The organism is Cobetia sp. 5-11-6-3 (assembly GCF_013374055.1).
Lineage (GTDB): Bacteria > Pseudomonadota > Gammaproteobacteria > Pseudomonadales > Halomonadaceae > Cobetia > Cobetia marina.
Genome location: NZ_BLWJ01000002.1, coordinates 345,511 through 403,181, shown reverse-complemented (window position 1 = coordinate 403,181; position 57,671 = coordinate 345,511). Strand labels below are relative to the sequence as shown.

The 57,671-nt window shown below is 64.2% G+C and carries 40 protein-coding genes and 2 tRNA genes (2 of these 42 only partly in view); 16 read left to right on the top strand and 26 right to left on the bottom strand.

The window, feature by feature from the left end:
- The 3 genes from HXS66_RS05600 to glpQ form a co-directional block, all read left to right on the top strand.
- Nucleotides 1–420 carry the 3' portion of a DUF2334 domain-containing protein gene (locus tag HXS66_RS05600; protein WP_176503038.1) on the top strand. 396 nt of this gene lie to the left of the window's left edge, so the window shows 420 of its 816 coding nt (coding positions 397–816); its start codon lies off the left edge, out of view; the stop codon is at nt 418–420.
- A gap of 63 nt (nt 421–483) precedes the next feature.
- Nucleotides 484–1,488 (top strand): lysylphosphatidylglycerol synthase transmembrane domain-containing protein, encoded by a 1,005-nt coding sequence (locus HXS66_RS05595; RefSeq protein WP_176503037.1) that lies wholly within the window; start codon nt 484–486, stop codon nt 1,486–1,488.
- A 143-nt stretch (nt 1,489–1,631) separates the two neighbouring features.
- Entirely contained in the window at nt 1,632–2,777 is a 1,146-nt protein-coding gene (gene glpQ, locus HXS66_RS05590; RefSeq protein WP_205632712.1) for a glycerophosphodiester phosphodiesterase, read from the top strand.
- 198 nt (nt 2,778–2,975) lie between these two features.
- Here the strand turns inward: glpQ and HXS66_RS05585 are convergent, their stop codons facing one another.
- From HXS66_RS05585 to sdhC, 10 genes are all read right to left on the bottom strand, one after another.
- A complete protein-coding gene (locus HXS66_RS05585; RefSeq protein ID WP_136939005.1) occupies nt 2,976–3,518 on the bottom strand; it encodes a DUF302 domain-containing protein in 543 nt (180 codons plus the stop codon).
- A gap of 281 nt (nt 3,519–3,799) precedes the next feature.
- Complete coding sequence (sucD, locus tag HXS66_RS05580; RefSeq protein ID WP_065392579.1) at nt 3,800–4,672, bottom strand: succinate--CoA ligase subunit alpha; 873 nt, start codon at nt 4,670–4,672, stop codon at nt 3,800–3,802.
- Nucleotides 4,672–5,838 (bottom strand): ADP-forming succinate--CoA ligase subunit beta, encoded by a 1,167-nt coding sequence (sucC, locus tag HXS66_RS05575; protein WP_077379231.1) that lies wholly within the window; start codon nt 5,836–5,838, stop codon nt 4,672–4,674. The genes sucD and sucC overlap by 1 nt, the downstream gene beginning before the upstream one ends.
- Nucleotides 5,839–5,946: 108 nt before the next feature.
- Nucleotides 5,947–7,386: a dihydrolipoyl dehydrogenase gene (lpdA, locus tag HXS66_RS05570; protein ID WP_077379229.1), complete on the bottom strand. Its 1,440-nt coding sequence runs from the start codon at nt 7,384–7,386 to the stop codon at nt 5,947–5,949.
- A gap of 110 nt (nt 7,387–7,496) precedes the next feature.
- A complete protein-coding gene (gene odhB, locus HXS66_RS05565) occupies nt 7,497–9,047 on the bottom strand; it encodes a 2-oxoglutarate dehydrogenase complex dihydrolipoyllysine-residue succinyltransferase (RefSeq protein ID WP_077379227.1) in 1,551 nt (516 codons plus the stop codon).
- 51 nt (nt 9,048–9,098) lie between these two features.
- Nucleotides 9,099–11,933, bottom strand: coding sequence for a 2-oxoglutarate dehydrogenase E1 component (locus HXS66_RS05560; RefSeq protein ID WP_077379225.1), 2,835 nt, complete (start codon nt 11,931–11,933; stop codon nt 9,099–9,101).
- A gap of 228 nt (nt 11,934–12,161) precedes the next feature.
- On the bottom strand, nt 12,162–12,866 hold the full coding sequence (locus tag HXS66_RS05555) for a succinate dehydrogenase iron-sulfur subunit (RefSeq protein ID WP_077379223.1): 705 nt from the start codon (nt 12,864–12,866) through the stop codon (nt 12,162–12,164).
- Nucleotides 12,867–12,980: 114 nt separating this feature from the next.
- Complete coding sequence (gene sdhA, locus HXS66_RS05550; protein ID WP_077379221.1) at nt 12,981–14,753, bottom strand: succinate dehydrogenase flavoprotein subunit; 1,773 nt, start codon at nt 14,751–14,753, stop codon at nt 12,981–12,983.
- 3 nt (nt 14,754–14,756) lie between these two features.
- Nucleotides 14,757–15,104, bottom strand: a complete 348-nt coding sequence (sdhD, locus tag HXS66_RS05545) for a succinate dehydrogenase, hydrophobic membrane anchor protein (RefSeq protein WP_077379219.1) — start codon at nt 15,102–15,104, stop codon at nt 14,757–14,759.
- The gene (gene sdhC, locus HXS66_RS05540; protein ID WP_043333108.1) at nt 15,098–15,475 is read right to left on the bottom strand and encodes a succinate dehydrogenase, cytochrome b556 subunit; all 378 of its coding nucleotides are present in this window, start codon (nt 15,473–15,475) and stop codon (nt 15,098–15,100) included. The genes sdhD and sdhC overlap by 7 nt, the downstream gene beginning before the upstream one ends.
- Nucleotides 15,476–15,866: 391 nt before the next feature.
- Here sdhC and gltA point away from each other — a divergent pair, with 391 nt between their 5' ends.
- Nucleotides 15,867–17,153, top strand: a complete 1,287-nt coding sequence (gene gltA / locus HXS66_RS05535; protein WP_077379217.1) for a citrate synthase — start codon at nt 15,867–15,869, stop codon at nt 17,151–17,153.
- Between the two features lie 239 nt (nt 17,154–17,392).
- The gene (locus tag HXS66_RS05530; RefSeq protein WP_176503036.1) at nt 17,393–18,280 is read left to right on the top strand and encodes an NAD(P)-dependent oxidoreductase; all 888 of its coding nucleotides are present in this window, start codon (nt 17,393–17,395) and stop codon (nt 18,278–18,280) included.
- Between the two features lie 575 nt (nt 18,281–18,855).
- Here HXS66_RS05530 and HXS66_RS05525 read toward each other — a convergent pair.
- From HXS66_RS05525 to gltX, 3 genes are all read right to left on the bottom strand, one after another.
- Nucleotides 18,856–18,931, bottom strand: a tRNA-Glu gene (locus tag HXS66_RS05525).
- Between the two features lie 18 nt (nt 18,932–18,949).
- Nucleotides 18,950–19,025, bottom strand: a tRNA-Ala gene (locus HXS66_RS05520).
- 196 nt (nt 19,026–19,221) lie between these two features.
- On the bottom strand, nt 19,222–20,697 hold the full coding sequence (gltX, locus tag HXS66_RS05515) for a glutamate--tRNA ligase (RefSeq protein ID WP_077379213.1): 1,476 nt from the start codon (nt 20,695–20,697) through the stop codon (nt 19,222–19,224).
- Nucleotides 20,698–20,998: 301 nt separating this feature from the next.
- Here gltX and cydD point away from each other — a divergent pair, with 301 nt between their 5' ends.
- From cydD to HXS66_RS05500, 3 genes are read left to right on the top strand one after another with little or no spacing between them, the layout of a single operon-like run.
- Nucleotides 20,999–22,810 carry a thiol reductant ABC exporter subunit CydD gene (gene cydD, locus HXS66_RS05510; protein ID WP_176503035.1) on the top strand — a complete coding sequence of 604 codons (1,812 nt, stop codon included), beginning with the start codon at nt 20,999–21,001 and terminating at the stop codon, nt 22,808–22,810.
- The gene (gene cydC, locus HXS66_RS05505; protein ID WP_176503034.1) at nt 22,807–24,630 is read left to right on the top strand and encodes a thiol reductant ABC exporter subunit CydC; all 1,824 of its coding nucleotides are present in this window, start codon (nt 22,807–22,809) and stop codon (nt 24,628–24,630) included. The genes cydD and cydC overlap by 4 nt, the downstream gene beginning before the upstream one ends.
- Nucleotides 24,631–24,655: 25 nt before the next feature.
- Nucleotides 24,656–25,519 (top strand): short-chain dehydrogenase, encoded by an 864-nt coding sequence (locus tag HXS66_RS05500; protein ID WP_176503033.1) that lies wholly within the window; start codon nt 24,656–24,658, stop codon nt 25,517–25,519.
- Between the two features lie 36 nt (nt 25,520–25,555).
- Here HXS66_RS05500 and HXS66_RS05495 read toward each other — a convergent pair whose 3' ends face one another.
- From HXS66_RS05495 to HXS66_RS05485, 3 genes are all read right to left on the bottom strand, one after another.
- On the bottom strand, nt 25,556–26,455 hold the full coding sequence (locus HXS66_RS05495; RefSeq protein ID WP_043333112.1) for a LysR family transcriptional regulator: 900 nt from the start codon (nt 26,453–26,455) through the stop codon (nt 25,556–25,558).
- 435 nt (nt 26,456–26,890) lie between these two features.
- Nucleotides 26,891–27,943 (bottom strand): magnesium/cobalt transporter CorA, encoded by a 1,053-nt coding sequence (gene corA / locus HXS66_RS05490; protein ID WP_084209312.1) that lies wholly within the window; start codon nt 27,941–27,943, stop codon nt 26,891–26,893.
- Between the two features lie 798 nt (nt 27,944–28,741).
- A complete protein-coding gene (locus HXS66_RS05485; RefSeq protein ID WP_077379203.1) occupies nt 28,742–29,296 on the bottom strand; it encodes a carboxymuconolactone decarboxylase family protein in 555 nt (184 codons plus the stop codon).
- 273 nt (nt 29,297–29,569) lie between these two features.
- Here HXS66_RS05485 and HXS66_RS05480 point away from each other — a divergent pair, with 273 nt between their 5' ends.
- The 3 genes from HXS66_RS05480 to HXS66_RS05470 all read left to right on the top strand — a co-directional run bounded on the left by HXS66_RS05480 (nt 29,570) and on the right by HXS66_RS05470 (nt 33,281).
- A complete protein-coding gene (locus HXS66_RS05480) occupies nt 29,570–30,187 on the top strand; it encodes a TetR/AcrR family transcriptional regulator (RefSeq protein ID WP_084209314.1) in 618 nt (205 codons plus the stop codon).
- A 148-nt stretch (nt 30,188–30,335) separates the two neighbouring features.
- Nucleotides 30,336–31,343, top strand: a complete 1,008-nt coding sequence (gene dusA, locus HXS66_RS05475; protein WP_176503032.1) for a tRNA dihydrouridine(20/20a) synthase DusA — start codon at nt 30,336–30,338, stop codon at nt 31,341–31,343.
- A gap of 540 nt (nt 31,344–31,883) precedes the next feature.
- Nucleotides 31,884–33,281 carry a peptide MFS transporter gene (locus HXS66_RS05470; RefSeq protein ID WP_176503031.1) on the top strand — a complete coding sequence of 466 codons (1,398 nt, stop codon included), beginning with the start codon at nt 31,884–31,886 and terminating at the stop codon, nt 33,279–33,281.
- Nucleotides 33,282–33,425: 144 nt separating this feature from the next.
- Here HXS66_RS05470 and HXS66_RS05465 read toward each other — a convergent pair whose 3' ends face one another.
- Entirely contained in the window at nt 33,426–34,451 is a 1,026-nt protein-coding gene (locus tag HXS66_RS05465; RefSeq protein ID WP_077379197.1) for a succinylglutamate desuccinylase/aspartoacylase family protein, read from the bottom strand.
- Between the two features lie 310 nt (nt 34,452–34,761).
- Between HXS66_RS05465 and HXS66_RS05460 the strand changes: the two genes are divergently transcribed.
- The 4 genes from HXS66_RS05460 (at nt 34,762) to HXS66_RS05445 (ending at nt 37,237) form a co-directional block, all read left to right on the top strand.
- Nucleotides 34,762–35,532: a sulfite exporter TauE/SafE family protein gene (locus HXS66_RS05460; RefSeq protein WP_254696411.1), complete on the top strand. Its 771-nt coding sequence runs from the start codon at nt 34,762–34,764 to the stop codon at nt 35,530–35,532.
- Nucleotides 35,533–35,632: 100 nt separating this feature from the next.
- Entirely contained in the window at nt 35,633–35,974 is a 342-nt protein-coding gene (locus HXS66_RS05455; RefSeq protein WP_136939013.1) for a DOPA 4,5-dioxygenase family protein, read from the top strand.
- Between the two features lie 73 nt (nt 35,975–36,047).
- Complete coding sequence (locus tag HXS66_RS05450; RefSeq protein ID WP_077379193.1) at nt 36,048–36,539, top strand: CreA family protein; 492 nt, start codon at nt 36,048–36,050, stop codon at nt 36,537–36,539.
- A gap of 206 nt (nt 36,540–36,745) precedes the next feature.
- A complete protein-coding gene (locus HXS66_RS05445) occupies nt 36,746–37,237 on the top strand; it encodes a pyridoxamine 5'-phosphate oxidase family protein (protein ID WP_084209317.1) in 492 nt (163 codons plus the stop codon).
- 197 nt (nt 37,238–37,434) lie between these two features.
- On the opposite strand, the gene adhP is transcribed toward HXS66_RS05445, so the two are convergent.
- Together adhP and HXS66_RS05435 are read right to left on the bottom strand one after the other, a co-directional pair.
- Nucleotides 37,435–38,463 carry an alcohol dehydrogenase AdhP gene (gene adhP, locus HXS66_RS05440; RefSeq protein ID WP_169477233.1) on the bottom strand — a complete coding sequence of 343 codons (1,029 nt, stop codon included), beginning with the start codon at nt 38,461–38,463 and terminating at the stop codon, nt 37,435–37,437.
- A 270-nt stretch (nt 38,464–38,733) separates the two neighbouring features.
- On the bottom strand, nt 38,734–40,254 hold the full coding sequence (locus HXS66_RS05435; protein ID WP_084209318.1) for an aldehyde dehydrogenase family protein: 1,521 nt from the start codon (nt 40,252–40,254) through the stop codon (nt 38,734–38,736).
- Between the two features lie 439 nt (nt 40,255–40,693).
- Between HXS66_RS05435 and HXS66_RS05430 the strand changes: the two genes are divergently transcribed.
- Nucleotides 40,694–41,494 carry a response regulator transcription factor gene (locus HXS66_RS05430; RefSeq protein ID WP_176503030.1) on the top strand — a complete coding sequence of 267 codons (801 nt, stop codon included), beginning with the start codon at nt 40,694–40,696 and terminating at the stop codon, nt 41,492–41,494.
- A gap of 50 nt (nt 41,495–41,544) precedes the next feature.
- On the opposite strand, the gene HXS66_RS05425 is transcribed toward HXS66_RS05430, so the two are convergent.
- The 7 genes from HXS66_RS05425 to HXS66_RS05395 form a co-directional block, all read right to left on the bottom strand.
- The gene (locus tag HXS66_RS05425; protein ID WP_255303108.1) at nt 41,545–42,861 is read right to left on the bottom strand and encodes an Nramp family divalent metal transporter; all 1,317 of its coding nucleotides are present in this window, start codon (nt 42,859–42,861) and stop codon (nt 41,545–41,547) included.
- A 224-nt stretch (nt 42,862–43,085) separates the two neighbouring features.
- Complete coding sequence (locus HXS66_RS05420) at nt 43,086–44,519, bottom strand: hybrid sensor histidine kinase/response regulator (protein ID WP_176503029.1); 1,434 nt, start codon at nt 44,517–44,519, stop codon at nt 43,086–43,088.
- The gene (gene nosP, locus HXS66_RS05415) at nt 44,509–45,699 is read right to left on the bottom strand and encodes a nitric oxide-sensing protein NosP (RefSeq protein ID WP_176503084.1); all 1,191 of its coding nucleotides are present in this window, start codon (nt 45,697–45,699) and stop codon (nt 44,509–44,511) included. Before nosP ends, HXS66_RS05420 begins: the two co-directional genes overlap by 11 nt.
- A 112-nt stretch (nt 45,700–45,811) precedes the next feature.
- Nucleotides 45,812–47,971 carry an exodeoxyribonuclease V subunit alpha gene (recD, locus tag HXS66_RS05410; protein WP_176503028.1) on the bottom strand — a complete coding sequence of 720 codons (2,160 nt, stop codon included), beginning with the start codon at nt 47,969–47,971 and terminating at the stop codon, nt 45,812–45,814.
- Nucleotides 47,964–52,208, bottom strand: a complete 4,245-nt coding sequence (gene recB, locus HXS66_RS05405) for an exodeoxyribonuclease V subunit beta (RefSeq protein ID WP_176503027.1) — start codon at nt 52,206–52,208, stop codon at nt 47,964–47,966. Before recB ends, recD begins: the two co-directional genes overlap by 8 nt.
- A complete protein-coding gene (recC, locus tag HXS66_RS05400; protein ID WP_176503026.1) occupies nt 52,205–56,272 on the bottom strand; it encodes an exodeoxyribonuclease V subunit gamma in 4,068 nt (1,355 codons plus the stop codon). The genes recB and recC overlap by 4 nt, the downstream gene beginning before the upstream one ends.
- A gap of 210 nt (nt 56,273–56,482) precedes the next feature.
- Nucleotides 56,483–57,671: the 3' portion of an MFS transporter gene (locus tag HXS66_RS05395; protein ID WP_176503025.1), read on the bottom strand. Its footprint extends 152 nt past the window's final position; only the last 1,189 of its 1,341 coding nucleotides appear in the window; its start codon lies beyond the right edge, outside the window — the gene reads right to left on this strand; its stop codon occupies nt 56,483–56,485.

Below are 57,671 nucleotides of genomic sequence, written 5' to 3'. Positions count from 1 at the left end.
AAGCGGCTCGGCTGGCCGCTGTCGGGCTTCGTGGCACCGGCCTGGTTGATGAGTGACGGCACACGGCGCGCCCTGCAGGCATTGGACTTCCAATACACCAGCGACCCTCAGCACCTCTATCGCCTGCCGGACTTCACCCCCATCGATGCTCCGGGACTGGTGTGGAGCGCGCGCTCCGCGCCGCGGCGCGCCATGTCCCGCTGGGTCACGGAACGCAAGATGGCGCGTGAGCGTGACGCCGATGTCCTGCGCCTCGGACTGCATCCGGTCGACATGCGCCACACGGGCTCGCGAGACTACTGGGCACGACTTGTCACACGGTTGCTGGATGATGGCTACCTGCCGATGACCAAGATCGATTGGCTGACACACAAGGGGCTGCTCACCGCCGATCGACGGAATGCCGACAGTGCTGCCTGAGTTCCCGCAGCATGCCCTGGGCACCATGCCCTTCCACCCATCGCCTGAACACGAGAATCCACCATGAATCGCGCCCTGTGGATGCTGGGAGCCGGCCTGGTGCTGGTCATCGCCGTGCCGCTGGTGCTGGGCGGCAGTGGGCTGGGGAGCCAGCTGCGCCAGTTCCCCCTCGAGACCTTCGCGCTGATGCTGGGCATGATCGTGATGTGCTGGAACCTGAATGCTGGACGCCTGCGCCTGCTGCTGGCCGGGCGTGGCGGCCACCTCGGACAGCGGCGTGCACTGGGCATGGTGATGGCCACCGAGTTCGCCATCAGCGCCACGCCGGGTGGCAGTGGCGGCCCGCTCACCCTGATGGGGCTGCTGGCACGTCAGGGGGTACGCCCGGCACACGCCTCGGCGGTGTTTGCCGTCGACCAGATGACCGACATGCTGTTCTTTCTCTCGGCGCTCGTCAGCATCGGGCTCTACGCACTGTCGCATACCATCGATCTACGCCTGGGCTGGATGCTGGCCGTGCCGGCGCTGCTGCTGATCATCGGCTTCGGCCTGCTGGCGGCGCTCGGCAAGCATCATCGACGATTGATCAAGGCCAGTGGCCGCCTGCTGCGCTGGCTCAAGGTACGTCATCGTTCGCGCCTCAGACTGGCGCGTGCCTTGATCCATTTCCGCCATGCACTGATCGAGACGCTCGCCCTGCCTCGCCTGACGTTGAGCCTGATCTTTCTGCTGTGCTGCGCCCATTGGCTCTTGCGCTATTCCATCCTCTATCTGGCCGTCGCGGGACTTGGGCGCGACATCGACTGGAGCTGGACCTTCATCGTGCAGATGCTCTCGCTCGCCGCCGGGCAACTGACGCTGCTGCCCGGTGGTGCAGGCGGTGCCGAACTCTCGTCCACGGCACTGCTGGGGCCTGTCATCGGCGCTTCCACCGCCGCTGCCGCCGTCGTCATCTGGCGCGCCGTCACCTTCTATTTCTACCTGATCGCCGGTGCCCCGGTGTTCTTCGTGATGGCGGGACGCGGCATGCTGGCCCGCCTGCTCAATCGTCGCTCGCCCTCGGCCTGACCCCCCAGCGACCCGCCCCTGCCGGACAGCTCCTGCGCATCATCATTCATTTCCATTGCTCATCGCCATTTGGATAAGTGTTTGTTATGGTAATGATTCGATGTTGAACGTCCATACAATAACCACATCCAAGGTGATCCCACATGTCCGGCTCCCCTCATTTCCTGACTCACCGCTCACTCACGCGTCTTGGCGTGATGGGCGCATTGCTTGTGACCACGGCCTCCACTGCCCTCGCCGATGACGCGACGCTGCGCAGCATCGACCCCGGCCATGGCACCGACAAGGTCGTCGTGGCTCACCGTGGTGCCTCGGGCTACCTGCCCGAGCACACGCTGGCCGCCAAGTCGATGGCCTATGCCCAGGGTGCCGACTTCCTTGAGCAGGACGTGGTGATGAGCAAGGATGATCAGCTGGTGGTGCTGCATGATCGCTTTCTGGATCGCGTGACCAATGTCGCCGATGTCTTCCCGGACCGCGCTCGTGAGGATGGCCGCTACTATGCCATCGACTTCACCCTGGATGAGCTGCGCAAGCTGGCCTTCAGCGAGGGCTTCACCGTCAAGGATGGCGAGCGTGTCACGGATTACCCCGAGCGCTTCCCGCTGGGCAAGTCACACTTCGGTCTGCATACGCTGAGCGAGGAGATCGAGATGATTCAGGGCCTGAATCACTCCACGGGCCGTGATGTCGGCCTGTATGTCGAGATCAAGGCCCCCTGGTTCCATCAGTCCGAGGGCAAGGAAATCTCCAGAGCCGTCCTCGAGACGCTCAAGCAGTACGGCTATGTGGACCATGACGACAATGCCATCGTGCAGGTCTTTGATCCCAATGGACTCGAACGCATCCACGACACGCTGCAGCCCGAGCTGGGCATGGACCTGCGACTGGTGCAGCTGATGGGCGAGACCAGCTGGGACATGACCTTCCAGCCGGGCTCGGATGGCAAGCTCGAGCCCTACAGCTATGACTGGATGTACCAGGATGGGGCCATGCAGCGGATTGCCGGCTATGCCGATGGCATCGGCCCGTGGAAGCCGATGGTGATCGAGGACAGCTCGACCCGGGACGACATCAAGGTCACGCCGCTGGTCAAGGAAGCGCATGCGGCAGGCCTGATCGTGATGCCCTATACCTTCCGGCTTGATGAGGGTCGCATCCCTGACTGGGCCAGCGATTATGATGACATGCTGCGCGTGTTCTTCGTCGACGCCGATGTCGATGGCGTCTTCACGGACTACCCGGACCGCGCGGTACAGTGGCTCAAGCACAACGGCGAAGCCCTGTAGAACTCACGGCAGGACGGCTTGCAGAAAAGCGAGCGGTGACACATGAAAAAGCCGGACTCCTCAGGGAGTCCGGCTTTTTTCGTCCTGCGCAATGTCAGAAACGGATGTCAGTGTCTGATGTCAGTGTCTGATGTCAGTGCTCGTGTCAGTGTCGTCCAGACTGGGAGGATCAGCGCTGAAACATGGCGTCTTCACGTCTCATTGCCCCGCTGCCTCGGCCGCCAGGCCCTTGAGCAGCCCACCGATCTTGTCCAGCGGCAGCTTGCAGTCATCCAGATCATGACGATTGGCCAGATACTGCGGATCATTCCACTCGATCACGCTGCCCCCTTCCACGGCACGGATCAGCATCTTCTGCGGGAGATCCAGCGCAGCCGAACCATTGCACTGCATCAACAGGGTACCGACCTTGGGGTTGCCGAAGATGACGGTATGCGTGGCAGGAAGCTCCATCCCCACCTTCTCGGCACCCGCCTCATGCTCGATGACGCTGAACAGCGTCAGCCCCTTGGCCTCGAGCGCCTTCTCCAGACGCGCCTGGACGGTGGCGACATCCTCACGACTGGTCACGGACTCGATGCCCTTGGCAGGCACCTGCATGCTCGCCGAGGCTTCAGGAGCGGACGCTGCCGCGGCGCCGGAATCTGCACTGGCCATCAGCGGAATGCCGGTAACCAACGGCAGAGACAGCAGCGCCAGCAGGCGGGCGGAACGCGTGACAGCGGGGAAGGTCTTGAGCATGGAACATCCTCATCAGTGAGTCGTGTTTCGCCGTGGGGCATCTGCACGTGTCGCTTGGTCAGGTGCCAATGAACCTCATCAGATTAGCAATTGCTTGATCCAAACGCACCTGCCGTCTGGGGTGGCGAAGGCGATGTGATGCGCATTTGCATGAGCTATCGCTCCCGACAATGACTCCCTCACCGAGTGACAGACATGAAAAAAGGGCAGACCCGGTGGGTCTGCCCTTTCGGTGACATGCAATCAGCGTTGCCGCCGAGCGCTGTCAGGAGATCACAGGCTTACCAGCCAGTGACTTCCTTGATGGCATCGCCGATCTCTGCGAGTGAACGCACAGTCTTGACGCCAGCTTCTTCCAGAGCCGCGAACTTCTCGTCGGCAGTACCCTTGCCGCCGGAGATGATGGCGCCTGCATGGCCCATGCGCTTGCCCGGAGGCGCAGTCACACCAGCGATGTAGGAGACGACCGGCTTGGTGACGTTCGCCTTGATGTAGGCAGCCGCTTCTTCTTCAGCGGAACCGCCGATCTCGCCGATCATGACGATGGCTTCGGTCTTCGGGTCCTTCTCGAACAGCTCGAGGATGTCGATGAAGTTGGAACCCGGGATCGGGTCGCCACCGATACCGACACAGCTGGACTGACCGAAACCGTGGTCAGTGGTCTGCTTGACGGCTTCATAGGTCAGGGTGCCTGAACGAGACACGATACCAACCTTGCCCGGCTGGTGGATGTGACCCGGCATGATGCCGATCTTGCACTCACCCGGAGTGATGACACCCGGGCAGTTCGGACCGATCAGACGCGCGCCCAGCTCGTCGCACTTGACCTTGACTTCCAGCATGTCGAGAGTCGGCACGCCTTCGGTGATGCAGACGATCAGCTTGATGCCTGCATTGGCCGCTTCAAGGATGGAATCCTTGCAGAACGGTGCCGGCACGTAGATGACGGACGCTTCAGCGCCAGTCTCGGCAACAGCTTCCGCGACGGTGTTGAACACCGGCAGGCCCAGGTGAGTCTGACCACCCTTGCCCGGCGTCACGCCACCGACCATCTTGGTGCCGTAGGCGATGGCTTGTTCAGAGTGGAAGGTACCCTGGCCGCCAGTGAAGCCCTGGCAGATCACCTTGGTGTTCTTGTCGATCAAAATGCTCATTACTTGCCCTCCGCAGCTTTGACAACCTGCTGCGCCGCGTCAGTCAGGCTGGTAGCAGCGATGATGTTCAGACCGCTTTCGGCCAGCTTCTTGGCGCCGAGTTCAGCGTTGTTGCCTTCCAGACGCACCACGACCGGCACGTTGACACCGACCTGCTCGACGGCACCGATGATGCCTTCGGCGATCATGTCACAACGCACGATGCCGCCGAAGATGTTCACCAGAACAGCCTTGACGTTGTCGTCGGACAGGATGATCTTGAACGCTTCTGCAACGCGTTCCTTGGTAGCACCGCCACCCACGTCGAGGAAGTTGGCCGGCTTGCCGCCAGACAGGTTGACGATGTCCATGGTGCCCATCGCCAGGCCTGCGCCGTTGACCATGCAGCCGATGTTGCCGTCGAGGGCAACGTAGTTCAGTTCGAACTTGGCAGCATGCGCTTCACGCTCGTCTTCCTGAGACGGATCGTGCATCGCCTGCAGGTCCGGGTGACGGTAGACGGCGTTGGCATCGATGTTGATCTTGCCGTCGAGGCAGTGGAGGTTGCCTTCGTCGGTGATGACCAGCGGGTTGATTTCCAGCAGCGCGAAATCCTTGTCGGCGAACATCTTCGCCAGACCCAGGAAGATCTTGGTGAACTGCTTGATCTGGGTCGGGTTCAGACCCAGCTTGAAGGCCAGTTCACGCGCCTGGTACGGCTGAGCGCCGACCAGCGGATCGATCTCGGCTTTCAGGATCTTTTCCGGTGTCTCTTCGGCAACCTTCTCGATTTCCACGCCGCCTTCGGTGGAAGCCATGAAGACGATGCGACGAGTGGTACGGTCGACGACGGCACCCAGGTACAGTTCTTCGGCGATGTCGGTGCAGTTCTCGACGAGAATCTTGGTGACCGGCTGACCATTCGCGTCAGTCTGGTAGGTCACCAGGTTCTTGCCCAGCCACTGGGAAGCGAAGTCGGAAGCGGCTTGTGCGCTCTCGACCAGCTTGACGCCGCCGGCCTTGCCGCGGCCACCTGCGTGGACCTGTGCCTTGACGACCCACTTGTCGCCGCCAATCTTCTTGCACGCTTCAGCAGCGTCTTCCGGGGTGTCAACGGCGAAGCCCTTGGACACCGGCAGGCCATAGTCGGCAAACAGTTGTTTTGCCTGATACTCGTGAAGGTTCATCGTGTCATGCCATTGGTTGCATTAGACTCGAACGGCAGTCGCGAGATGCGGCTGCCACCGTTCGCCCCGGCCTGGCCGGGGCGACGCGCCTCTTGTTCGGAAGGACGCTTACTTGCGCTTCTTGCGGTTTGCGATGTGAATCGCATGCCCGTCAACGGCCAGCGCGGCTTCGTGTACGGCTTCCGACAGTGTCGGGTGAGCCGTGCAGATCAGCGCGAGGTCTTCGGCGCTGGCGCCGAACTCGAGGGCCGTCACGCCTTGAGCGATCAGCTCACCGGCATGCTGGCCGATGATGTGAACACCCAGGACGCGATCAGTCTCAGCGTCGGCAATGATCTTGGCCAGACCTTCAGTGGCATTGTTGGCCATGGCACGACCGCTTGCCGCGAACGGGAAGCTGCCGGTCTTGACTTCAATGCCTTCGGCCTTGGCCTGCTGCTCGGTCTTGCCGACCCAAGCAACTTCCGGGAAGGTGTAGATGATGCTCGGGATGGCGTCGTAGTTCATCTCGGCCTTGTGGCCGGCGATGATGTCGGCAACCATCACGCCCTCTTCGGAGGCCTTGTGGGCCAGCATCGGGCCACGTACCACGTCACCGATGGCGTAGACACCCGGCACGCTGGTCGCGCACTGGTCATCGACGTGGATGAAGCCGCGCTCGTCCAGATTGATGCCGACATCGCTGTCGAGCAGGCTCTGGGTGTACGGACGACGGCCGACCGCGACGATGACCTTGTCGAAGGTCTGTTCCTGCTCGCCGTTGGCGTCGGTGTACTTGACGACGACTTCGCTGTCCTTGATGTCGGAACCGGTCACACGGGCGCCGAGCTTGATGTCCAGACCCTGCTTCTTGAGCAGCTTCTGGGCTTCCTTGGCGACAGCGGCATCGACCATCGGCAGGAAGCTGTCAACCGCTTCCAGCACGGTGACTTCAGAACCGCAACGGCTCCACACGCTACCCAGCTCGAGACCGATGACACCGGCACCGATGACGCCCAGACGCTTCGGCGTCTCGGTGAATTCGAGCGCGCCGGTGGAATCGACGATCAGACCTTCGGTCAGCGGCGTCGGCGGAATCTCGACCGGCACGGAACCGGACGCGATGACGATGTTCTCGGCGTCGTAGGTCGCCTTCTCGCCGTCGTGACCAGTGACTTCGACCTGCTTGTTGGGCAGCACCTTGCCGGTACCTTCCAGGGCGGTCACGCCATTGGCCTTGAACAGACCGGAAATGCCGCCGGTCAGGTTCTTCACGATCTGCGCCTTGCGCTCGATCATCTTGGCCACGTCGATCTCGACGCCATCGGCCTTGATGCCCAGCTCGGCGAACTCGTCACGTGCCTCGACGAACTTGTGAGAGGTTTCCAGCAGCGCCTTGGACGGGATGCAGCCGACGTTCAGGCAGGTGCCGCCGTGGACGGTCTTGCCTTCCTTGTTGACCCACTTCTCGACGCAGGCAGTCTTCAGACCCAGCTGAGCCGCGCGGATGGCAGCCACATAGCCACCGGGGCCCGCGCCAATGACGATTACATCAAATTTATCGGCCATGTCTCTTCCTGTTGGTGCAGTTCGATTCGGATTGGCATCCCGATGGGCAACCTGTCACCCATCGGGGCCGCACACGCCCGGGGAAGCCCCGGGCGTGAGGCGTTGCAGTCTCAGACGTCGAGCAGGAAACGAGCCGGATCTTCCAGCAGGTCCTTGATGGCGACGAGGAACTGGACTGCATCCTTGCCGTCGATCATGCGGTGGTCGTAGGACAGCGCCAGATACATCATCGGACGGATGACGACCTGACCGTTCACGGCCATCGGGCGCTCCTGGATCTTGTGCATGCCCAGGATGGCGGTCTGCGGCGGATTCAGGATCGGCGTGGACATCAGGGAACCGAAGATGCCGCCGTTGGTGATGGTGAAGGTGCCGCCCTGCATCTCATCGATGCCCAGCTTGCCGGCGCGCGCGCGCTGACCGAAGTCGACGATGGTCTTTTCGACATCGGCAAGCTTCATGCTGTCGGTATCACGCAGGACCGGCACGACCAGACCACGATCGGACGACACGGCAACGCCGATGTCCTGGTAACCGTGGTAGACGATGTCGGTGCCGTCGATGGAGGCATTGACGTCCGGGAAGCGCTTGAGCGCTTCGGTGGCCGCCTTGACGAAGAAGCCCATGAAGCCGAGCTTGGTGTCGTGCACCTTCTGGAAGGTGTCCTTGTACTGCTTGCGCAGCTCCATCACCGCACTCATGTCCACTTCGTTGTACGTGGTGAGCATGGCGGCGGTCTGCTGGGCATTGACCAGGCGCTTGGCGATGGTCTGACGCATGCGGCTCATCGGCACGCGCTTCTCGGGACGCTCGCCCTCGAAGGCCGGAGCGGCCTTCGGTGCAGCGGCCTTCGGTGCGGCAGCAGGCTTGGCAGCGGACTTGGCTGCGGTGCCTTCCTTGACGGCCTTGGCCACGTCTTCCTTCAGCACGCGACCGCCCTTGCCGGTACCGACCAGCTTGCTGACGTCCAGATCGTGCTCGGCAACCATCTTGCGAGCGGCCGGCGCGAGAATCTTGTCACCGACCTTCTCGTCCTGACCTTCGTCGGACTTGCTGTCGCTTTCCTCAGCGGCCGGAGCAGCGGCACCGGAAGCACCAGCGCTGAACAGTGCCAGCACGGCTTCGGTCTCGCAGGTCTCGCCTTCCTGAACCTTGATCTCGCTCAGGGCGCCATCTGCCGGAGCCACGACTTCCAGCACGACCTTGTCAGTCTCGATTTCGACGATCAGCTCATCGCGCTCACAGGCGTCACCGACCTTCTTGTGCCAGGTGGCAACAGTGCCTTCCGCGACGGATTCCGGGAAGCTCGGCGCCTTGACTTCCAGCGTCTCGCCTTCGCCACCGGCGGCCGGCTTGCTCTCGGCCTTGGCGTCGTCCTTGCCTTCAGCGGGCGCCTGCTTCTTCTCGTCGGAAGATGCGGCGTCTGCGTCACCGATGGTACCCAGTACCTGCTCGGACTCGCAGGTCTCGCCTTCCTGGACCTTGATCTCGCCCAGGGTGCCGTTCTGCGGTGCCACCACTTCCAGCACCACCTTGTCAGTCTCGATCTCGACGATCAGCTCGTCGCGCTCGACGCTGTCACCGGGCTGCTTGTGCCAGGTCGCCACTGTGCCTTCGGCGACGGATTCCGGAAAAGACGGCGCTTTGATATCGATAGCCATTGGAGTTCCTTAACTCGATTCTCTCTCGGTGCCCTTGCGGGTCGCGGGCCTTTACTTGTTGAAGGCGTCGTCGACCAGCTGGCGCTGCTGTTCGTTATGAACGGACATGTAGCCCGCGGCAGGCGCCGCAGAGGCCGGGCGTCCGGCGAAGGCCAGGCTCATGCCGAGGCCCTGACGATGCTGATCAGCGACCTGACGCATGTGGTGCTGACTCTGATACCAGGCACCCTGGTTGAGCGGCTCTTCCTGGCACCACATCACCTGCTCGAGATTCTCGTAGTCGGCGATGGCGGCCTGGAGCTCTTCCTTCGGGAAGGGATAGAGCTGCTCGACACGGATGATGGCAACGTCTTCACGGCCCTGCTCGGCGCGATAGCCTGCCAGGTCGTAATAGACCTTGCCGGCACACAGCACGACGCGCTTGACCTTGGAAGCTTCAAGATTGCCCTTGTCGGCCAGCACCATCTCGAAGCGGCCATCGGCCAGCTCGTCGAGGGTGGAAGTCGCTTCCTTGTGACGCAGCAGTGACTTGGGCGACAACACGACCAGCGGCTTGCGCAGCGAGCGGATGACCTGACGACGCAGCAGATGATAGATCTGCGCCGGCGTGGTCGGCATGCACACCTGCATGTTGTGCTCGGCACACAGCTGGAGATAGCGCTCGAGGCGCGCGGAGCTGTGCTCCGGCCCCTGACCTTCGTAACCGTGCGGCAGCAGCATGGTCAGACCGCACAGGCGGCCCCACTTGCTCTCGCCGGAGGAGATGAACTGATCCATCACCACCTGGGCACCGTTGGCGAAGTCACCGAACTGGGCTTCCCACACCACCAATGCCGTCGGCATGGTCGTGGCGTAGCCGTATTCAAAGGCCAGCACCGCTTCCTCGGAGAGGTAGGAGTCATGGATGGTGAAGGTCGCCTGACCATCCTTGATGTGCTGCAGCGGCACGTAGGTATTGCCATCATTCTGGTTGTGCACCACCGCGTGACGGTGGGAGAAGGTGCCACGACCCACGTCCTGGCCAGTGATGCGTACCGGATGGTCGGCATCCACCAGGGTGGCGTAGGCCAGCGTCTCGGCGAAGCCCCAGTTCAGCGGCATGCCGCCGGCGGCCATCTTGCGACGGTCTTCGTAGATCTTGTTGACCTGACGCTGGACCGAGACGCCGTCCGGCACTTCGCACATCTTGTTGGCGAGCGCCTGCAGCTGCTTCATGTCCATCGAGGTATCGGCATCGCCGGTCCACTCGTGGCCCAGGTACGGCGTCCAATCGACGAACAGACCGGTATTCGGCTGCTTCACGAGGGCATTGGCGACGTGATTGCCGGCATCGAGATCCGCGCGGTACTGATCCACCAGCTGCCGGGTCTCTTCCTCGCTGAGCACGCCTTCCTCGACCAGACGCTGCGCATACTTCTCGCGAGCGGTCTTCTGGGACTTGATCTTGGCGTACATCAGCGGCTGGGTGCCGGACGGCTCGTCCGCCTCGTTGTGACCGCGCTTGCGGTAGCACACGAGGTCGATCACCACGTCACGCTTGAACTGCTGGCGATAGTCGATGGCGACCTGGGCGGCGTGCAGCACGGCGTCCGGGTCGTCACCATTGACGTGGATGATCGGCGCCTGAACCATCTTGGCGATGTCGGTGCAGTATTCGGTGGAACGCGCGTCATCGGCACGCGAGGTGGTGAAGCCCACCTGGTTGTTGATGACGACGTGAACGGTACCACCCGTCTTGTAGGCACGGGTCTGCGACATCTGGAAGGTTTCCATCACCACGCCCTGACCGGCGAATGCCGCGTCACCGTGGATGGAAATCGGCAGTACGCTGTCACCCTCGGCGTCTTCACGACGATCCTGACGGGCACGCACCGAGCCCTCGACCACCGGAGAGACGATCTCCAGGTGCGACGGGTTGAACGCCAGTGCCAGGTGGACTTCGCCGCCCGGTGTCATGACATTCGAGCTGAAGCCCTGGTGGTACTTCACGTCACCGGAGCCCTTGGCGATCTGCTTCTTGCCGTCGAATTCCTCGATCAGCTCGGACGGGCTCTTGCCCAGCAGATTGACCAGCAGGTTGAGGCGGCCACGGTGAGCCATGCCGATCACGACTTCCTTGGTACCGTACTTGCCGCTGCGCTGGATCAGCTCATCCATCATCGGAATGAAGGATTCGCCGCCTTCCAGGCCAAAGCGCTTGGTCCCCGGGTACTTGCTGGCGAGGTAGCTCTCGAGACCTTCGGCGGCGGTCAGACGTTCCAGCACGTGATGGCGGACATCGCGTGAGAAGTTCGGCTTGGAACGCACGGACTCGAAACGCTGCTGCAGCCAGCGCTTCTCTTCCGTATTGACGATGTGCATGAACTCGGCGCCGATGCTGCGGCAGTAGGTCTGCTCCAGCGCGGCGTGAATTTCCTTCAGCGGTGCAACGTCCTTGCCGAGGAACAGCGAGCCGGTCTGGAACTCGACGTCCATGTCAGCGGAGGACAGCTGGTGGAAGGAAAGCTCAAGATCAGGAATCGGTGCCGGCTTGCGCAGACCAAGGGGATCGATGTCCGCCTTCTGGTGGCCACGGAAGCGATAGGCGTTGATCAGCTGAAGAACACGAACCTGCTTCTTGTTCTCGCTGCTCTCGCCCGCCGAGACAGCCACCGAGCGGCGACTGTTGCGACCCATCTCGTAGAACTGCTCACGGATCGGGGTCAGCGGAACATCCTGGGAGGGGCTGCCGTCATGACGCGGCAGAGTATCAAAGTAGTTGCGCCACTCGTCGGGAACCTCGTTCGGGTCGACAAGATAACGCTCGTAGAGATCTTCTACGTAGTGGACATTCCCGCCGCTCATATGGGAAGTGCGCCACATCAACTCCATTGTGCCTTCTTGCATCTCTCGGTCACCCTGACTGATGGGGTGGGGTAGGCGCCGGACAAGCGCTGTCGGCGTCACTCGATTATGCCCTGTATGGCGAAACCATGGAGGCCTTCACCATCTGAGTCTTCTTTTATCGTCAAAAGCCGGTGCACAAGGCACCGGCTCCAGCAAGCTGTGCGCTGCGACAAGGTGTGACACCCTGCCGCAGCTGACGTGCAATCATAACAAGCTAGCGCTCGGCTTTTAAGTGGCGTTTGCCAGCAAAAGCTCACGAATCTTGCCGATGGCACGTGTCGGGTTCAGACCTTTCGGGCAAACCGCGACACAATTCATGATTCCGCGACAGCGGAATACGGAGAACGGGTCGTCCAGTTCGCTCAGACGCTCCTTGGTGGCCGTGTCACGCGAGTCGGCCAGGAAGCGATAGGCCTGCAGCAGACCACTCGGACCAACGAACTTGTCCGGGTTCCACCAGAAGGACGGGCAGGCCGTCGAGCAGCAGGCACACAGGATGCATTCATAGAGACCGTCAAGCTTGTCGCGGTCTTCCGGCGACTGCAGACGCTCGATGGCCGGGGCCGGCGTGTCGTTGAGCAGGTACGGCTGGATGCGCTCGTACTGCTTGTAGAACAGGCTCATGTCGACGACCAGGTCACGCACGACCGGCAGGCCCGGCAACGGACGCAGCACCAGCTTGTTGTCCTTGACGACTTCGGACAGCGCGGTGACACAGGTCAGGCCGTTCTTGCCGTTCATGTTCATGCCGTCGGAACCACAGACACCTTCGCGGCAGCTGCGACGATAGGCCAGCGAGCTGTCCTGTTCCTTGAGCATTTCCATCACGTTCAACACCATCAGGTCACGGCCCTGGGTGTCGACCTGAAACTCCTGCATGTACGGCGCAGTATCGGTTTCAGGGTTGTAGCGGTATATGGATACCTGAAGCATGGTTTCCCCTCCGGGCAAACGGGTCAGGTGCGTGCGATGCCCTGCACGCACCTGGATCACGGCGAACTCAAGCGAGCGTGAACTCGAGCGAGTGCGAACTGGTGCTTGTCAGACTCAGTAGGTACGAATCTTCGGCTCGAAACGCTCGACGGTCTTCGGCGCGAAGTTCACGTCACGCTTGCCGACACGCTTCTCGTTCGGGAAGAACAGAGAGTGCTTGAGCCAGTTCTCGTCATCACGATCCGGGAAGTCGTAACGGGAGTGGGCACCACGGCTTTCCTTGCGGGTCAGGGCCGCAATGGCGGTGGCTTCCGCCACTTCCATCAGGTTGTCCAGCTCAAGGGCTTCGATACGCGCGGTATTGAAGACCTGGGACTTGTCAGCCAGACCCGCCTTGGCGATACGCTCACGCAGCTCGGACAGCTGCTTGACGCCTTCTTCCATCTTGTCTTCCTGACGGAAGACGCCGAAGGAGTTCTGCATGATCTGCTGCAGTTCGCGCTTGAGTTCCGGCACGGACTCGCCGCTTTCGGACTCGTTCCAGCGATTCAAACGCACCAGGGCAGAATCGATGTCGCTCTGGGTCGGCTCGAGGTACTCGATGCCTTCGTTGAGCGCGCTCTCGATGTACTTGCCTGCCGCACGGCCGAAGACAACCAGATCCAGCAGCGAGTTGCCGCCCAGACGGTTGGCACCGTGAACGGAGACGCAGGCCACTTCACCCACGGCATAGAGGCCGTTGACGATGCGGTCGGTGCCGTCTTCGTTCTGCGCGATGGCCTGACCGTGCACGTTGGTGGCGATACCGCCCATCATGTAGTGACAGGTCGGCACGACCGGGATCGGCGCGTTGGTCGGATCGACGTGCGCGAAGGTCTTGGACAGCTCGGAGATACCCGGCAGGCGCTTGTTGAGCACTTCCTCACCGAGGTGATCCAGCTTCAGGAAGACGTGATCGCCATTCTCGCCACAACCACGACCTTCGAGGATCTCCATGACCATGGAGCGCGCGACGACGTCACGGCCCGCGAGGTCCTTGGCATTCGGCGCGTAACGCTCCATGAAGCGCTCGCCGTCCTTGTTGACCAGGTAGCCACCTTCACCACGGCAGCCTTCCGTGACCAGCACGCCCGCACCGTGGATACCGGTCGGGTGGAACTGCCACATTTCCATGTCCTGGACCGGCAGGCCGGCACGCAGTGCCATGCCGATACCGTCACCGGTGTTGATCAGGGCATTGGTGGTGGAGGCGTAGATACGGCCCGCACCACCGGTGGCCAGAACGGTGGCCTTGGACTTGACGACGACAGTCTCGCCAGTCTCGATGCACAGGGCAATCACGCCGACGATGTCGCCGTTGGCATTCTTGACCAGATCGATGGCGTACCACTCGTCGAGGAAGACGGTGCCGTTTTTCAGGTTGGCCTGATACAGCGTGTGCAGCAGCGCGTGGCCGGTACGGTCAGCCGCGGCGCACGTACGTGCTGCCTGGCCACCCTTGCCGAAGTCCTTGGACTGGCCACCGAACGGACGCTGATAGATGCGGCCATTGTCGAAGCGAGAGAACGGCAGACCCATGTGCTCCAGCTCGAAGACCGCCTTCGGGCCTTCGGTACACATGTATTCAGCCGCGTCCTGGTCAGCGATGTAATCGCCGCCCTTGACGGTGTCATACATGTGCCAGCGCCAATCGTCGTTCGGATCAGCAGAGGCGATGGCACAGGTGATACCGCCCTGGGCAGAGACAGTGTGCGAGCGGGTCGGGAAGACCTTGGACAGCACGGCAGTCTTCTTGCCGGACTGGGACAGTTCGAGACCGGCACGCAGGCCAGCGCCGCCGCCGCCGATGATGATCGCGTCGAATGTCAGGCTACGCATGGTGGACATGTATCAGGCTCCCCACAGGACTTGAACGCCCCAGACCAAGAAGATGAACAACGCAAGGATGACGAAGACCTGGAAACCGAAGCGCAACGCGGTCGGCTTCATGTAATCGGTCGCCACGGTCCACAGACCGATCCAGGCGTGTGCGGCAATCGCGATGAATGCCATCAGAGAGAAGATGCGCATTGCCGTGTTCTCGAACAGACCACTCCAGGTGGCGTAATCGAGGTTCGGGTGCAGCAGGAGATAGCCGACCATGAACACGGAATAGGCTGCCAGAACCACGGCAGACACACGCTGCAGCACCCAGTCAGACAGACCACTGCGACTGAAATTGGTGATGTTGTTTACCATACCCAGACTCCCGCCAGGACCACGAGAACGGCACTGATCACGACAGTGACCTGCGCCTTGCGATTCGCACTTTCAAGTTCGACACCAATGTCCATGTCCATCAGCAGGTGCTTGATACCTGCCACGAAATGGAAACCGAGGGCAGACAGCAGGCCCCAGGCCACGATCTTGGCAAGGAAATTGGTTGCCAGGGTGTCACGCACTGCCTCGAACCCTTCCGGGGAGGACAGCGAGGCATCGAGTGCCCACAACGCGAACACCAGGCCCACGAACAGAATCACGCCGGTAATACGGTGAGTGATTGAAGTAAGGGCAGGGAGAGGGAATTTGATCGTCGTCAGATCGAGATTTACGGGTCGTTTGCTATTCACGGCTCTTACACACTCTCTTGGCCCAACACGGACGCAAGCCCGCAGGGGCGGTGGTTTGAGGAAGGGTCTCGGGCGCAGGCCATCCACGGTACCGAGCCGAATTTCCCGCCAGTCGCGCGACGGAGGATTATAGGGGTTGGCCATTGGCATGACAAATGACACGACGTCGCATAGCCGCAACCACGAATTGCACAAAATGCGGCGATCAGGACGCAACCTGAAGGGCATGGAACGACAAACGTCGGGAAACTGACGCACAGCGCAGCATCGCACGTCTCTACGCCGAGTGGCGAATTGACAATCTTTGGCGGGCTTCTATAGTGGGCGGGATTGATGCAAGCCCGGCATGGCAAGCAAGTCAAAGAGTTACGCGAATAATGAGGAGGTCGGCATGACTGACAAGAAAGCGACACTGACGGTAGACGGTATCGACAAGACCATCGAATTTCCGGTCTATTCCGGCACGCTCGGCCAGGACGTCATCGATGTCCGCGGCCTGACCGCCGAAGGCATGTTCACCTACGACCCGGGCTTCGTCTCCACCGCCGCCTGCGAATCTTCCATCACCTTCATCGATGGCCAGAAAGGCGTCCTGCTGCATCGCGGCTACCCCATCGACCAGCTGGCCAAGAGCTCCAACTATATAGAGCTGTGCTACCTGCTGCTGTTCGGAGAGCTGCCGAACAAGGAAGAGTACGACAAGTTCGCGCAACTGATCGGCAACCACACCATGGTGCACGAGCAGATCGTCAACTTCTTCAAGGGCTTCCGTCGTGATGCCCACCCGATGGCGATCCTGTGTGGCGTCGTCGGTGGCCTGGCCGCCTTCTACCACGACAATCTGAACATCAACAACGAGAAGGAACGCTACGTCAGTGCGGTGCGCCTGATCGCCAAGATGCCGACCCTTGCGGCCATGTGCCACAAGTACAACATCGGCCAGCCGTTCATGTACCCGCGCAATGACCTCTCCTACGGCGAGAATTTCCTGTACATGATGTTCGGCAATCCGTGTGAGGAGTACAAGATCAACCCGGTGTTCGCCAAGGCGATGGACACCATCTTCATGCTCCACGCCGACCACGAGCAGAATGCCTCGACCTCCACCGTGCGCCTGGCAGGCTCCACCGGCGCCAATCCGTTCGCCTGCATCAGCGCCGGCATCGCGGCACTCTGGGGCCCGGCACACGGCGGCGCCAACGAGGCCGTGCTCAACATGCTCGATGAGATCGGTGAGGATTCCGAGGAGAACATCCAGCGCTTCATCGACAAGGCCAAGGACAAGGATGACCCGTTCAAGCTGATGGGTTTCGGACACCGCGTCTATCGCAACTTCGATCCGCGCGCCAAGGTCATGAAGGAGACCTGTGACGAGGTGCTGGAGCAGCTGGGCATGGCCGACGATCCGCAGCTCAAGATCGCCAAGCGTCTGGAGCAGATCGCACTGGAAGACGAGTACTTCATCGAGCGCAAGCTGTACCCGAATGTCGACTTCTACTCCGGCATCATCCTCAAGGCGATCGGCATCCCGACCAACATGTTCACGGTCATCTTCGCCATGTCACGCACCATCGGCTGGATCTCCCACTGGAACGAGATGATCGCCGGTGGCCATCGTATCGGCCGCCCGCGCCAGCTCTACACCGGCCACCCGCAGCGCGACTACCCGGCCAAGTAAGCCACGTCGCACCCCGGCAGCCGACCGAAACCGCCTCTCAGGAGGCGGTTTTTTCGTTTCTGACGCCCCTGCCCTGCTCGCCTGCCTCACGCCCCTGTCACCCCTCCTGCACAAGCCATCAGTCATATACAGTCCCTCGCCCCACGCCAGACGTGCTAGCGTAATGTCACGCGGTACCGACACCGCCGTCATGCCCAGCAAGTCCGCCTTTCGCTGATAGATGGCCAGGAGCCCTTCGCATGTCAGAGACACACGCAACGCCACGCATTGCCGCCTTCATCGGACTCGGCGTCATGGGTCACCCCATGGCCGGCCACCTGACACGCGCAGGATGGGAAGTGCGCGTCTACAACCGGACCCGCTCGCGCGCCGAACAGTGGTGCGAGGAGTACGGCGGCACCCATCACGCCACGCCGCGAGAAGCCGCGGAAGGCGCCGAGATCGTGCTGATGTGCGTCGGCAATGATGATGACGTGCGCAGCGTCACCTACGGCGCCGATGGCGTACTGGCCGGACTGTCGGAGGGAGGGCTGCTGGTGGATCACACCACGGCCAGCGCTGATCTGGCGCGAGAGCTGTCCTTGGCGGCGCGCGAGCATTCGGTCGGCTTCGTGGACGCCCCCGTGTCTGGCGGCCAGCAGGGGGCCATCAATGGCGCGCTGACCATCATGTGCGGTGGTGACCCGCAAGATTACGATCGCGCAGCACCGGTACTGGCGCATTACGGGCGCATGGTGAAGCGTATCGGGGAGACCGGCGCCGGCCAGACCACCAAGATGGTCAACCAGATCTGCATTGCCGGACTGGTTCAGGCGCTCTCCGAGGGACTGCACTTCGCCGAGCAGGCGGGACTGGATCGCGAGGCGGTGATCGAGGTGATCTCCAAGGGCGCAGCGGGCTCGTGGCAGATGGAGAACCGACACGCCACCATGATCCGCGATGAGTACGAGCACGGCTTCGCCGTCGACTGGATGCGCAAGGACCTCGACATCTGTCTGGCGGAGGCACGCCGCATCGAGGCAAGCCTGCCGGTGACGGCGCTGGTCGATCAGTTCTATGCCGACGTCCAGAGCATGGGGGGCGGCCGCTGGGACACCTCCTCGCTGCTCAAGCGCCTGGCCAGATGAGGCGAGCCCTCCCCTCTCGAAGCGGCCTCGCCCGCGTCATCGCGCAGCGAATCAGGCACTGATCGAATGACGTCCTGCTAGCCGTGCAAGCCGCCCGATGAAAAGCGCCGATTCCAGCGTCAGCGAGACGTTGGAATCGGCGCTTTCTTGATGCCGCATTGCAACAACCCTGCCACCGTCACGCTGCGCTGCCTTTTTCCACACTATCTGTGGATAACCTCGTTGATAACCCTTAGACAAGCGCTTCCAACCTGCATGACAGCGGGCTTACCAACAGATTGCACAATTTTTAACCAGCTTATAAGCCATTGATATAAAAGAAAATTTTGGCATGCAGGAGCAAGCGCAGACCGGATGGCCGCACTTCGAGGGGGAGTATGAGGAAAGTTCACGTCCTGGCCGCGCAGTGGACAACACAACAGCGATGTCAAGGGCGACTTGGGGATAACATGCGTTTCGGGCGACACACCGGCTGTGCATAAGCCGAAATCAGAGACAAAAAAAACACACCCCGCAAGGTGTGCTTTTTGTTGACTTCCCGAGGCCATCACAGGCGACTCGAGATGTCAGAAGAGTGGCGTCCCATAGGGGGTTCGAACCCCTGTTACCGCCGTGAAAGGGCGGTGTCCTGGACCACTAGACGAATGGGACGCAGTCGCTTGAGAAACTTGGTGGAGCCTAGCGGGATCGAACCGCTGACCTCAACACTGCCAGTGTTGCGCTCTCCCAGCTGAGCTAAGGCCCCGTCTCTCAAGAACGAGGCGTATATTACTGACCCGCCTCGTAGTCGTCAACTTCTTTTTCACACAATTTCGTCGCGCGCCTCATCAGGGCCACCAGGGCAGTCCGACAGCGCCTTGAGAAGGCTCAGCGCCCTGCTGCAGCGCATGCCCCCATGACACACGTTCGCCATGGGGGCCCTTCAGGCATCACTGACACCCTTACAGCTCGCGATATTCCTTCTCGAAGCGCTTGGCAGCCTTCTTGGAGACGCCGCCCAGCACTGCCACGGCATGACGCAGACGTGCACGGGTCATGTCGGAACCGAGAATGACCATCGCATCCATCACCGAGGTGGAGGTCGCCGAGCCAGTCACCGCCACGAACACCGGCGCCAGGAAGTCCTTCATCTTGAGTTCGAAGTGCTCGGACAGCAGCTTCACTTCCGCCAGCAGGTGCTCCTTGTCCCAGGTGCTCACGGCCTCGAGCTTCCAGGTCAGGAACTGCATCTGACGCACCAGGTCTTCGCCCTGAAGCTTGGCCTTGGCGAAGTCGTCCGGCGTGATGGCCGGCAGTCCGGAGAAGAAGTGCCCCGCCAGCGGAATCGCCTCGGACAGCGTCTCGATGCGCGGCTTCACTTCCGGCAGGATCTGCTTGACGTAGGACTCGTTGAAGGCCCATTGACGCAGCTCGCTCAGCAGCTCGTCCTCGGACAGGTCACGGATGTAGAGACCGTTCAGCCAGCTGAGCTTCTCGACATCAAACACCGGGCCGCCAAGGGAGACGCGCTGGATGTCGAAGTGCTCCTGCATCTCGCTCAACGTGAACTTCTCGCGCTCGTCCGGCATGGACCAGCCGAGACGCCCGAGATAGTTGATCACGGCCGCCGGCAGATAGCCCATGCGGCGGTAATACAGGATGGACGTCGGGTTCTTGCGCTTGGACAGCTTGGTCTTGTCCGGATTGCGCAGCAGCGGCATGTGGCAAAGCTCCGGCATCTGCCAGCCGAAGTACTCATACAGCAGCTGATGCTTGGGCGCCGAGTTGATCCACTCCTCACCGCGCATCACGTGGGTGATCTCCATCAGGTGATCATCCACCACGTTGGCCAGATGGTAGGTCGGCATGCCATCGGACTTGAGCAGGATCTGCGCATCGACCTGGGCCCAGTCGACCTCGATCTCGCCGCGCAGCATGTCCTTGACCACACAGGTACCGCTTTCCGGTACGTTCATGCGGATGACGAAGGGCGCACCCGCCGCTTCACGACGTGCCACTTCCTCGGCCGGCAGGGCGAGATCGGACGGCTTGAGCGCCATGTGAAGACCTTCGGCCTTGCGGGAGTCGCGCAGCTCATCCAGCTCCTCGCTGGTGCGGAAGCACTTGAAGGCGTGGCCGGCATCGATCAGTTGCTGGCAATGCGCGGCATAGATGTCGCCACGCTCGCTCTGGCGATACGGACCATGGGGGCCGCCGACATCCGGACCTTCCGACCATTCGATGCCCAGCCAGCGCAGCGAGTCGAGAATCATCTGCTCGGACTCACCGGTGGAGCGGGTCTGATCGGTATCCTCGATACGCAGAATGAACTCGCCACCGTGCTGACGAGCGAAGCACTGGTTGAACAGGGCGATATAGGCAGTGCCGACGTGGGGATCACCAGTCGGCGACGGTGCGATACGCGTACGAACGGTCATGTGGAGTCCAGTATTTCAGGGGGAGTGTCAAGAAGGGTGTCGAAAAGCGTCTCGAGATGACGGCCGGGCGCGAGGCGCGACAAGAGCTCGAACCAGCCTGGCAAGTGGTGCCCGGCCAACACGCTTCAATTCGGCAGCCTGTACTGGGGGCATATTATACGCAAGGTGAAGATGTGCGACAGTGCGTCACCGTGTGCCAACGCCTCCACGGCGGTAAGCTGACGCCCGATGATCGTCCGCCGTGACGCCTGGCGCCCGCGCCTTCTCACCACCCCCTCTGCCACCACCGGCAGGAGCCAGCATGTCCCGAACCACCGCCTCGTCTGATGTTGCCTCCCCCCTTGACGCTGACGCCTCGTCGCCTGAGTTCGTGCCACGCCGCTGGCTGGAGACCCTGGCCCGAGCTGGCGGCCACTGGCCGAACATCGCCATCGGCTGCGCCCTGCTCTCGACCCTGGTGCTGCTGGCACAGGCGTGGAGCATCGCGCGCCTCGCCCAGGGCGTGGCGATCGAGCGCGAGTCGCTCATGACACTGTGGCCGGCCATCGCGGTACTCGCCGCCAGCCTCTCGCTGCGAGGCGCGCTTGGCGGGCTGCGCAGCTACGCTGGCACCCGTGCCAGTCAGCAGATCCGTCGCCGCCTGCGAGAGCGTCTATTGCAGCGCTTCGCCGAACTCGGCCCACTGTGGGTGCATCGCCAGCACCGCGCCAGCCTCGCCAACCGTGTCTGGGACCAGGTCGAGTCGCTGCATGGCTATTACGCCGATTTTCGCCCCCAGACTCGCCTGGCCGGGCTCATCCCGTTGCTGCTGCTGGCAGTCGTCTTTCCGCTCAACTGGGCGGCGGGCCTGATTCTGGCGATCACCGCCCCGCTGGTACCCATCTTCATGATTCTGGTCGGGATCGCGGCGCGCAAGCGCTCCCGCGAGCAATTCCAGGAGATGGACCGCATGGGGCGCCACTTCATGGACCTGCTCACCGGCCTGAAGACGCTCAAGCTGTTCGGCAGCGCCAGACGCGGCGCCCAGGTCGAGGCCGTCAGTCACGCCTTTCGCAAGCGCACCATGCGCGTGCTGCGCCTCGCCTTCCTGTCCTCCACGGTGCTGGAATTCTTTACCGCCGTGTCCATCGCGCTGCTGGCGGTCTATCTCGGCTTTCACTTCCTCGGTCATCTGCAGTTCGGCACCTGGGACGAGGCACCGCTGACGCTGCAGACCGCCCTGTTCATTCTGGTGCTGGCGCCCGAGTTCTATCAGCCGCTGCGCGAGCTGGGCGTGCATTATCACGCCAAGGCCGAGGCCGAAGCGGCCGCGCTCGACCTGGCGCCGATCGTCGGTGCCACCCCCTTCTCCCGTCAGCAGACGCCTGACGACGTGAACACCACGCCGCCTCGCAGCGCGACCCGCCCCATCACCTTCAGCGCCCTGAGATTGCAGGACGTGAGCGTGCGCCATGCCGGCCAGCTCCCGGACACGCCCCCCGCGCTGGGCCCGCTGTCACTGCAGATCTCCGCCGGTGAACGAATCGCCATCACCGGCTCTTCGGGGGCAGGCAAGTCGACACTGCTCAACCTGCTGCTGGGCTTCGTCGAAGTCGCCGACGGCATGCTGTCTCTGAATGGACATCCCTTGACCCAGGGCCTCCTGGCCGGCACGGCCACCTGGGTGGGCCAGGAAACGGTGGTCCTGTCCGGCACGCTGGCCGACAACCTGCGACTGGCAAAGCCTCAGGCCAGCGACGACGAACTCGAGGCCGCGCTGGCCAAGGCCGACCTGTCCACATGGCACGCCAGCCTGCCCCACGGACTCGCGACACCGCTTGGCGAGGGCGGTCAGCCACTGTCCGGTGGGCAGGCACGCCGCCTGTCGCTGGCGCGCGCCTTCCTGCATGATGCGCCGCTGGTGCTGCTGGACGAACCCACCGCCAGTCTGGATGCCGAGAGCGAGGCACGTGTGATCCGGGCACTGCAACGCCTCGGCGAAGGCCGCACCCTGCTGCTGCTCACACATCGTCCCGAACTGCTGCCACTCTGCCAGCGCCTGATCCGTCTCGAAGGCGGCCGCCTGGTGGAAGATCGGCACCTGCAGGCCACCAGCCCGCGAGGTGATGCATGACACCCCCTGACGTCCCCCCGACCGCCCGGCCACCATCGCTTGGCGAACTGAGTCCCTACCTGGCGTTGATGCGCGAGCACCGGGGCTGGCTGGGTGTCGGCGCCCTGCTGGCGCTGATCACCCTGCTGGCAGCCACCGGGCTGCTGGCGCTGTCGGGATGGTTCCTCTCCGCCACCGCCGTGGCCGGCGTGAGCGTCGCGGCCACCCAGGCCTTCAACTTCTTCACTCCCGCGGCTGGCGTGCGCGGACTGGCACTGGCGCGCACCGCCGGACGCTATGGCGAGCGCGTCACCACCCACGAAGGCACGCTGCGCCTGCTGGCCAGCCTGCGTCGTCGTCTGTTCGACGCCATCGAACCCCTCTCCCCCGCCGCTCTGCAGCGTGCCGGGCAGGGCGAGCTGATGACGCGTCTGGGCGCGGATGTCGATGCTCTCGACAGCCTCTATGTGCGCGTGCTGATTCCGTCACTGGTGGCGGTGTGTGCCATCCTCGCAGCCGGTACGCTGATCGGCGTCTTCGCGCCGACATTGGCGCTGATCACCGTGCTGGGGCTGGCGCTGACCGGGGGGCTGGTGCCGTGGCTGGCATGGCATCTTGGCAGCCGCGATGCCATGCGCCATCAGGCCTCCGCCAGTCACCTGCGTGCCCGTCTGCTGGAGCGACTGCAGGGCCTGGGCGAGCTGGTCATCTACGGACGCTGGCAGGCAGAACTTGCCAGCCTGGCGGAGCAACAGGCCGAGCGTGATCGCATCGAGCGCTCCCAGGCGCGTCGTCAGGCGCTGGCCACCTGGCTGAGCCATACGCTGCTGGGGCTGACGCTGGCAGGGGTCGCCCTGCTCGGCGTCATGCAGATGGCGCCTCAGACGCAGACGGCTGTCGGTGACGTGACCGCCCATGCCGGCGAGCTGCTCGACGGCCGCCTGCTGGCGCTGTTTCTGCTGGCGATCCTCGGTGCCTTCGAAGCCCTCGCCCCCCTGCCGCTGGCCTGGCAGGGGCTGGGCCGCTGCCTGTCGGCGGCCGCGCGCCTCAACCAGGTACAGGCCGATACCCCGGCGCCACAGTTTCCGGAGGACTCCGCCGCCGCCACGCCTGTCGGGCATGAACTGGTGATCCATGACCTGAATGTCGCGCATGGCGACACTCAGGTGCTCGAGCAGCTGTCGCTGAGCCTGGCAGCGGGCGAGCATCTGGCCTTGCTTGGCCCCTCCGGCAGCGGCAAGAGCACCCTGCTGGAAGTGCTCAGCCGCTTCCATGCCCCGAATTCCGGCAGCATTCATCTGGGCGGTGTGGCGCTTGAGTCGCTCGACGAGGCCACACTGCGCGCAAGCTTCGCCGTCTGTCCGCAGGACACGCATCTGTTCTGCGCAAGCTACGCTGACAATCTGCGCCTGGCCGCGCCTGAGGCCAGTGATGAGACACTCATCCACATGCTGGAAAGCCTGGGGCTTGGCGAGTGGCTGGCCCGACAGCCGCAGGGGTTGGCTGGCTTCCCGGATGAGGGGGGCCGTTCGCTGTCCGGAGGCCAGCTGCGTCGCTTCGGTGTGGCACGGGCGCTGCTCTCGCCCGCCCCGATCGTGCTGCTCGACGAGCCCTGTGAAGGCCTGGATCGCGAGAGTGCCGAGCGGGTGATCAGCGCGATTCTCACGGCCTGCCGGGGACGCAGCCTGATCATGATCACCCATCAGCCGCTGGGGCTTGAGCGCTTTGCGCGTCTGGCACTGCTGGAAGAAGGGAGACTCAAGGAAGATGCCACGCCGACCACACTGCAGGCCGACTCGCGGCTGGCACGCCTGATGGCGCGCACCACGAATCAGGCCTGACATGAACGCTTTCGCGGGAGGGACGATGACGGAATCCACACTCAAGGATCAACCACTGGCCGCTGACACCTTTGCACGCCTCCCACAGGGCTTCACCGCTCTGGTGACGGGTGCCGGGGGCGGTATCGGACGCGCGATGCTCGAAGAGCTGCTCGCCCACGAACGCTGCGGCCGGGTGCTGGCGGTCAGCCGTGACGTCTCGCGTCTGCCGGCACATCCCGCACTTGCCTCACTGCAGGCTGACCTGACCACCGACGAGGGCATGGCGCGGCTGGCAGACTGGCTCCGCGAGCAACTGGATGACACGGGGCAGGAAGAGAACAAGGAGAAGCACGAGGAGAACGAGCCCAGGCCAGGCCAGCCACCGGCACTGATCCTCAACACCATGGGGCTGCTGCATGAGGAAGCCTTTGAGCAGCACGCGGCACTGTGGCCCGAGAAACGTCTCGAGGATCTCGACATGGCCGCGCTGACGCGCCTGCATCAGGTCAATGCCTTCGTCCCGGCCCTGTTGCTGGGGATGCTCGCGCCACGCCTACGCCGGCGCACGCCGCTGATCTTCGCCTCGCTCTCGGCGCGGGTCGGCTCGATCAGCGACAACCGCAGTGGCGGCTGGTATGCCTACCGTGCCAGCAAGGCCAGTCACAACATGCTGCTGAAGACCGCCGCCATCGAGATCGCGCGCCGCAATCCCGAGGCTGTGTTGGTCGCGCTGCATCCGGGCACCACCGATACCGGGCTTTCGGCCCCCTTTCAGGCGCGGGTCCCCGAGCACAAGCTGTTCACGCCAGGCTACGTGGCGCGTCGCCTGCTGCGGGTGGCGGGTGAGCTGTCGCCAGAGGACAGCGGCGGCTTCCGTGACTGGGCCGGCGAGCCGATCGACTGGTGACGGAAGCTGCGGGGGCGAGAGAGGCTGCGGGGGCGATCAGAGCTGCAGATGCTCCTGAAACCATTCGGTGATGAAGTCCAGATAGGCACGCGTCTTGTCGGGCAGGTACTTGCGCGAGCGGAACAGCACCACCATCGAGCCGTGCTCATTCCAGTAGGGCTGCAGCAACGGCACCAGCTCACCGCTTTCCACTGCTGCACGCGCAGAAAAGGTCGGCAGATAGGCGAGACCGAAACCGGCCTTGGCCGCCTCCACCACGCCGAGCAGATTGTTGATCACCAGCCGCGACTCCGGCTCCACATCGAAGGGCTGCCCGTTGAGCGTGAAGCGCCAGTGGGCACCCAGATCGTAATTGCCGTAGAAGATGGTATCGAAGGCGCGGATGTCCTGCGGCTGCACCGGCGGGGCATTGACGCGCGCCAGATAATCCGGTGCCGCATACAGGCCATAGACCACCTTGCACAGTGGCCGCGAGACCATCGAGGAATCCGGCAACGGCCCCATGCGAATCGCCAGATCCACCGACTCATCGATGGGCTCGAAGCGCTGATCCTCCAGCAGGATCTCGACGCTGACATCCGGATAACGGCGCATGAAGGCGGTGGTCGGGGCGGCCAGATACATGAAGCCGAACGACACCTGCGCCGAGACCTTGAGCTGGCCCATCGGCTGGGAGGTGACGGACTGTACCCGCGCCTCGGCGGATTCCAGCTCCTCGCGGATGCGCAGCCCGTGCTCGTAATAGATGCGCCCCGCCTCGGTGAGGTGCAGCTTGCGGGTCGAGCGATTGATCAGACTCACCCCCAGCTGCTCCTCCAGTGCCGCCACGCGCTTGGACGCCAGCGACTTGGAAATTCCCAGGCGTCTCGCGGCGGCCGTGAAGCTCGCCGCTCGTACCACCTCGACGAAGACCCGCAGGGCATCAAGCGTCGCCATCCCATACTCCAGAGTTGATTCAGCTCCAGACGCCCATTGACGAGCGTCCTGCGTGACCACGCGAACATGTTTCCATATTGGAAACCCTAGTTTTCGATTGTACGCGCTTATTCTCCAAAGCGCGTCGCCCTATACTGGGCACCTCGAACATGCGGGAGCAGACGCGTCGCGGCATCGACCGTCTGCTCCCGGACTAGACCGTGAAGCGTCTGGCCTGCGTGGCGCAGTCAGGCGATTCAGGTTCGCGCTCAGGTAGTTGCACTGCTCATCCCACCGGGTCCCGGTGACTGGTCTGCATGGCGACACCCGCACGCGCGGTTTCGCCGTCGGCCCATCCCGGGCCTCGGTGGCGATCTTCAGTGTAGTAATGCAAGCTATTTGCGCGCCTGGCCGTCTCACGACGCCAGGCGCTTTTTTTTGCCTTTGATCAGCGACTTACAACCATTTCTTCCACTTGAAGAACAAGTAGGTCGAGAGAGCCGATGCCCCCATCAGGCACAGCGCGAAGGGATAGCCCCAGTCCTTGTCCAGCTCCGGCATCCAGTGGAAGTTCATGCCGTAGATGCTGGCGATCAGGGTCGGCGGCATGAACACCACTGCCGCGACCGAGAAGATCTTGATGATGCGGCTCTGGTCGAGGTTGGTGAAACCGATCGAGGCATCCAGCAGGAAGTTGACCTTCTCGAAGATGAAGGTGGTGTGCGGATTGAGCGAATCCACATCGCGCAGCATGTCGCGAATTTCCTGACGCCGAGCCTTGTGATGCGGCTCGGCGGGCAGATGGCGCGTCAGCTGACGCAACAGCCGCTGACTGTCCAGCAGGGCCTGGCGCACCTTGTCGTTGTAGCGCTCCTGCAGCAGGATGCCATGCAGGGTGTCCTCCAGCGATTCAGGATGCACCGCCTGCTTGCCCAGTACCTCCAGCGCGCGATAGATGTCCTCGATCTCATCCGCCAGGTAATCGACCTTCATCGCCAGCAATGCCAGCAGCACGTCCCAGCCATCCTGGGGACTAAGGCGCTGGCGACGCAGATGATTGCGGAACAGCCGCAACAGCCCGATCTCCTCGTGACGCATGCTGATCAGCTGCCGCCCGTGCAGATGGAAGGCGACGTTGGCGGTCTGCGGTTCGCGCCCCCTGCGATGGGGAAACAGCGAGACGACATGGATGCCATCGCCGGCCAGATAGAATCGCGAGGACGACTCGATCTCCTCGAGCTCCTCGATCTTCGGCAGCTCCACGCTGAACTGCTCGCTCACCCAGCGCTGCTCGGCCTCATCGGGCTGGCAGAGGTCGATCCACAGCACATCGCCACGCACCAGTACCGGAGGTGCCAGCTCATCACTGGCCAGCCGCTCGGCATGCAGGGCGCTGGCCTGCTCATGGCTGTCGGCGAGCTGCGGCGCCTCGCCGTCGGACATGTCGGGCAGCACGATCTGCTCGCCACGCAGGCGCCCGTCTTCATGAAGGCGATAGAGGGTAATCATGCACGGTCCCGTGTGAATGACCTGAAGGAAGGGCCATTCTAGACGAGATACCGAGAGTGCGGGGCCTGACAGAGGCAGGAGAAAGGCGCGACAGACGCTGACAGCCGTGACACCGCCAAGAAAAAGGGCGACTCGAAGAGTCGCCCGAAGACCGTGACTAGCTTGATGAGGAGAAACCTGAACAGGGGCCTGACTCCGCTGTTCTGGCCATCGCGTTCCATGGCGGGAAGCGATGACCCAAGATTATGCCCTGACGGATCGCCCGTCAATACCAATGAGAATTATTTTCATTAACCATTGAGACAGCGTTTATCTCACCATCACGGCTGGCCTCCATCGATGAGCTGACGTATCATGCCGCCAGAATATCAAGGTCGTGACTGGCCTGATGAGACGCCCGCCTCGGACCTGACATCCACACTCTGGCGGGCACGAAGCACCGCTCGACTCGCAAGCCTTCCTCCCTGTCATTGGCAGAGGGAAAGCGAATGACTCGAGAAGCGCTTCCGGACGCCTCCCTCGTGCAAGCGAAGGAGGCGTCTTTTTTTGCGCATGAAAAAAGCGGCTCACCCGTGAGGGGAGCCGCTGGCAAGGACCGTAAAACGTCTGATGAGAAGCCTCCCGGAAAGGGGCCTGACTCCACTGACCGGGGCACCGCTGCCCATGGCGGGGAAGCGATGGCCCCAGATTAGGTCGCGAGCACGCGTCCGTCAACACTAATGAGAAATATTTTCATTAAGATTGAGTGACGGCGCGCTTCACCCCTCTCGCAGGTCATGCATCATCCGTTCTGCGGCTTCATCCTTGCTTGTGCCATTCAAACTTCTTGAACGGCTCGTCGATCGGCGTCTCGGCCAAGTGATTGGTGTAGTTGCTCATCACCTTCTGGGACAGGCCAAGAACCACTTCCAGCACGTTGCGCTTGGTGTAGCCGGCATCGAGGAAGGTCTGCACGGTGGCGTCATCGACGAAACCACGCTCACGCACCACGGCCAGCGTGAAGGTGCGCAGGGCTTCCAGGCGCTCGGTCGGCAGCGGCGTCTCGTTGCGCAGCGCCTCGGTGATGGCGTCATCCACCTTCATCGCCTTGGCGATACCGGTGTGTGCCGGCACGCAATAGTGACAGTTGTGCTCGACATTGATGGTCTGCCACACCACGGTGGTCTCTTCATCATTGAAGCTGCTGTCGAGGAACAGCTGGTGCAGTACCTGATAGCCTTCCAGCAGGCCCGGCGCCTCTGCCATCACGGCGTGCAGACCCGGCACCATGCCGAAGGCCTTGACGGACTTGTCGAGCAGCGGCTTGCTGTCCTGCGGGGCGGTATCGGCAGTGTGCAGCGTGAAATCGGTCATGATGACTCCTTCAATATGATGGACGAGATGAGCGCAATGGCAGGGCTGGGGAGGCGTCGTGAACGTCGTCGCTACCCACGATGATGAGCAATTGCTCAAAAAAAGACCTGCTCATGCGCTTCACTACGTTGTCGTGGGACACACTAGCTGGATTTGAGCGGTCATTCAAGTTAAAATTGAGTACTCACTCAATATATTGCTCCTCGGGATCAGCCTCCCCTCCACACTGTGTGGAGTCAGGCGACACTCGCGAGCCCCATCGTCAGGACAGCCATGCCACGCGCGACCTTGCACAACCGCCAGGACTCCCTCGACCGGGCGCTGAATCTCTTCTGGCAGAAGGGCTTTCATGCCACTTCGCTGAAGGACATCGAGCGCGCGCTCGACATGCGTCCCGGCAGCATCTACGCCACCTTCGGCAGCAAGGATGGCCTCTTCCAGGAAGCGCTGGAGTGCTACTCCGCGCGCAGCCTGCGCGAGATGGAAAGTCTGATGGCCAGCCACGACTCGCCCTTGACCGCCCTCGCCGCCTACATTCGCAAGCTCGGCGGACTACGTGACAGCGAAGTCCCGTCACGCGCCTGCATGCTGGCCAAGAGCCTGCTGGAACTCGGTGAGCGCGAACAGGCCGCCCGCGACAAGGTCGAGACACTGCTCGCCGGCATGGAAGCCCGCTTCCGCCAGGCCTTCGCGGACGCCCGCGACGCCGGTGAACTCGTCGACCCCGAGCGCCCCGCTCACCAGCCGGAACGCCTCGGTCGCCGCCTCCAGGCAGAAGTCATGGGCCTGCGCGCCTACGCCCAGCGTGAAGGCGAAAGCGACGCGGTCCGCCAGCTCGCCGAAGACATCGCCCAGGATATCGAGGCGCTGAAGGTCAACAACACGCATTGAGCCATGAGCGGAGCAATGGCTCGCGGCTCCCTCTGACTCGGCGCTTCGCCTCACATGCTGCTAGAATCACCGCCCGCTTGTCTCGACAGCGCCAGCACCTGATGCTCCGATCCCTGCTCCCACACCAGCCGATATGACTGCCATGCCAATGACACCGATTGACCGCACCTTCTCCGTCGCGCCGATGATGGAATGGACGACCCGTGACTACCGCGCCTTCGCGCGCGTGTTGAGCCGTCGTACGCTGCTGTACACGGAGATGGTGACCACCGGGGCATTGCTGTTCAATCCGGACCGCGAGCGCTTCCTCGGTCACGACGAGACGGAGCACCCGCTGGCGTTGCAGCTGGGCGGCAGCGACCCGCAGGCGCTGGCCGAGTGTGCGGCGATCGCCGAGAGCTGGGGCTATGACGAGGTGAACCTGAATGTCGGCTGCCCGAGCGATCGCGTGCAGAACAACATGATCGGTGCCTGTCTGATGGGCCATCCGGAGCTGGTGGCCAAATGCGTGGCGGCGATGCAGGCGCAGGTGAAGATTCCGGTGACGGTGAAGTGCCGCATCGGGATCGATGATCAGGATGAGGACGCCGATCTCGAGCGCTTCATCACCACCGTGGCCGATGCCGGCTGCGAGACCTTCAGCGTGCATGCGCGCAAGGCGTGGCTGCAGGGCCTGTCGCCGAAGGAGAACCGCGATGTGCCGCCGCTGAACTACGGCCGCGTGCACCGTCTCAAGCAGGCGCACCCGTCCTTGCATATCGGCATCAACGGCGGCCTCAAGCAGATGGATGAGCTGCACGCGCAGCTGGAGCATGTCGACAGCGTGATGGTCGGCCGTGAGGCGTACCACAACCCCTGGTTGCTGGCGACGGTGGACAGCGAGCTGTACGGCGAGGCCGAGAACCCGCACACCAGCCGCCACGATGCGCTGCGTGCCTTCCGCCCCTACATCGAGAAGCGTCTCGCCGAGGGCGTGCGCCTCAATCACATCAGCCGCCATCTGCTGGGGCTGTTCCAGGGACAGCCGGGCGGCCGCCAGTTCCGCCGCCATGTCTCCGAGAACGCCCACAAGCCGGGTGCGGGCATCGAGGTGATCGATGACGCCATGGCCCGCGTGCCGGAGCACAGGCCCGAGACACAGGTCGAACAGGCCTGATCCGGCAGCCTCTGCCCCTTTCCTCAGGAACGCAGCATTTCCAGAAGACCGTCCACTGACACCCGGCCCATGTGCCGGGTGTCGTCGTTCTGGCGTTCTCATGTTCTCAACATCCCCAACGATCCGTCGATCCGTCGATCCGTCGATCCGTCGATCCGTCGATCCGTCGATCCGTCGATCCGTCGATCCGTCGATCCGTCGATCCGTCGATCCAGCGACCGGCAGCCCCTATCGGGAAAGGCGCGATGACAGAACATTCACGGATGCCGAAACACGCAACCCTGCGTCGCTGTATAAGCTGATAACTCCTTTAATACCAATGACATGCATGACTTTCGTTTGATTGTCTGACAAGGGCGTCTCGCGCAGAATGACTGACCATGCGGACAACAACAGGTCACGTCATCGTCACGTCGTGCTGACGTGTTGACGGCCATACAACGGCTCCGTCACCGGCTTCCCCCACAGACCTGTGGACCGGTCCATGCAGTCCCCCATCACGGACTGCGCTGCTCATGCTGACACATCCTTCGAGGTTCCATGTCCACATCCTCCCCCTCCGGAGCCAACAGCCGTGAGCTGTTCGGGCACCCGGCCGGACTCTATCTGCTGTTCTCCACGGAACTGTGGGAACGCTTCTCCTACTACGCCATGCGCGCCCTGCTGGTGCTCTATCTCACCGATGCCGTCACCAGCGGCGGGCTGGGCTGGAATCAGGGCGATGCCCTGAAGCTGTATGGCATCTTCACGGGGCTGGTATACATCACGCCGATGTTCGGCGGCGCACTGGCGGACAACTGGCTGGGCGCACGCCGCGCGATTCTGATCGGGGGTCTGATCATGGCGGCCGGCCAGTTCGTGCTGGCCGTGCCACCGGACATGAGTGGTCTGGATGCCGAGATGCTGCTGTACGTCGGTCTCGGCCTGCTGATCGTCGGCAACGGCCTGTTCAAGCCCAACATCTCGACGATGGTCGGCGATCTCTATCCACAGGGCGATCACCGTCGTGATGGCGCCTTCACCATCTTCTACATGGGCATCAACCTCGGTGCGCTGCTGTCAGGTATCGTCGCGGGCTCCATGGCCGAAGGCTATGGCTGGAACGCCGGCTTCCTGGTGGCGGGTATCGGCATGCTGCTGGCGGTCGCCATCCAGCTGATCTTCGCGCCTCGCCATCTGGGCGAGCTCGGCGTGGAGCCCAGCGCCAGACGCGAGGCTCGCCTGAGCAAGAGGAGCACCAACAGGACACCGCTGAGCCGCGAGGAGCGCGATCGCATCAAGGTCATCCTGGTGCTGGGCCTGTTCACCATCCTGTTCTGGGCCGGTTTCGAGCAGGGCGGCGGCCTGATGGCACTGTACGCGCAGGACTACACCGACCGCATGCTGATGGGCTTTGAAGTCCCGGCGGCCTGGTTCCAGTCGCTCAACCCGCTGTTCATCATCCTGCTCTCGCCACTGCTGGCGGGACTGTGGACACGCATGAATGACCGCGAGCCCAGCTCACCGGTCAAGTTCGCCTTCGGCCTGATCGCCCTCGGCATCGGCTTCGTGTGCATGATCGGCGCGGTGCTGGAGCAGAAAGCCGCGGGCAGCGCCTCGATGATGTGGCTGGTCGGTGCCTTCTTCTTCCACACCCTGGGCGAGCTGTGCCTGTCGCCGGTGGGCCTGTCGATGGTCACCAAGCTGTCGCCGGTTCGCATGGGCGCGCTGATGATGGGCGCCTGGTTCGCCTTCGTGGCACTGGCCAACTACCTGGCCGGGATGATCGGCTCGCTGGTCGGCGAAGCCGGCGCCATGAGCGTGTTCGGTGGCATCGCCATCACGGGCGTGCTCGGCGGCCTGCTGTTGCTGGTGTTCGCCGGCAAGCTGGTCGACTGGATGCACGGCGCGGAAGCGCGTCATGACGGCCCGCTCGAGAGCCAGACCAGCCACGGCTGATCTCGCAGTCGTCGTCATCTTCACTGCCGACGACGACACGACAGGCTGCTGCAACAACGCAAACGCCCCGCTCATTGAGCGGGGCGTTTGCGTTGTCACTGCCAGCAACAGGGCCATAAAGTGGCCTGAAGTGAAACAAACCGCCTAGATGGAGTCCGGCACGAACAGCTGCTGGAAGTTGTCGACGGCGCTCTCGGCATCGTCGATCGCATGGAAGCGCGCCACGTGATAGAGCGCCTCGCCCTCGTTGGCCAGCGGCAGATTGGCCATGCCGATGATGATGCCATCCGCGGGCGACAGCACCTCGCTTTCGCTGTTGCCGAAGGGGTCGGCGACGATGCCCAGCACCTGATGCTTCTCGACGCGGTCTCCCAGGCCCACGCGGCTCTGGACGATGCCATCGATGGAGGCGCGCGCCCAGCTGGAGCCGTTGGACATCTCCACCGCGCGGGAGCTGGGCTTGCGGTCGCGGTCCTTGGCCAGCATGCCGATGGAGCGCATCACGCGCTTCACGCCGCTGACCCCCGGACGAATCGCCCACTCATCGAAGCGCAGCGCCTCGCCGGCCTCATAGGTGATGACCGGCACGCCACGGCCACTGGCATAGGCGCGCAGGCTGCCTTCACGCAGCTCGGCGTTCAGCAGTACCGGTGCACCGAAGGCATCCGCCATCTGGCGCGTGGCGTCGCTGCCGCTCATGGTGGCGCGAATCTGCGGCAGGTTGGTGCGGTGGATCGCGCCGGTGTGCAGGTCGATGATGTGGGTGGCCTGATCGGCAATCTGCTCACGGAACAGCGCCGCCACCCGCGAGCCCAGCGAACCGCTCTCGCTGCCCGGGAAGCAGCGGTTGAGGTCACGGCGATCCGGCAGGTAGCGCGTGTGCTGCACGAAGCCGAAGACGTTGACGATGGGCACCGCGATCAAGGTGCCGCGCAGCCGCGCGAGGCTGGAACTCTTGAGCAGGCGACGCACGATCTCGACACCGTTGATCTCGTCGCCATGGATGGCACCACACACCAGCAGCACCGGGCCGGGCTGACGGCCATGCACCACCTCGACGGGGATATGCAACGGCGCGTGGGTGTAGAGCTTGGCGACAGGCACATCGACCTGGGCCCGCGTTCCCGGCGCGATGCGGGTACCGCTGATTTCAAATGGAGCGCGTGACATCGCCACCTCAGAGATTGTTCGACCAACGAGCGACAGGCGTCGTGACAGCTCCTGCCAGATCAGGCTGCTCGCCCAGTGTCTCGAAAGAAAACACTGTGCGACATGCGCCTTTTAGCGCATTGGTGCGTCAAGGGAAAGACTTCATTGCAGCGTGTCGGGATGAAGACCGGACAGAATTGTTCAACAATGGCATGACGCCGACGGCGTGACGACACCTGACCACGACATGGCGAGCACGATATGACGGGAGCGACATGGCGAGAATGACACGCCCCGGCCTCGTCCTGACTGCCACTGACAAGAGCTGCCCGTGACCGATCTTCTCGACTCTCTGCTGACCCTGCCCGATTACTCCGCCCTGGCCTGGAGCGTGATCGTCTTCTCGACCTACCTGACCGGCATCTCCAAGGGCGGCTTCGCCGGCGGGTTCGGCTCGCTTTCCGTGCCGCTGATGGCGCTCGCCATCGGTCCGCTGGAAGCGGCTGGCATCCTGCTGCCGCTGTTGATCGTGATGGACTTTCTCAGCGCTCGCGCCTGGTGGGGCAAGCAGCTGTGGTCGGAGGTGCGCATCATCCTGCCCAGCGCCGCCATCGGCATCGCGGTGGGCGTGGTGCTGTTCGATGAGCTGAACGAGAACATGATTCGTGGCTTGCTGGGCGTCATCTCGCTGCTGTTCGCCGCCTACATGCTGTTCAAGCCCACCGCGAGGAATCCGCTGCCGCGCTGGCTGGCCATTCCTGCCGGTGCCACGGCCGGCTTCACCAGTTTCTTCGCCCACGCCGGCGCCCCGCCCTACAACCTGTACATGATTCCGCGTCAGCATCCCAAGGAGACCTTCATCGCCACCACGGTGATCATCTTCGCAGGCATGAATCTGATGAAGCTGGGCCCCTACGTGGCGCTGGGCGAGGTCAACCTCACCAGTCTGTCCACCTCGCTGCTGCTGGTGCCGGTGGCCTGGGCAGGTGTCAGGAGCGGCCTGTGGCTGCAATCCCGCGTCAACGAGAGGCTGTTCTTCCGCCTGATCATCCTCGCGATGGCACTGGTCGGCGTACAGCTGATCTACAAGGCCTGGGGCTGATGTCCGCGCGCCATCACGCCTGGCGACCTCTGCCGCCAGCCAGCATGACCTTCTGGGCCACGCTTTCAGACAGACATTCGAGAATGATCGGGGCAACGCCATGACACCGCAGATCCACTACTACCACGCACATCTCTACTACACCGATGAGCAGAGTCTGGCCGCCGCTCGCGAGCTGGCGGCCCAGGCCGAGCAGCACTTTCCCCTGCGCGTCGGTCGCTTCCATGAGCAGCCGGTAGGCCCGCACCCGCTGTGGAGCTGTCAGCTGTCCTTCGCTCCCGAAGACTTCGGGCGCATCATCCCGTGGCTGGCGCTCAATCGCGGCACGCTGGACATCTTCGTGCATGCCGGCACCGGTGATGATCTCTTCGATCACACCCAGGGCGTGATGTGGCTGGGCAGCTCCCACCCGCTGAATCTGCACGTCTTCGGCGATGAGTGAGGCTCGGACGTCGCCCGACACGCTATCATCGCCTTGCCGCCTTCGCCTTACCCACTGACTCAAGGATGACCCCATGACTCGACTGCGCCGCCTATCCCCTCGTGCCGCCCTGCTGGGCGTGATCGCCTCTGGCCTGCTGCTGGCCGGCTGTGACGACAATGAGGTCGGGGATGTCTCGCTGGGCCTGTTCACCACCAAGGACATCAAGATCGAGAGCCTGATCGACCCCAAGGTGCCGGGCGTGACCTGTCACCTGAGCAACATCGAGGCGAATCTCGATTTCTCCGATCCCTCCGACATGAGCATCGCCTGCCGCCAAACCGGCCCGATCACCCCGGCGATGCTCGCCGACATCGACACCTCCAAGAGTGGCGAGGAGGTCTATCGCAAGTCCAAGAGCGTGCTGCTCAAGAGCCTCAAGATCCGGCGCATTCTGGACCGTGACTCCCAGAGCCTGCTCTACATCGCCTACAGCACCAAGGAAACCAGCGGCAGCTTCAAGCATGCGCTGAGCAGCGTGCCGCTATGGGGCAGCGAGGCCTGGCAGGCTCCCGCGGCGCAGTGAGTCGACTCGGCACCTGAATCAAGCCCTGACTCATCAAGCCCTGACTCATCAAGCCCTGACTCATCAAGCGCTGATTCATCAAGTGCTGACTCATAAAGCGAAAGCTTCACCATCATCCCTTGAAGTTGTGGGGTGTCGCTCCAAGGTCTTGATCAACGGCTAGCCAGTCGGATTTTCATTCGCATGAGGCAAAGGAGTGACACACGATGTCGAGCCCGGAGCACAAGCAGAAGATCTGGAAGCTGATCAAGGATGTGAAGGTCGGCATGTTGGTGACGCAGGGTGACGGCATGCCACATGCCCGCCCGATGCATCTGGTACAGGATGACTACGACGGCACCCTGTGGTTCTTCACGCGAGCCAGTGCCGAGAAGGTGTTTGAAGCAAAGAAGGACAGCGAGGTCTGCCTGAGCTTTTCCGATCAGGATGATGGCGTCTATGTGTCGCTGAGCGGTCATGCCAATCTGCACCGCGATCAGGGCCTGATCGACAAGTTCTGGAATCCGTTCGTGGCCGCCTGGTTCCCGGAAGGCAAGGATGACCCCGATGTCACTCTGCTAGAGGTCAAGGTGCAATCCGGTGAGCACTGGAAGGCCAAGGAGAGCAAGGCGTATCAACTCTATGAGATTGCGCGCGCCAACCTCGACAAGGACCACACCCCGGACATGGGCGAGAACGAGAAATTCGGCACGGTATGAGCAGAAGCCCGAGCTCGTCATGGAGAGCTCGTTGAAGTGCCCGCGTGAGAGTTGACGCACACGGCCATGCCAGACACGACAACGCCAGCCCAAGGGCTGGCGTTGTCGTGTCTGGTCTCCTGCCGCCTGCCGAATCCTGCCGAATCCTGCAGACCTGTCGTCGGTGGAGAGAGTTCAAGTTCAGGACAGCGAACGCCTCAAGACTTCATGTCGAGCACGATGCGCCCCTCGATTTTGCCGTCGATCATGCGCCCGAAGATGTCATTGATATCCTCGAGCCTGCCGGTCTGCACGGTGGCCGCGACCTTGCCTTCCGCGGCGAAGTCCAGCGCCTCCTGCAGGTCCTGACGCGTGCCGACGATGGAGCCACGCACCGTGATGCCGTTGAGCACCGTGGAGAAGATCGGCAGCGGGAAGTCACCCGGCGGCAGGCCGTTGAGCACCAGGGTACCGCCACGGCGCAGCATGTTCTGGGCCTGATCGAAGGCCTTGGGCGATACCGCCGTCACCAGTGCGCCGTGCGCGCCGCCGATCTCGCGCTTGATGACGGCTGCCGGATCTTCCTTCATGGCATTCACGGTCACGGTGGCCCCCAGACGGCGGGCCAGATCCAGCTTGGCATCATCGACATCCACCGCCGCCACGTTCAGGCCCATGGCGCGGGCGTACTGCACCGCCATGTGACCCAACCCGCCGATCCCCGAGATCACCACCCACTGACCGGGGCGAGTGTCGGTCATCTTGAGCCCCTTGTAGACCGTGACCCCGGCGCACAGCACCGGCGCGATCTCCACGAAGCCCACGCTGTCCGGCAGACGCCCCACGTAGCCGGCATCCGCCAGCGTGTACTGGGCAAAGCCGCCATTCACCGAATAGCCGGTGTTCTGCTGGCTCTCGCACAGCGTCTCCCAACCGCCTAGGCAGTGCTCGCAATGGCCACAGGCCGAGTAGAGCCAGGGCACCCCGACCCGGTCGCCTTCCTTGACGTGGGTCACACCCTCGCCCACCGCCGCGATGGTGCCGACGCCCTCATGGCCGGGAATGAACGGCGGGTTGGGCTTCACCGGCCAGTCGCCATGCGCGGCGTGCAGGTCGGTGTGACAGACCCCGGAGGCGGCGACCTCGACCAGAATCTCGCCACGCCCCGGTCGCGGTACCGCGACTTCCTCGATCACCAGCGGTGCACCGAATTCACGTACCACGGCGGCTTTCATGCTGTTATCCATGATGGACTCCTCATTCATTGTCGAAAGACGAACCTTGGAAAGGCGAGCCAGAGATCAGGCGGAGAGTGCGATCCCGTCCGGTCGTGAGCGAGGGCCAGTGTTCGCGCACGCCCCGGACCTGCCTCTTCATTGAAACCAGACGCGGTGCTCCCTGCCCTGCGCCAGATCAAGCAAGTCGGATCTGGCGCGGGCATCGAGAGGAATTCCTCGAGGAGGCATCGCGGGAGGTGGATTCAGCGCCACTAGCCTCGGTGGCGCTGACGGTCAGGCCTAGAAGAAGCCGAGTGGATTGATGTCGTAGCTGACCAGCAGGTTCTTGGTCTGCTGGTAGTGTTCCAGTGCCATCTTGTGGGTCTCGCGACCGACACCGGATTTCTTGTAGCCACCGAAGGCGGCATGGGCGGGATACTGGTGGTAGCAGTTGGTCCACACGCGACCGGCCTGGATACCGCGCCCCATGCGGAAGGCGACATTCATGTCGCGACTCCAGACACCGGCGCCGAGACCGAATTCGGTGTCATTGGCGATGGCCAGCGCCTCTGCCTCGTCACGGAAGGTGGTGACGGCGACCACCGGCCCGAAGATCTCCTCCTGGAAGACACGCATCGCGTTGTGGCCCTTCAGCAGGGTCGGCTGGATGTAATAGCCGTTGGCCAGCTCGTTCTCCAGCTGCTCGCTGCTGCCGCCGGTGAGCACCTCGGCCCCCTCCTCACGGGCGATATCCATGTAGGACATGATCTTGTCGAACTGCTCGCGGGAGGCCTGGGCGCCGACCTGCACGTCGGTATCCAGCGGATTGCCGCGCTTGATGGTCTTCACGCGCTCCATCACCCGGGCCATGAAGTCGTCGTAGATGCTTTCCTGGATCAGAGCGCGTGACGGGCAGGTGCACACCTCGCCCTGATTGAAGAACGCCAGCACCAGCCCTTCGGCAGCCTTGTCGATGAACTCGGGCTCGGCATTCATGATGTCGGCGAAGTAGATGTTGGGGGACTTGCCGCCCAGCTCCACCGTGGAGGGAATGATGGTCTCCGCGGCGCACTTGAGGATGTGCGAGCCCACGGGGGTGGAACCGGTGAAGGCGATCTTGGCGATGCGCTTGCTGGTCGCCAGCGCCTGTCCCGCCTCGGCGCCGTAGCCGTTGACGATGTTGAGCACCCCTGCCGGCAGCAGGTCATTGATCAGTTCCGCCAGCACCAGGATCGAGGCCGGGGTCTGCTCCGCCGGCTTGAGCACCACGCAGTTGCCGGCCGCCAGCGCCGGGCCCAGCTTCCAGGCCGCCATCAGGATCGGGAAGTTCCACGGGATGATCTGCCCCACCACCCCCAGCGGCTCGTGGAAGTGATAGGAGACGGTATTGGCATCGATGTCCGCCGCGGTGCCCTCCTGGGAGCGCAGGCAACCGGCGAAGTAGCGGAAGTGATCCGCCGCCAGCGGGATATCGGCGTTCAGCGTCTCGCGCACCGCCTTGCCGTTGTCCCAGGTCTCGGCGACCGCCAGCATCTCGAGATTCTGCTCGATGCGATCCGCGATCCTGAGCAGGATGTTGGAGCGCTCCTGCACCGAGGTCTTGCCCCAGGCGGGGGCTGCCTTGTGGGCGGCGTCCAGCGCGAGATCGATATCTTCCGCACTCGATCGCGGGATACGGCAGAACACCTCGCCCGTCACCGGGCTGACATTGTCGAAATATTCCCCCTTCACCGGCTCGACGAAACGCCCGCCGATGTAATTGCCGTAGGTGTCCTTGAACGTGACCAGCGCGTCGGCGCTGCCCGGGGAGGCGTAGATCATGGCGAACTCCTGTGGGTCGGATTCACGAGTGGCGCTCGTGATCGACGACCTGTTGTTGTAAGTCACGTGGACAGGAGATGGCGCTCCTGTCCCTCGCCTGACCGTCAATGACTGCATCAATGACTGCATCAAGAACTGCTTGATCAGGCGACCCTCACAGTCTTGTTCACTTGTGGCATTCGCGACATGCGCCCATGGGCGGAAACCGTCTCATCCCTTGGGAGGAGAAAAGGGAGAGACCCGGCAGGCAAGAAAGATGGGACAGGAAGACAGAGGAAGAAAGGAAAGGCAGGCCATACCGCGAAGGCCGCAAGGCACGACACCACGCCATGACGTTATGCTCAGGGTAGCTATTGTCAGCAAGGTCATGATCAGGAAAGCCATGGCCTGGAACGTCATGACCAGAACATCGCCCGCCAACGACCGGCCAGGAGCCTTCATGTACCGTCTGCTGATCGCGGATGACCATCCGCTGTTCCGTGATGCCATCAGTCGTACCCTGAATCTGGCCGTCGCTGACGGCTCTACGCCAGAATACGAGCTGCTGCAGGCCGCCAGTCTCGAGGAAGCGCTCAGCGTGATCGCTCATCATGCTGACAGCCTCGACCTGCTGCTGCTGGATCTCGACCTGCCCGACAGCCACGGCCTGGAAGGCCTGGCGCGCCTGCGCGAGGAGGCAGACTGGCTGCCGGTGGCGATTCTCTCCGCCCACGAGGCGCGCGAGACGGTACTCGAGGCATTGGCGCTCGGTGCGGTGGGGTATCTGTCCAAGTCGAGTTCGGCGCAGACCCTGCGCGATGCCCTCGCACGCATGCTGGCCGGGGAGGTCTACGTGCCTGCCCAGTTGATGCGCGCTGCGCCGCGTCCAGCGCCGCTCTCAGCATCATCTGCATCATCGGCACCAGCATCATCGGTACCAGTGCCACCGCCAGCGCCCCAACTGGCGCCGAGCCTCAGCGATGCTGAATTCGCGCGGCGCTGGCAGACCCTCACCACCAAGCAGCGCGGCGTGCTGGAGCGCATGGTGCTGGGCGAGTCCAACAAGATGATCGCCTGGCAGCTGGGCGTGGCGGAGACCACCATCAAGTCGCATGTCTCCGCCATCCTGCACAAGCTGGGGGTCGCCAGCCGGGTGCAGGCGATCCTGCTGGCCAGCCACGCCCTGCCTGCCGTGTCAGGCCCGAGTGAGACCTCTGCCGCCCCACGACGCGAAACGCCCCGGTCCAACGCTCACGAATGAGGCGCGAACCGGGGCGTTGCCCATCAGGTGTCGGGACAGAGTGACTCGCCCTACATCAGCTCCCCGACCAGCACATAGCCATTGAGCAGGATGATGACCGCTGCCACCAGCATGCCGATGGCCGTCACCCAGTGACGATTGACCAGGTCCCCCATCAGGCGGCGATTGGCGGTGAACATCAGCAGCGGCACCAGCGCGAAGGGAATCCCGAAGCTGAGTACCACCTGGCTTGCGACCAGCACCTGCTGCTCCGGCAGCCCCATCAGGATGATGGCGATGGCCGGTGCCATGGTGATCACGCGGCGCAGCCACAGCGGAATGCGGAAGTTGACGAAGCCCTGCATCACCACCTGCCCGGACAGGGTGCCGACGATGGACGAGGACAGCCCCGCCAGCAGCAGCGTGAAGCCGAAGATCAGGCTCGCGGCATTCTGGCCCATCAGCGGCGACAGCAGCTTGTAGCTCTCGGTGATGGAAGCCACGCCGGTCTCACCATTGCCATGGAAGACCTTGGCGGCCAGCACCAGCATCGCCATGTTGATCAGCCCCGCCAGCGCCATGCCAATGATCACATCGAGACGGTAGTAACCCATCACGCGACGACGCTGACCGCTGTCACGCACCCGGATGCGGTTCTGGGACAGCGCGGAATGCAGGTAGATGACATGCGGCATCACGGTGGCACCCAGGATACCCGCCGCCAGGAAGATGGCATGGCTATCCGGGAAACCTGGTGTCAGCAGGCCGTAGATGATCGGCTCCACCGGCGGACGACTGAGGATGATCTCGAGCAGGAAGCCCGCCGACACCGCCAGAATCATCGCCCCGATGATCATCTCCATCATGCGGAAGCCGTAGCGCTGCATCACCAGCACCGCGTAGGTGATGGCACCGGTCAACAGCGCCCCTTCCAGCATGCTGAGCCCGAACAGCAGATTGAAGGCCAGCGCCGCGCCGAGAAACTCGGCCAGATCGGTGGCGATGGCCACGATCTCCGCCTGCACCCAGAAGGCCCAGACCACCGGACGCGGGAAGCGCTCACGGATGACTTCCGCCAGATTCTTGCCGGTGGCCAGCCCCAGCCGGGCGGACAGGGTCTGGATCAACATCGCCATCAGGTTGGCCCACAGCACCACCCACAGCAGGGTATAGCCATAGCGGGAGCCGGCCTCGATGTTGGTCGCGAAGTTGCCGGGGTCGATGTAGGCGACGGCGGCGATCATCGCCGGGCCGAGAAACGGCAGCGCGCGACGCAGGCGTCCCGCAAGGGACAGAGGGGATGCGGTGCGCACACCGCCGGCAGCAGAGGCTTCACCTTCACTGCCCAGCGACATGCTGGCGGCATGACGTACGGATTTATCGGACATGATATTCAGCATGGGGGGGAAACCTGCCAGATCAATGGCCCGCGAACAGAGAAAGGGTGTGCGGGATGTCATGACACGAGGATACATGCTAAATACGATCAATTCTCATTAAAATTTACCGCGATGCCTGATAGCCTCCTTCAATTCTGCACATTGCCCCAACGCCCCGATTCCCTTGTTTCCGAATGCCGAGAGCTCAGCAAAGAAAGCTCAGCGACAGGAACTCAGCGATGGTTGACCAACAGCTGGCGCAGGCGCAGCGGCTTGACCGGCTTGAGCAGGAACCCGAAGCCGAGCGCGCGTGCCCTGGCCTTCAGCGGCGCCGAGTGGTCCGCGCTGATCACCACCACTGGCAAGTCTGGCCAACGCTTGCGCAGCCGTTGTGCCTGCGCCAGACCATCGGGCTGCCCGTCACCCAGCTGATGATCAACGATCAACACCTCCGGCGGCGCGGCCAGCGCCTGCCGCAACAGCACCTCGGCGGTATCGGCGCAGTGGACACTCGCGCCCCAGCCCTCGAGCAATGACTGCATGCCGGCACACACCTCCCGATCATCCTCGATCACCCAGATAACGGTATCGAGCAGCGGCTGCGCGAGCGGTAACGCGCAAGGCTGACCGGGAGAAGGCGCGTCAGCCGACGGGCCCATCACATTGGCAGGCTGTCGAATCGGCACGCGCACCGCGAAGGCGGCACCGCGCCCCGAGGTGCTGGCCAACGACAGGGGGTGCTCCAGCAGGCCGGTGATGCGCTTGACGATCGCCAGCCCCAGCCCCAGGCCACGCTGCTCGTTGTCCTGGCGCGGCGCCAGGCGCCGGAATTCCTGGAAGACCACCTCGCGCTGATGCTCGGCGATGCCGGGGCCGTTGTCGGCCACCGTGATCTCCAGCCAGTCACCACGCCGGCGACACCCCAGCAGCACGCGTCCGCGCGTCGAGCCATCCGGGACATGGCGCAGCGCATTGCTCAGGAAATTGCGTATCACGCGCGCCAGTAGCTGCAGATCTGACTCGACGCTCAGGTGGCTGGCCACGTAGTGCAGCTCCAGCCCACGGGCAGCGCCCAGTTGACGATATTCCTCGGCGAGCACATCCAGCAGCTCACGCACCGGGAAGGTGGCGACATCGGCCGTCAGCACGCCGGCATCCAGCCGCGAGATGTCCACCAGCGTGCCCAGCAGGCTCTCGACATCGGCCAGCGAGCGCCCCAGCCGCGCCACCAGCTCGCCCGGCGAAGCGTCGCGCGGCGTGGGGTCATCAAGTGCCAGCCTCGCCAGCTGCTCTTCCAGAGCGCTTGCGAACAATCGGGCGGCATTCAGGGGTTGCAGCAGATCATGGCTGATGGCGGCGAGAAAGCGGGTCTTGGAGTGATTGGCCGCCTCGGCGGCGGCCTTGGCGGCGGTCAGGCGTCGATTGAGTGCCCCCAGTTCATCGAGGGTGCGGTGCAGGGCGTCGGTACGCTCGCGCACCTGATCCGCCAGCAGGACGGCGTGCTCGAAGGCGGCGTAGGGCGCGCTCGGTGAAGGGCTGCTGGATTCGACCCGTTCGATCAGGGCGGCGTTGATCTTCTCCAGCTGGCGATTGCGCGCCTTGAGGGCGGCGAGTTCAGCGCTCAGGCCGTCCTTTCGGGAATCTGTCAGCGGCGTATCAGGCGCCATCCTGCCCTCCCGTACCATCGGCCGTGAGACGGCGCTGGCCGATCACCACGCCGGTGAAGGTCTGGTTGATGTGCATGCCGTGATGCTGCTCACCGTAGGTATTGAAGCCGATCACCCGGTGATGCCTGAGCAGACGCGAGGCCTCTGCCTCCAGCCCCAGCGCCTCGATCTCCATGCGCCGCAGGAAGCAGTCACAGCCGATGGTCAGCGCGGGCGGCCCCAGGCGCGCCTCCACCTCGGCCAGCCGCTGCTCGAGCTGCGCGAGAATCGGCGTGGCCTGCATGGCGGTGAGCACGATGCCGGTCTCCACCGCGCAGTAGAAGCTCAGGCTGGCATCGGCATTCACGCGCTGGATGGAGCGCACGTAATGCGCCTCACCGATGCGCACCGCCAGCGGGCAGCGCGCGAAGACCGCCTCCTCCAGCGCCTCGGGCGCGACACCGGCCAGCCGCGCATACTCCTCGGCGGCGGGCTCGGCATTCAGCTCCAGCACGCGGCGTGAATCGCGGTCCACCGCCGTCACCACCAGCTTGTCGGCCAGCGGCGTAAGATGGTGAGTGCTGATGACCTCGAACGGCAGCCGCGTATTGATCACTACCACGACCGCCGCCTGATCATGGAAGACCCCGTCGGCGTAGACATAGGTATGCGCCAACCGGTTGTCGTCCCCGGCGGAGCCACCGAAGGCGGGAATGCTGCCCAGCGCCGCATCCAGCGTCGCCAGTACCTGCTCCTCACTGCTCGAGAGGCCATCGAGCAGCGTCAGCGCGAAGCTGTTGCCCATCACCGGCGCCACGGCCTGCTCGCGACAGCGCGCCAGCAGCTCATCACTCAGCGCCTGGGCACGCGGAAGGTCGAAACCGCTCAGATCATCGATCAACACCTGCGCCAGCGCGAAGTCGCTGCGCGCCAGGCCGATGGCGGTGATGGAGCCGCGCGCATAGCCCTCGGGCGTGATCTCGCCGGCGGTGGTGCAGCCACTCACCGCTACCTCACCGAAGGCATCGGCCAGCGCCTGACCCAGTGCCGGGAGGGGGTAATCTGCCGAGCAGAAGAACAGCACCCCGCCGAGCCGCTGGCGGCCACCGAGCGAGTCATCAAGCTTTCGGGCCAGCTCGGCCACCGCCGCCTGCGGGTCCTTGAGGTGACTGGCCGCTGTGGCCAGCGGTACGGCAATCATCTCGCTCTGTGGCTGCGGCCTTCCCTTCACGCGACTGCTGACATCCGTCATGTCCCCTCCTCCTGTCGAGCGCAGCGGGGCCAGACCTGACGATCATCCATCGGCGTCCGGTCTAGAGCACCAGCCCGCTGGCTCTCACCACGCGTCGTTCAATGGCGCCTTCCAGCGTCTCGCGGCGGGTGCCCGCCAGCGTGACCCGCGACTTGGCCCGCGTGATGCCGGTGTAGACCAGCTCGCGAGTCAGAATCGGATTGGCACCCTCAGGCAACACGAATACCACATGGCGGAACTCGGAACCCTGCGACTTGTGGACCGTCATCGCGAAGACCGTCTCCACCGCCTCGAGGCGTGACGGCAATACCGCGCGCACGCCACGGTGGAAACGCTGGATCTCGGTGTCCTGCCCATCACGCTCGGCGTCTGACGACACCTCCTCCTCGACCGGGAAGAACACACGCAGGCGTCCCCCGGCGGCGGGGTCCGACAGGGTGATGCCGACATCGCCGTTGTAGAGCCCCAGCGCGCGATCATTGCGCGTCACCATCACCGGACGCCCGGCGTACCAGCCGCGTTCCTCGGCGATCAGCCCACGGCGCATCAGCACCCGCGCCACACGCTGGTTGAGGCCATCGACCCCATAGGGGCCACGGCGCAGCGCGCACAGCAGCTGAAACTCGAGCAGCAGATCGATCACCTCTCGTGCCGGGCGCCGCTCACGCACGGCCTCCAGCGCCGGGCGATAGCCATTGACCACCAGCGTCTCCAGATCGCGGTCCTCCGGGCCGCTGAGCTTCAGCCAGGCGATATCGCTGTAGCCTGTCTTCCAGGCGTCGCGCAGCGCCTGGCGGTCTCCGGCATTGCAGGCACGCGCCAGGGCACCGATACCGCTGTCGGCGGAGAAGCGGTAGCTCTTCTGCAGCACCACCACGTGATCGGCGAGTCGGCCGCGGTCTGCCGTGTCCTGCGTCTCCGAGACATCCGGCGTGGCGATGGCCTCATCCAGCGTTTCACCGGTCAGGCGGGCGAGGTCTGCACACACTGCCGGTGAGTAACGCGGCGGCAGCGCATGCTCGCAGAGATCGCCCAGCACGGCGCCGGCTTCCACCGAGGCCAGCTGGTCCTTGTCGCCGAGCAGAATCAGGCGGGCGTGGGCGGGCAGCGCGCCGAGCAGCGCCGCCATCAGGTCGAGATCGACCATCGAGGCTTCATCCACCACCAGCAGGTCCAGCGCCAGCGGATTGCCGGCGTGATGGCGGAAGTGGCGGGAATCCGGACGCGCACCCAGCAGGCGGTGCACGGTGCTTGCCTCACGCGGGATGGCGGCGCGCACCGCGTCTGGCACCTCGAGCTTCGCCACCGCGCCGCGGATCGACTCCGACAGCCGCGCCGCCGCCTTGCCGGTCGGGGCGACCAGTCGGATATCCAGCGCCCGCCGTTCATGCGGATGGCCTGTCTCATCGCTCCCGACACTGCCTACCACACCGCTCTCCACCTCCACACCGCCAGCTCCACCAGAGAGCGCCTGCGCCTGCAACAGTGCCAACAGGCGCGTGACGGTGGTGGTCTTGCCGGTACCGGGGCCGCCGGAAATCACCGTCAGGCGCTGACGCAGCGCCAGGGCACAAGCCAGCTTCTGCCAGTCCGGCGCGCCGTGCGGGTCCGGCTGATTGCTGGTGAACAGCTCACGCAGACGCTCGCCCAGCGCATCGCTGACCCGCGTCTCGCCCTCCTCGCTCGGCCCCATCCGCGCACGCAGCCCCGCCGCGACTTCACGCTCGGCCTGCCAGTAACGCCGCAGATAGAGGCGCTCGCCCACCAGCACCAGCGGGCGCAGCGGCAGATGACCCGCCGGGGAGTCGGCCTGCGCCAGCACGCTGACCAGCCGCGATTCCGCCAGCTGCTCGGCCCAGCGGCCGGCATCGAGATCCGCCAGGAAGGCTTCCGGCAGGGCCACGCTGACCTCGGCAAGATGCGCCTCGGACTGCTCCAGCGGTGGCAGCGACAGGGTCGCGCGTGGCTCGGCCAGCGCTCGCGACAGCGACAGGCACACATGCCCGCGCCCCAGCTGGTGGCTGGCAAGCGCAGCCGCCAGCAGCACGCTGGCCGGGGCCTCCGGTACATGACGCGCCATGAAGCGCACCAGATGGGCATCGACTCGCCTGAGCCAGCCCAGCTCCACCCACAGGCCGAGCGTGGCGAGCAGGGTCTCGGCAGTCGGGGCGTCAGGGGCAGCGCTGTGCTGCTGCGTTTCCAAAGGCGTGGCGTCAGACATCGAAGGCCCCCTGCTGGCCGCTTTGCGTGAGTGGCGTGGTGTCGGTGGTGTGAAGGAGCAGGCTATCCAATGCGGAACTGTCACCGCCCAGCCAGAGATCCAGCGCCTCGATCAGCGCCTGTGATGGCCGGCGCTGGAACACGCCGGGCGTCGCCACGCCGGGCGTCGCTGTCTCTTCAAGGGGCCTACCGGGCGTCGCCGTGGCTTCATCCACCGCAAGCGCGGGTGAATCACCGCCGGCATCCAGGCCGCGCAGGAAGACATACAGCACGCCACCCATGCAGCGTTCGTAATCGTAGTCCTCGCCGAGGCGCGCCTTGAGCAGACGATGCAGCGCGAGGGTGTAGAGCACGTACTGCAGGTCGTAGCGGTGCTCGACCATCGCGCGGGCCAGCGACTCACCGAGGTAGTCCTCGGGGCGCTCGCCCAGATAGTTGGACTTCCAGTCCAACACGTACCAGCGGCCGCCGGACTGGAAGGTCAGATCGATGAAGCCCTTGAGCATGCCGTGCATGCGGCGTGGCGCGAGCCTGGGCCGCGAGCGCGGCAACGGCTCCAGCGCGGTGACCACGGCGTCCAGCGGCAGACTGCGCGCGTGCACGGCCGGCAGCCAGAATTCCAGCTCCGGCTGCCAGGCCTCGAGTCGGTTGAGCAGGATCGGCTCGCCCTCGAAGCCCTGCAGCGGGCGGGTCAGTGCCTGCTCCAGCCAGTCGGTGAGACGTGGCTGCCAGCTGGCATCGAAGCCACCGAAATGCAGCCGCGAGCCCACCAGCCGCTCAAGCTCGCCGCGATAGTCATCCGCACCGAGGCGATCGAGATCCACCGCCTCCAGCAGCCCGTGCAAGAAGGTCCCCGGGCGCGGTCCGCGCGGGAAGTCATGCAGATGGATCTCGCCCACCGTCATCGGCAGGCCGCCAGCCAGCAGCGGGCCGGACTGGCCTGCCACCTCGCGGTCCGGGCGCGTCAGGCCCTGCTCGCCTTCTTCCAGCGCGATCTCGGTGGCGCCTTCCGGCACGCGATCATCCTCGGCATCGCCGGTGTCTTCCAGCGCCGCCGTCACCTGACGGGCATCCGTGAGCAAGGCGGTGTAGGAGGCGATCCACCAGTCATCCTCGATGCCGCCGGCGAAGTGACGCGCGCCATGGAAGTGCTGATCGCGCTCCGCCGGTGGCTGATAGTCATGACCGGGCAACTCCGGCAGACCGGACACGCGAGCGAGTCCGGCAGACTGCTGTTCACACCAGCGGCACAAGGCAGCCTCGATGGCGCTGGCCTCGATCTCCTCGTTGTCACTCATGCCGAGCAGATAACCGATGGCGGTGACGGGCAGGCTGAGCTGCTTGCTGAAGCCGCCCTTGCCGATGGGCGCCAGTCCCAGCCAGCAGGCGAACTTGGGACGCGTCAGCGCCACGTAGAGCAGGCGCACGTCTTCCATCAGCCGTGCATGATCGGCCGCCGCGATGGCCTCCTTGGAGGGCTTCTTGACCAGGATGCTGTCATCCAGCGCCATGTCCGACTCTGCCGCCGCAGGCAAATCGGTCTTTGCACCGGCTACCTGCTGTGCATCGGCCTCTGCCTGCTCTTCAGCCAGCCAGCGCTGCTTGAGGGTCAGCAGGCCGAAATTCCTGTCCGGCTCGGCGGCGCGGAAGCTGGCCATGAACGGCAGCAGCACGATGGGATACTCAAGCCCCTTGGACTTGTGGATGGTGACGACCCGCACCAGCCCCTCATCACTTTCCAGTCGCTGACTGAGGCTGTCGCTGTCCAGCGCTTCATGGCCGGATTCCAGTGCCTGATGCCACCAGCGCAGCAGCGCCTGTTCGCCATCGAGCCGCTGGGCGGCATTCTGGGCCAGCTCCCCCAGGTGCAGCACGTCGGTCAGGGCACGCTCACCCCCGGCGCGGGCCGCCAGCCGCTCACCGACCCGGAAGTCACGCATCACGCCGCGCAGCATCGGCAGCACGCCGCGCCGCTGCCAGTCACGGTGATAGCCATCGAAGCGCTCGACCTCACGCTCCCAGGCCAGCTCATCCACGCCGAGACGCTCGACCAGCGAGAGGTCATCCGCCAGCAGGCGTGTCGCCAGCGCGGCGCGCAGACGACGGTCATCCCGCGGATGGGCGACAGCCTCGAACAGCTGCAGCAGCTCGAAGGCCTCCGGCGTGTCGAACACTGAGCTCTTCTCGCTCAGATAGACGCTGCGGATACCGCCTTCGGCAAGCGCCCCACGCACCGCTGCGGCCTCGCGCCCGTTACGTACCAGCACCGCGATATCGCTGGCGGCCACGCCACGCGGCGGCGCATCTCCCGCGTCCATGAACACCAGCCCCGGCTCGCCCGCCGCCAGGCGTTGTTGGCCCTCGAGCAGTGTCTGGATCTGGGTGCGGCAGGCGCGACTCATGTCGCGGCGATGCGCATCGGCGCTCAGGCGCTCACCGTTGGCCCACCACAGATTCAGTGCACAGGCGGCCTCTTCGCGGCCATCCGGATGCCGCAGCACCAGCCGGGTGCGCGTGCCCTGGGCCTCGACTGGCTGGAAGGGAATGTCCTCACTGCCGAAGGGCGCAGGATGCTGGGCGAACAGCGCATTCACCGCCGCCACCATCGCGGCGCTGGAGCGGAAGTTGCGCGGCAGGGTGAAGCGCGAGGGGGTGACCTGGCGCGCCGCCAGATAGGTGTCGATATCGGCGCCGCGGAAGGCGTAGATGGCCTGCTTGGGGTCACCGATCATCAACAGCGTGCTGGGAGCCTCGTCAGCCTCGTCGCTGTCAGTAGCGTCAACGTGCTGCTCATCGAGCGAGCCATCGCCCGCCGTCTGTGGATAGATGCGCCGGAAGATGCGGTACTGGACCGGGTCGGTATCCTGGAATTCATCGATCATCGCCACCGGCAGTTCCTGACGGATCTGCCGCGCCAGACGCTGGCTGGCCTCGCCATTGAGCGAAGGGTCCAGCGCGTGGTCGAGATCATTGAGCAGGTCCGAGAATTCCCAGAGTCCCAGACGGCGCTTCTCGCAGATCAGGGCGCGGGCGACACTGTCACGCGCGTGCACGGCGACCTGATCCAGCAGCACGGCGTCCGGGGCGGGCACCTCGGCCAGCAGGTCCAGCGCCGCGAAGAAGGGATGGCGCGGCGTCTGGCAGTTCTTCTTGGTGCCCTTCTCGAGCTTGGCCTGACTCAGCCAGCAAAGCTTCTTGCTGTCGAGCATGTCGGCGGCGAAGTCGTGCTCGCCGCTGGCCAGCCAGGCGGCCGTCGCCGCCAGGCGAGGCTCCAGCTCGGCCTCCTTGTAGCTGTTGCCGTTGAGCGCCTTGCTGGCGAAGGCCTCGCCCATCACGTCGCGGATGGCCGGCTCATCGAAGCTTTCCTCGACGGCGCGCCGCGCGGCCTGTTGTTGCTGACGCCACTGCTCGGCATTGCCGAGCAGCTCGCTCAGGTCTTGCGGGGCCTCAAGACATTCACCGTCGCGATACAGCGGGCGTGGCGTGCCGTCACGCAACAGGCCGCGCAGTTCCTCTCCCAGTGCTTCCGGGCCGGCCCAGCGCCCACGGATCAAGGCCTGCCACTCGCGAGCCAACGGGTAGAACTCGCAGCGCCAGTAATCCTCGACGCAACGTGTCAGCAGCGACTGACCATCCTGCAGCAACTCGGCGCCGAAGCGTCCGCCGGCATCGAAGGCATGCCGACTGAGCATGCGCTGACAGAAGCCGTGGATGGTGAAGATGGCGGCGTCATCCATCAGGCGCGCGGCCTGATCGAGGCGCCGCGCCGCCGCGGCCTTGAGGCGCGATGCGTCCTCGGCAGGTGAGGATGTCAGCAGCGGCGCGAGCAATTCAGCCAGCACCGGATCAGGACTGGCACGCCCCAGCAGCGCCTCACGCGCCTGCTTGAGGCGCGCGCGAATGCGGTCACGCAGCTCTGCGGTGGCGGCTTCGGTGAAGGTCACCACCAGAATCTCCGGCGGCGTCAGCGGACGCGGATAGCTCACGCTGGCCGCCTGCCCGGGCAAGGGGCCGAGCACCAGCCGCACGTAGAGCGCGGCGAGGGTGAAGGTCTTGCCGGTGCCGGCACTCGCCTCGATCAGATGCTGACCGAGCAGGGGCAGCGTCGGAATATCGAGGGCTTGGCCCTGCTGGCTCGGATCCATCTCGTCACTCATTGCCGCTTCCTTGTCCTGAGCGATGCCACTCCTCACGCCACTCTCCACACCGCTCATTCCTTCCACTCTGGTATCGCTCATGACTGCCCCTTCCCGGTGGAGAGCTCCACCGCGCGCTCGCCGAGAATGCCCTGACGCACGCCGATCATGCTCTCGATCAACGGCTGATAGAGCTGCACGCTGTTGAGCACGCCGCCCGCACGGGCGAAGGCATCGAACTCCGGCCACAGCTCGCCCAGCGCGCCTTCCTGTCGCCTGAGTGCCTGGGGGCCCTTGAAGATGTCTTCCGTGAAGCGGGTTTCCATGGCGCGCGACAGGCTGTCGGCAAGCCAGGGCTTGTGGATGGCGGCCAGCGCCGTCTCAAGCGTTGGCGTGCCGTCAGCGGCCTGCGCCTTGAGTGCGCCGAACAAGGCACTGCGATCCTCCTCGCCCACTACCTCCCAGAGGGTGGTCGCCAGTTCCAGCGCGGCGGCCAGCGGCGCCTGCCAGCCCTGGGCATACGCCTTGACGAGATGGCGCAGCGCGGCTTCGGCCTGCTCGATACGCAGCGCGGGGAACAGCAGCCAGCGGTCCTCGAACACCGCCAGCCACTGATAGCCTTCACGGCGCGTGCCCTGATCACCCGCCACCTCCCCGAGGCTGGGGCGCGCGTTGGCCATCAGCCAGTCGAGATAGCCGGCCAGCAGACGATGCGGCTTGCCGAGCTTCTTGTAGCGGCCCTCCTTGCCGGGCTTGAGGGTGCCGAAGTGGGTCGCCTCCAACGTGGCCAGCAGGCGGCTCTCGCCCTCGGCGTCATCGCGCAGTTGCCGACGGCTGATCAGACGCGTGGTGAGCGTCACCCGCAAGGGCCTGCCGTCCTCATCCTGCATGATCAGCGGTACCTCGAGGGTGCGCGGCGGCAGCGAGGTGGCATCGCTGAGCTGATCACGCCAGCTGGCCAGCTGCTGATCGAGACGCTTGAGGCGCGGTTCGATCAAGGCATCGGCAAAGCCCAGCGCCGGCAGGCGCCCGGCCCGGCGCAGACGTTCGGCGGCCAGCGGCAAGGATTGTCCGGTGAGCGCGGCGTCCAGCAGCTCGCGGGTCAGGGTGAAGTTCTCCAGCCCGTCGGGGGCGAAGGGTTCGTTGTCCTCATCCGGCACCTCGGCATCGCGGAAGCGCACGCCGACGCGGTCCAGCCCCAGCTGCCAGGGACGACGCAGGAAGCGCGCCAGCGAGTCCGCGCCGAGACGCAGATGGGACTCCGGCGCCTGCTCCACCAGCTGCTTCAAGGCGGCCGCCCCCGCCGCGCTTGCCTGACTGGCTTCGCGTTGATTCGCCGGGGAGGCCTCTGAGGTTGGAGCCTGACCCGCCGCGCGATACAGGCTCGACCAGCTGGCGTCATAGCTGAACAGATCGCCAGCCGTCGCCTGGGAGGCATGGAAGTAGCGCCGAGAGAAGGGCTGCAATGGATGCTCGGTGATCAGACGCTCGCGCAGGGCAGCTTCGCGAGAGACACCCGGTGCCTCGGCATGCGTCTCGGGGGTCCAGCCCAGCTCGATGTAATCAAGCAGTTCCCCGACCAGTACCGAGGGCGGCCGTTCGCCGTTGTCGCGTTGGTCACGCCCGACCCACGAGATCGACAGGCGATCCCGCGCCGCCAGCAGCGCCTCCAGGAACAGGTAGCGATCATCGTCACGCCGTGAGCGGTCTCCCGGTTGAGGGCGGCTGGCCATCAGATCGAAATCTTGCGGCATGCGCACCCGCGGGTAGTCACCATCGTTCATGCCCAGCAGGTGCACTTCGCGGAAGGGAATCGCACGCATCGGCATCAGGGTGGCGAAGTTGACCCGACCGGCAAGGAAGCGCTGGGCGAGACCGCCGCTGTCAAGCTCGCCACGCAGCGCCTCGCGCACCACCTTGAGCGACAGACAGCCATCGAAACCGGCCTGCTGCCAGCCCTTGTCGAGGCGGGAAAGCGCCGCCTGCAGACGCGCCAGAATGTCGAATTCCTCGGCACTGTCCGGGCTGAGGCTCTCCTCCCACAATCGCTGCAGCGTAGTCGCCCAGTCCGCTGGCGTACGCGAGGTGTCCAGCCAGCGGCGCCAGCGATCCAGGCTCTCGATCAGCTCGCCGACCTTGCCTGCCAGTTCGGCCTCGAGACCGGCCACTTCATCGAAGGGCACCACGCCATCGAAGCTCAGGCCGTTCATGTCGACAAGGCCATCCATCAGGCCGTCCATCAGGTCGGCGCTCTGCTCACCTTGTACTGGGGAGCCGGCCGCCGGACCGCCGGCCGCCGGGGCGCCGGCCGCCGGGGAGCCGGTAGCGTAGCCCAGCAGCATGCGCTCGAGGCCGAAGCGCCAGCTGTTCTCGTCGAGGGGCATGAAACCAAGTTGCTCACGGTGCTCACCGGAGAGTCCCCAGCGCACGCCGCTGTCGGCCAGCCAGCGCCGCAGGCGCTCAAGTTCGCCCTCCTCGATGGCGAAGCGACGCCGGAAGGCGGCGACATCCAGTGCATCCAGCACCTCGCTGACGCCGAGGCGGCGCTCCGGCAGCTCCAGCAGCATCAAGACCAGTCCGAGCAGCGGATTGGCCTGACTGGCCACCCGGTCGGCGATGGTGAAGGGAATATGACGCGGATTGCCCGGCGGCAGCTGACCGAACACCGCCTCGATATAGGGGGCATATCGGTCGATGTCCGGCACCATCACCAGGATGTCGCGCGGCCGCAGCGGTTCGCCCTCCCCCTGCCGGGCCGCCTCGTGGGCACGTTCGAAGGCCGCCAGCAGGCGGTCATGCAGAATCTCGACTTCGCGCAGCGCCGAGTGGGCGCTGACCAGACTGATGGAATCATCTTGCGCCTCCAGCCTGCGAGGACTTCCCTCGGCCAGGGCGCGCTCGCCGGGATGCACCAGCTCGAGAATCTCATCCTGGATCTGATGCAGCAGCGGTGCCTGCTCGGGCGGCGTATCCTCGCTGATGCGCGGCACGAAGACGTCCAGTTCGAGATCGAAACCGCTGTCGCGCCCGGACAGCGCGCTCTCGAATTCATACAGATTGACGATGAAGTCACGCCCCTGGGCACCCAGCCCGGCCAGCAACGGATTGGCCTTGAGGTGCAGCTCCTCCTCCGCCAGCCCGGTCAGCGCCGGTGCCTCGGGGTGACGGGCACGCTGTCGCGCGACGCGCTCGCTGTCCATGCGCAGGCTGTCGGCTCTCATACTGCGCCGCACGGCTTCGCGGTCGGAGACGATATCGCCCCAGTAATGACGGCAGGGATTGGTGATCATCAGGTAGATGTCCATCACCCCGGACAGCGCATGCAGCGCATCCAGCGTCTGCCCCGGCAGTGCCGAGATGCCGAACACGAACAGGCGTGGCGGCAACGGGTGGCGGCGTGATGAGGGCAGTGATTCCAGCGCGCGCGCGGCCGCGACGAAGCGACCATGCAGAGCGGCACGGTGATGTTGCCGGCTGCTGGGCGGCGCATCCGCCAGTACCGCACGCCACAGGGCCGGCTGCCATTTCTGGCTGGCGGGCAGGTTGTCCGGCAGCAGATTGGCGGGCAGCTCGCCTGCGGCCTGCTGACGCGCGAAGGCATCGCGGAAGTTGTCATCCTCCAGCCCGCTCTCCCAGCTGCGCACCCACTCGGGACGGTAGTTGAGGTACTGGTCGAAGAGATCCGCCAGCTGGCAGGCCAGCTGCCACTGCTGACGCTCTGCCTCCGGCCCCTCGGGCAGTGCAGGCAGGGCACCCTCATCGACTGCCTCGATCAGCTGGCCACGCTCATCGCGACACAGGTAATCCCTGAGCGGCGCATAGCATTCCGCCTGGGATTCATCGGCCAGCAGGCCCGGCAAAAGGCGCAGCAGACGCCAGGCAAGCGGGCCCTTGTCGAAGGGTGACAGCTCCGGAATCTCGTCGCCCAGCACGCCACCCAGGACCCCGCGATAGGCACGCCACACGAAGCTTGAGGGCAGTGGAAAATCGACCGAGGCAGCGATGCCATCGGCCTCGGCCAATGACAACCTCAGCCACTGGGCCATGCCGTTGGACTGGACGAGAAAGGTTTCCGGCACCAGCGGAGGCTGGGGAGCGGCCTTGATCACCTTGAGCGCCAGATCGCGCAGATCCTCGAGGTGATTGGCGTGAAGAACGGTAAACATGCGGGCATCCTGCTGGCAAAGCCCCCGAGCCCTCATGGCCGAGGCGAGACGAGTCGAGAGCGAGGCGTGACGAGTGCCTCCATCCTAGCGTCGCCTCGGCGCTGGCCCAAACGAAAACGCGCACCACCCCGGAGGGTGATGCGCGTTTTCAGACAGATGAATGCCTGACTGGTCGGGAACAGGCGCCCTGGCGCCGAGTCAGTGCTCTGCTCAGCGCGTGATTTCCATCAGCTCGCGGCCGCGCGGACTGAGCGCCAGCCACAGACCCAGCACCACGCCCATCAGCGACAGCGCCGCCACGTACCAGGTGGGCGACAGCGGCGAGACGGTCATCATCAGCGAGACCAGAATCGGCGTGAAGCCACCGAAGATGGCATAGGCGACATTGTAAGAGAACGACAGCCCGGTGAAGCGTACTGCCGGCGGGAAGCCGCGGATCGCGATGCTCGGCACCGCGCCGACGATGCCGACGCTGAAGCCGGTCAGGCAGTAGAGCGGCACCAGCAGGCTGGGGTCCGAGTGCATGGTGGCCAGGAAGACCCAGTAGGTGATGCCCAGCAGAGCGCTCCACAGCACCAGGGTCACCCCGGCACCGATGCGATCGACCATGTAACCGGACACGATGCAGCCGATGCACACCGCCACGATCGCCAGACTGTTGGCGGAGAAGGCGGCGGCACGAGTCAGCCCCTCGAGCTCCGCGATCAGGCTCGGTGTCATCAGGATCACCACCACGATGGCGGCGGTCAGCACCCAGGTGACGGCCATCGCCACGGCAATCGCCGGACGCTGTTCACGCAGGATCATCTTCAAGGGCAGCTCGGCGGCCAGCGCCTTCTTCTGCTGCATCTCGGCGAAGACCGGGGTCTCGTGCAACCAGCGACGCAGGTAGACCGAGAACAGCCCGAACACGCCACCGATGATGAACGGAATCCGCCAGGCGAAATCACTCACCTCTTGCGGGGTATAGACACTGTTGATGGCACTGGCCATCAGCGAGCCGAGCAGGATGCCGCCCACCAGCCCCATCGACAGGGTGCCGCAGGCCAGACCATTGTGACGCGGTGCGACGTGTTCGCTGACGAACACCCAGGCCCCCGGCACCTCACCGCCGACTGCCGCACCCTGGAAGATGCGCAGGATGATCAGCAGCAGCGGCGCCCACATGCCGATGACGGCATAGGTCGGCAGCATGCCCATCAGCAGAGTCGGCAGCGACATCATGAAGATGGACAGCGTGAACATCTTCTTGCGACCCAGCGTATCGCCGAAGTGGGCCATGATGATGCCGCCCAGCGGGCGCGCCAGATAACCGGCGGCGAAGATACCGAAGGTCTGCACCTGACGTAGCCATTCGGGAATGTCGGGCGGGAAGAACAGCTGACCGACGACGGTGGCG

Excerpts from the sequence above, each read along its gene's own strand:
- HXS66_RS05500 (WP_176503033.1), top strand. The coding sequence starts at position 24,656 with ATGACGGAATCCACACTCAAGGATCAACCACTGGCCGCTGACACCTTT.
- HXS66_RS05420 (WP_176503029.1), bottom strand. The coding sequence starts at position 44,519 with ATGGCGCCTGATACGCCGCTGACAGATTCCCGAAAGGACGGCCTGAGC.
- HXS66_RS05495 (WP_043333112.1), bottom strand. The coding sequence starts at position 26,455 with ATGGCGACGCTTGATGCCCTGCGGGTCTTCGTCGAGGTGGTACGAGCG.
- recC (WP_176503026.1), bottom strand. The coding sequence starts at position 56,272 with ATGTTTACCGTTCTTCACGCCAATCACCTCGAGGATCTGCGCGATCTG.
- sucD (WP_065392579.1), bottom strand. The coding sequence starts at position 4,672 with ATGAGCATTTTGATCGACAAGAACACCAAGGTGATCTGCCAGGGCTTC.
- HXS66_RS05585 (WP_136939005.1), bottom strand. The coding sequence starts at position 3,518 with ATGCTCAAGACCTTCCCCGCTGTCACGCGTTCCGCCCGCCTGCTGGCG.
- gltA (WP_077379217.1), top strand. The coding sequence starts at position 15,867 with ATGACTGACAAGAAAGCGACACTGACGGTAGACGGTATCGACAAGACC.
- adhP (WP_169477233.1), bottom strand. The coding sequence starts at position 38,463 with ATGGATAACAGCATGAAAGCCGCCGTGGTACGTGAATTCGGTGCACCG.
- corA (WP_084209312.1), bottom strand. The coding sequence starts at position 27,943 with ATGATTACCCTCTATCGCCTTCATGAAGACGGGCGCCTGCGTGGCGAG.
- HXS66_RS05485 (WP_077379203.1), bottom strand. The coding sequence starts at position 29,296 with ATGACCGATTTCACGCTGCACACTGCCGATACCGCCCCGCAGGACAGC.
- HXS66_RS05555 (WP_077379223.1), bottom strand. The coding sequence starts at position 12,866 with ATGCTTCAGGTATCCATATACCGCTACAACCCTGAAACCGATACTGCG.
- HXS66_RS05480 (WP_084209314.1), top strand. The coding sequence starts at position 29,570 with ATGCCACGCGCGACCTTGCACAACCGCCAGGACTCCCTCGACCGGGCG.
- HXS66_RS05560 (WP_077379225.1), bottom strand. The coding sequence starts at position 11,933 with ATGCAAGAAGGCACAATGGAGTTGATGTGGCGCACTTCCCATATGAGC.
- HXS66_RS05430 (WP_176503030.1), top strand. The coding sequence starts at position 40,694 with ATGTACCGTCTGCTGATCGCGGATGACCATCCGCTGTTCCGTGATGCC.
- cydD (WP_176503035.1), top strand. The coding sequence starts at position 20,999 with ATGTCCCGAACCACCGCCTCGTCTGATGTTGCCTCCCCCCTTGACGCT.
- odhB (WP_077379227.1), bottom strand. The coding sequence starts at position 9,047 with ATGGCTATCGATATCAAAGCGCCGTCTTTTCCGGAATCCGTCGCCGAA.
- gltX (WP_077379213.1), bottom strand. The coding sequence starts at position 20,697 with ATGACCGTTCGTACGCGTATCGCACCGTCGCCGACTGGTGATCCCCAC.
- sdhD (WP_077379219.1), bottom strand. The coding sequence starts at position 15,104 with ATGGTAAACAACATCACCAATTTCAGTCGCAGTGGTCTGTCTGACTGG.
- HXS66_RS05445 (WP_084209317.1), top strand. The coding sequence starts at position 36,746 with ATGTCGAGCCCGGAGCACAAGCAGAAGATCTGGAAGCTGATCAAGGAT.
- recD (WP_176503028.1), bottom strand. The coding sequence starts at position 47,971 with ATGTCTGACGCCACGCCTTTGGAAACGCAGCAGCACAGCGCTGCCCCT.
- dusA (WP_176503032.1), top strand. The coding sequence starts at position 30,336 with ATGACACCGATTGACCGCACCTTCTCCGTCGCGCCGATGATGGAATGG.
- glpQ (WP_205632712.1), top strand. The coding sequence starts at position 1,632 with ATGTCCGGCTCCCCTCATTTCCTGACTCACCGCTCACTCACGCGTCTT.
- HXS66_RS05425 (WP_255303108.1), bottom strand. The coding sequence starts at position 42,861 with ATGTCCGATAAATCCGTACGTCATGCCGCCAGCATGTCGCTGGGCAGT.
- sucC (WP_077379231.1), bottom strand. The coding sequence starts at position 5,838 with ATGAACCTTCACGAGTATCAGGCAAAACAACTGTTTGCCGACTATGGC.
- lpdA (WP_077379229.1), bottom strand. The coding sequence starts at position 7,386 with ATGGCCGATAAATTTGATGTAATCGTCATTGGCGCGGGCCCCGGTGGC.
- nosP (WP_176503084.1), bottom strand. The coding sequence starts at position 45,699 with ATGATTGCCGTACCGCTGGCCACAGCGGCCAGTCACCTCAAGGACCCG.
- HXS66_RS05595 (WP_176503037.1), top strand. The coding sequence starts at position 484 with ATGAATCGCGCCCTGTGGATGCTGGGAGCCGGCCTGGTGCTGGTCATC.
- HXS66_RS05530 (WP_176503036.1), top strand. The coding sequence starts at position 17,393 with ATGTCAGAGACACACGCAACGCCACGCATTGCCGCCTTCATCGGACTC.
- HXS66_RS05435 (WP_084209318.1), bottom strand. The coding sequence starts at position 40,254 with ATGATCTACGCCTCCCCGGGCAGCGCCGACGCGCTGGTCACGTTCAAG.
- HXS66_RS05455 (WP_136939013.1), top strand. The coding sequence starts at position 35,633 with ATGACACCGCAGATCCACTACTACCACGCACATCTCTACTACACCGAT.
- sdhA (WP_077379221.1), bottom strand. The coding sequence starts at position 14,753 with ATGTCCACCATGCGTAGCCTGACATTCGACGCGATCATCATCGGCGGC.
- cydC (WP_176503034.1), top strand. The coding sequence starts at position 22,807 with ATGACACCCCCTGACGTCCCCCCGACCGCCCGGCCACCATCGCTTGGC.
- HXS66_RS05450 (WP_077379193.1), top strand. The coding sequence starts at position 36,048 with ATGACTCGACTGCGCCGCCTATCCCCTCGTGCCGCCCTGCTGGGCGTG.
- recB (WP_176503027.1), bottom strand. The coding sequence starts at position 52,208 with ATGAGCGATACCAGAGTGGAAGGAATGAGCGGTGTGGAGAGTGGCGTG.
- HXS66_RS05470 (WP_176503031.1), top strand. The coding sequence starts at position 31,884 with ATGTCCACATCCTCCCCCTCCGGAGCCAACAGCCGTGAGCTGTTCGGG.
- HXS66_RS05465 (WP_077379197.1), bottom strand. The coding sequence starts at position 34,451 with ATGTCACGCGCTCCATTTGAAATCAGCGGTACCCGCATCGCGCCGGGA.